General features: G+C 29.2%; 54 protein-coding genes (2 of these 54 only partly in view). 12 read left to right on the top strand and 42 right to left on the bottom strand.

Going from position 1 to position 57,671, the window contains the following annotated elements:
• The 5 genes from OLM55_RS10810 to OLM55_RS10790 all read right to left on the bottom strand — a co-directional run.
• Positions 1–93, bottom strand: the 5' portion of a protein-coding gene (locus tag OLM55_RS10810) for a hypothetical protein (RefSeq protein WP_264558919.1). Its footprint begins 300 nt before the window's first position; the window shows 93 of its 393 coding nt (coding positions 1–93); it begins with the start codon at positions 91–93; its stop codon lies beyond the left edge, outside the window.
• Between the two features lie 163 nt (positions 94–256).
• Positions 257–1,069, bottom strand: coding sequence for a hypothetical protein (locus tag OLM55_RS10805; RefSeq protein ID WP_264558918.1), 813 nt, complete (start codon positions 1,067–1,069; stop codon positions 257–259).
• Positions 1,070–1,245: 176 nt separating this feature from the next.
• The gene (locus OLM55_RS10800) at positions 1,246–2,373 is read right to left on the bottom strand and encodes a hypothetical protein (RefSeq protein WP_264558917.1); all 1,128 of its coding nucleotides are present in this window, start codon (positions 2,371–2,373) and stop codon (positions 1,246–1,248) included.
• A 233-nt stretch (positions 2,374–2,606) separates the two neighbouring features.
• A complete protein-coding gene (locus tag OLM55_RS10795) occupies positions 2,607–3,008 on the bottom strand; it encodes a hypothetical protein (protein WP_264558916.1) in 402 nt (133 codons plus the stop codon).
• A 235-nt stretch (positions 3,009–3,243) separates the two neighbouring features.
• Positions 3,244–3,699 (bottom strand): hypothetical protein, encoded by a 456-nt coding sequence (locus tag OLM55_RS10790; protein WP_264558915.1) that lies wholly within the window; start codon positions 3,697–3,699, stop codon positions 3,244–3,246.
• 183 nt (positions 3,700–3,882) lie between these two features.
• Between OLM55_RS10790 and OLM55_RS10785 the strand changes: the two genes are divergently transcribed.
• Together OLM55_RS10785 and OLM55_RS10780 are read left to right on the top strand one after the other, a co-directional pair.
• Positions 3,883–4,152 (top strand): hypothetical protein, encoded by a 270-nt coding sequence (locus OLM55_RS10785; protein ID WP_264558914.1) that lies wholly within the window; start codon positions 3,883–3,885, stop codon positions 4,150–4,152.
• Positions 4,142–4,312, top strand: coding sequence for a hypothetical protein (locus tag OLM55_RS10780; protein WP_264558913.1), 171 nt, complete (start codon positions 4,142–4,144; stop codon positions 4,310–4,312). The genes OLM55_RS10785 and OLM55_RS10780 overlap by 11 nt, the downstream gene beginning before the upstream one ends.
• A gap of 147 nt (positions 4,313–4,459) precedes the next feature.
• On the opposite strand, the gene OLM55_RS10775 is transcribed toward OLM55_RS10780, so the two are convergent.
• The 19 genes from OLM55_RS10775 to OLM55_RS10685 form a co-directional block, all read right to left on the bottom strand.
• Positions 4,460–5,338: a hypothetical protein gene (locus OLM55_RS10775; protein ID WP_264558912.1), complete on the bottom strand. Its 879-nt coding sequence runs from the start codon at positions 5,336–5,338 to the stop codon at positions 4,460–4,462.
• Between the two features lie 176 nt (positions 5,339–5,514).
• Positions 5,515–6,489, bottom strand: coding sequence for a tetratricopeptide repeat protein (locus OLM55_RS10770; RefSeq protein ID WP_264558911.1), 975 nt, complete (start codon positions 6,487–6,489; stop codon positions 5,515–5,517).
• A gap of 159 nt (positions 6,490–6,648) precedes the next feature.
• On the bottom strand, positions 6,649–7,332 hold the full coding sequence (locus OLM55_RS10765) for a T9SS type A sorting domain-containing protein (protein WP_264558910.1): 684 nt from the start codon (positions 7,330–7,332) through the stop codon (positions 6,649–6,651).
• A gap of 4 nt (positions 7,333–7,336) precedes the next feature.
• Positions 7,337–10,447, bottom strand: a complete 3,111-nt coding sequence (locus tag OLM55_RS10760) for a S8 family peptidase (RefSeq protein WP_264558909.1) — start codon at positions 10,445–10,447, stop codon at positions 7,337–7,339.
• A gap of 176 nt (positions 10,448–10,623) precedes the next feature.
• Positions 10,624–11,016, bottom strand: a complete 393-nt coding sequence (locus OLM55_RS10755) for a hypothetical protein (protein WP_264558908.1) — start codon at positions 11,014–11,016, stop codon at positions 10,624–10,626.
• Between the two features lie 166 nt (positions 11,017–11,182).
• Positions 11,183–11,995 (bottom strand): hypothetical protein, encoded by an 813-nt coding sequence (locus tag OLM55_RS10750; RefSeq protein WP_264558907.1) that lies wholly within the window; start codon positions 11,993–11,995, stop codon positions 11,183–11,185.
• A gap of 206 nt (positions 11,996–12,201) precedes the next feature.
• Positions 12,202–12,969, bottom strand: coding sequence for a DUF1444 family protein (locus tag OLM55_RS10745; protein ID WP_264558906.1), 768 nt, complete (start codon positions 12,967–12,969; stop codon positions 12,202–12,204).
• Between the two features lie 192 nt (positions 12,970–13,161).
• Positions 13,162–13,641: a hypothetical protein gene (locus OLM55_RS10740; RefSeq protein ID WP_264558905.1), complete on the bottom strand. Its 480-nt coding sequence runs from the start codon at positions 13,639–13,641 to the stop codon at positions 13,162–13,164.
• Between the two features lie 163 nt (positions 13,642–13,804).
• On the bottom strand, positions 13,805–14,368 hold the full coding sequence (locus OLM55_RS10735) for a hypothetical protein (RefSeq protein WP_264558904.1): 564 nt from the start codon (positions 14,366–14,368) through the stop codon (positions 13,805–13,807).
• A 653-nt stretch (positions 14,369–15,021) separates the two neighbouring features.
• The gene (locus OLM55_RS10730) at positions 15,022–15,507 is read right to left on the bottom strand and encodes a hypothetical protein (RefSeq protein ID WP_264558903.1); all 486 of its coding nucleotides are present in this window, start codon (positions 15,505–15,507) and stop codon (positions 15,022–15,024) included.
• A gap of 670 nt (positions 15,508–16,177) precedes the next feature.
• Positions 16,178–16,744, bottom strand: a complete 567-nt coding sequence (locus OLM55_RS10725; RefSeq protein WP_264558902.1) for a hypothetical protein — start codon at positions 16,742–16,744, stop codon at positions 16,178–16,180.
• A 762-nt stretch (positions 16,745–17,506) separates the two neighbouring features.
• Positions 17,507–18,748, bottom strand: a complete 1,242-nt coding sequence (locus OLM55_RS10720) for a DNA cytosine methyltransferase (RefSeq protein ID WP_264558901.1) — start codon at positions 18,746–18,748, stop codon at positions 17,507–17,509.
• A gap of 46 nt (positions 18,749–18,794) precedes the next feature.
• Positions 18,795–20,198 (bottom strand): hypothetical protein, encoded by a 1,404-nt coding sequence (locus tag OLM55_RS10715; protein WP_264558900.1) that lies wholly within the window; start codon positions 20,196–20,198, stop codon positions 18,795–18,797.
• 337 nt (positions 20,199–20,535) lie between these two features.
• On the bottom strand, positions 20,536–22,074 hold the full coding sequence (locus tag OLM55_RS10710; protein ID WP_264558899.1) for a SulP family inorganic anion transporter: 1,539 nt from the start codon (positions 22,072–22,074) through the stop codon (positions 20,536–20,538).
• Between the two features lie 181 nt (positions 22,075–22,255).
• Positions 22,256–22,711, bottom strand: a complete 456-nt coding sequence (gene coaD / locus OLM55_RS10705; RefSeq protein WP_264558898.1) for a pantetheine-phosphate adenylyltransferase — start codon at positions 22,709–22,711, stop codon at positions 22,256–22,258.
• Positions 22,712–22,716: 5 nt separating this feature from the next.
• Positions 22,717–23,181, bottom strand: a complete 465-nt coding sequence (locus OLM55_RS10700) for a hypothetical protein (protein ID WP_264558897.1) — start codon at positions 23,179–23,181, stop codon at positions 22,717–22,719.
• 5 nt (positions 23,182–23,186) lie between these two features.
• Complete coding sequence (locus OLM55_RS10695) at positions 23,187–23,654, bottom strand: hypothetical protein (protein ID WP_264558896.1); 468 nt, start codon at positions 23,652–23,654, stop codon at positions 23,187–23,189.
• A gap of 15 nt (positions 23,655–23,669) precedes the next feature.
• Positions 23,670–24,275 carry a hypothetical protein gene (locus OLM55_RS10690; RefSeq protein WP_264558895.1) on the bottom strand — a complete coding sequence of 202 codons (606 nt, stop codon included), beginning with the start codon at positions 24,273–24,275 and terminating at the stop codon, positions 23,670–23,672.
• A gap of 5 nt (positions 24,276–24,280) precedes the next feature.
• Entirely contained in the window at positions 24,281–25,249 is a 969-nt protein-coding gene (locus tag OLM55_RS10685; RefSeq protein WP_264558894.1) for a D-alanine--D-alanine ligase, read from the bottom strand.
• Positions 25,250–25,343: 94 nt separating this feature from the next.
• Here OLM55_RS10685 and OLM55_RS10680 point away from each other — a divergent pair, with 94 nt between their 5' ends.
• From OLM55_RS10680 to OLM55_RS10670, 3 genes are all read left to right on the top strand, one after another.
• Entirely contained in the window at positions 25,344–25,985 is a 642-nt protein-coding gene (locus tag OLM55_RS10680) for a PASTA domain-containing protein (RefSeq protein WP_264558893.1), read from the top strand.
• Entirely contained in the window at positions 25,975–27,012 is a 1,038-nt protein-coding gene (locus tag OLM55_RS10675; protein ID WP_264558892.1) for an RluA family pseudouridine synthase, read from the top strand. The genes OLM55_RS10680 and OLM55_RS10675 overlap by 11 nt, the downstream gene beginning before the upstream one ends.
• A gap of 196 nt (positions 27,013–27,208) precedes the next feature.
• The gene (locus OLM55_RS10670; protein ID WP_264558891.1) at positions 27,209–28,498 is read left to right on the top strand and encodes a DEAD/DEAH box helicase; all 1,290 of its coding nucleotides are present in this window, start codon (positions 27,209–27,211) and stop codon (positions 28,496–28,498) included.
• 54 nt (positions 28,499–28,552) lie between these two features.
• Here OLM55_RS10670 and OLM55_RS10665 read toward each other — a convergent pair whose 3' ends face one another.
• The 6 genes from OLM55_RS10665 to panB are packed head-to-tail and all read right to left on the bottom strand — an operon-like array spanning position 28,553 to position 33,518.
• Positions 28,553–29,410, bottom strand: coding sequence for a neutral zinc metallopeptidase (locus tag OLM55_RS10665; RefSeq protein ID WP_264558890.1), 858 nt, complete (start codon positions 29,408–29,410; stop codon positions 28,553–28,555).
• A 25-nt stretch (positions 29,411–29,435) separates the two neighbouring features.
• The gene (locus OLM55_RS10660; protein ID WP_264558889.1) at positions 29,436–30,794 is read right to left on the bottom strand and encodes a DUF5723 family protein; all 1,359 of its coding nucleotides are present in this window, start codon (positions 30,792–30,794) and stop codon (positions 29,436–29,438) included.
• Between the two features lie 3 nt (positions 30,795–30,797).
• Positions 30,798–31,583: a hypothetical protein gene (locus tag OLM55_RS10655; RefSeq protein WP_264558888.1), complete on the bottom strand. Its 786-nt coding sequence runs from the start codon at positions 31,581–31,583 to the stop codon at positions 30,798–30,800.
• Between the two features lie 5 nt (positions 31,584–31,588).
• Positions 31,589–32,278: an RluA family pseudouridine synthase gene (locus tag OLM55_RS10650; RefSeq protein ID WP_264558887.1), complete on the bottom strand. Its 690-nt coding sequence runs from the start codon at positions 32,276–32,278 to the stop codon at positions 31,589–31,591.
• 26 nt (positions 32,279–32,304) lie between these two features.
• Positions 32,305–32,658: a four helix bundle protein gene (locus OLM55_RS10645; RefSeq protein ID WP_264558886.1), complete on the bottom strand. Its 354-nt coding sequence runs from the start codon at positions 32,656–32,658 to the stop codon at positions 32,305–32,307.
• A 41-nt stretch (positions 32,659–32,699) separates the two neighbouring features.
• A complete protein-coding gene (gene panB / locus OLM55_RS10640) occupies positions 32,700–33,518 on the bottom strand; it encodes a 3-methyl-2-oxobutanoate hydroxymethyltransferase (protein WP_264558885.1) in 819 nt (272 codons plus the stop codon).
• 103 nt (positions 33,519–33,621) lie between these two features.
• On the opposite strand from panB, the gene nhaD reads away from it, so the two are divergent.
• The 3 genes from nhaD (at position 33,622) to OLM55_RS10625 (ending at position 35,931) form a co-directional block, all read left to right on the top strand.
• Positions 33,622–34,908, top strand: coding sequence for a sodium:proton antiporter NhaD (gene nhaD / locus OLM55_RS10635; protein WP_264558884.1), 1,287 nt, complete (start codon positions 33,622–33,624; stop codon positions 34,906–34,908).
• A gap of 94 nt (positions 34,909–35,002) precedes the next feature.
• Positions 35,003–35,437: a nuclear transport factor 2 family protein gene (locus OLM55_RS10630; protein WP_264558883.1), complete on the top strand. Its 435-nt coding sequence runs from the start codon at positions 35,003–35,005 to the stop codon at positions 35,435–35,437.
• Between the two features lie 20 nt (positions 35,438–35,457).
• Positions 35,458–35,931, top strand: coding sequence for a hypothetical protein (locus tag OLM55_RS10625; RefSeq protein WP_264558882.1), 474 nt, complete (start codon positions 35,458–35,460; stop codon positions 35,929–35,931).
• Here the strand turns inward: OLM55_RS10625 and OLM55_RS10620 are convergent.
• Positions 35,928–37,349: an L-serine ammonia-lyase gene (locus OLM55_RS10620; RefSeq protein ID WP_264558881.1), complete on the bottom strand. Its 1,422-nt coding sequence runs from the start codon at positions 37,347–37,349 to the stop codon at positions 35,928–35,930. The genes OLM55_RS10625 and OLM55_RS10620 overlap by 4 nt on opposite strands.
• Positions 37,350–37,599: 250 nt before the next feature.
• Here OLM55_RS10620 and dnaK point away from each other — a divergent pair, with 250 nt between their 5' ends.
• Positions 37,600–39,486, top strand: a complete 1,887-nt coding sequence (gene dnaK, locus OLM55_RS10615; protein ID WP_264558880.1) for a molecular chaperone DnaK — start codon at positions 37,600–37,602, stop codon at positions 39,484–39,486.
• Between the two features lie 81 nt (positions 39,487–39,567).
• Here the strand turns inward: dnaK and OLM55_RS10610 are convergent, their stop codons facing one another.
• From OLM55_RS10610 to OLM55_RS10580, 7 genes are all read right to left on the bottom strand, one after another.
• Complete coding sequence (locus OLM55_RS10610; protein WP_264558879.1) at positions 39,568–41,253, bottom strand: sodium:solute symporter; 1,686 nt, start codon at positions 41,251–41,253, stop codon at positions 39,568–39,570.
• Between the two features lie 111 nt (positions 41,254–41,364).
• Positions 41,365–43,809: a PIG-L family deacetylase gene (locus OLM55_RS10605; protein ID WP_264558878.1), complete on the bottom strand. Its 2,445-nt coding sequence runs from the start codon at positions 43,807–43,809 to the stop codon at positions 41,365–41,367.
• Between the two features lie 87 nt (positions 43,810–43,896).
• Positions 43,897–44,433 (bottom strand): mechanosensitive ion channel family protein, encoded by a 537-nt coding sequence (locus tag OLM55_RS10600; RefSeq protein ID WP_264558877.1) that lies wholly within the window; start codon positions 44,431–44,433, stop codon positions 43,897–43,899.
• On the bottom strand, positions 44,426–45,007 hold the full coding sequence (locus OLM55_RS10595) for a Maf-like protein (RefSeq protein WP_264558876.1): 582 nt from the start codon (positions 45,005–45,007) through the stop codon (positions 44,426–44,428). Before OLM55_RS10595 ends, OLM55_RS10600 begins: the two co-directional genes overlap by 8 nt.
• Positions 45,000–45,920 carry a geranylgeranylglycerol-phosphate geranylgeranyltransferase gene (locus OLM55_RS10590; RefSeq protein WP_264558875.1) on the bottom strand — a complete coding sequence of 307 codons (921 nt, stop codon included), beginning with the start codon at positions 45,918–45,920 and terminating at the stop codon, positions 45,000–45,002. Before OLM55_RS10590 ends, OLM55_RS10595 begins: the two co-directional genes overlap by 8 nt.
• A 101-nt stretch (positions 45,921–46,021) precedes the next feature.
• Positions 46,022–46,549, bottom strand: coding sequence for a KdsC family phosphatase (locus OLM55_RS10585; protein ID WP_264558874.1), 528 nt, complete (start codon positions 46,547–46,549; stop codon positions 46,022–46,024).
• The gene (locus OLM55_RS10580) at positions 46,533–47,291 is read right to left on the bottom strand and encodes a Rossmann-like and DUF2520 domain-containing protein (protein ID WP_264558873.1); all 759 of its coding nucleotides are present in this window, start codon (positions 47,289–47,291) and stop codon (positions 46,533–46,535) included. Before OLM55_RS10580 ends, OLM55_RS10585 begins: the two co-directional genes overlap by 17 nt.
• Positions 47,292–47,440: 149 nt before the next feature.
• Here OLM55_RS10580 and OLM55_RS10575 point away from each other — a divergent pair, with 149 nt between their 5' ends.
• The gene (locus OLM55_RS10575; RefSeq protein ID WP_264558872.1) at positions 47,441–50,224 is read left to right on the top strand and encodes a T9SS type A sorting domain-containing protein; all 2,784 of its coding nucleotides are present in this window, start codon (positions 47,441–47,443) and stop codon (positions 50,222–50,224) included.
• Positions 50,225–50,365: 141 nt separating this feature from the next.
• Here OLM55_RS10575 and pheT read toward each other — a convergent pair whose 3' ends face one another.
• On the bottom strand, positions 50,366–52,795 hold the full coding sequence (pheT, locus tag OLM55_RS10570; RefSeq protein ID WP_264558871.1) for a phenylalanine--tRNA ligase subunit beta: 2,430 nt from the start codon (positions 52,793–52,795) through the stop codon (positions 50,366–50,368).
• Positions 52,796–53,043: 248 nt separating this feature from the next.
• Here pheT and OLM55_RS10565 point away from each other — a divergent pair, with 248 nt between their 5' ends.
• Both OLM55_RS10565 and OLM55_RS10560 read left to right on the top strand, forming a co-directional pair.
• On the top strand, positions 53,044–54,549 hold the full coding sequence (locus OLM55_RS10565; protein WP_264558870.1) for an aldehyde dehydrogenase family protein: 1,506 nt from the start codon (positions 53,044–53,046) through the stop codon (positions 54,547–54,549).
• Positions 54,550–54,622: 73 nt separating this feature from the next.
• Positions 54,623–55,003 carry a DUF779 domain-containing protein gene (locus OLM55_RS10560; RefSeq protein WP_264558869.1) on the top strand — a complete coding sequence of 127 codons (381 nt, stop codon included), beginning with the start codon at positions 54,623–54,625 and terminating at the stop codon, positions 55,001–55,003.
• A gap of 2 nt (positions 55,004–55,005) precedes the next feature.
• On the opposite strand, the gene OLM55_RS10555 is transcribed toward OLM55_RS10560, so the two are convergent.
• From OLM55_RS10555 to recG, 3 genes are all read right to left on the bottom strand, one after another.
• Positions 55,006–55,932: an AraC family transcriptional regulator gene (locus OLM55_RS10555; protein WP_264558868.1), complete on the bottom strand. Its 927-nt coding sequence runs from the start codon at positions 55,930–55,932 to the stop codon at positions 55,006–55,008.
• Between the two features lie 62 nt (positions 55,933–55,994).
• Positions 55,995–56,858 (bottom strand): bestrophin family protein, encoded by an 864-nt coding sequence (locus OLM55_RS10550; RefSeq protein WP_264558867.1) that lies wholly within the window; start codon positions 56,856–56,858, stop codon positions 55,995–55,997.
• An 86-nt stretch (positions 56,859–56,944) separates the two neighbouring features.
• Positions 56,945–57,671 carry the 3' portion of an ATP-dependent DNA helicase RecG gene (gene recG / locus OLM55_RS10545; protein WP_264558866.1) on the bottom strand. It continues 1,379 nt past the right edge of the window, so the window shows 727 of its 2,106 coding nt (coding positions 1,380–2,106); the start codon falls outside the window, past its right edge; its stop codon occupies positions 56,945–56,947.

The following is a 57,671-nucleotide window of genomic DNA, read 5'->3' as shown; positions in this document are numbered from 1 at the left end:
TATTTTACAATCTTGAACTTTTTCAGTTTGTGAATATGAAATAATCGTAATGAATAATGTTGATAAAGTTAAAATTGATTTAAGTAATTTCATTTTTGTTAGGATTTTGATTCTAAAATATTGCATACAACGTTCCGGCGCTTGGCGAGGTTGCGAACTTCGGAACTGTTTATTTTCTATCAAAGATAAAATTTCTTGCGAGAAATAAATGTGTATTTACTACAAAATTCGCAATCTTGCCAAACGCCTGTTATGCCTAGTTTTTCTTCTTTTCGAGTTGTTTCGCAAACTTATTGTCTGTTTTCGTTGGACTATTTTCTAATGCTCTTATGATAACATCTTTTAAGTTTTCTACTTCGCTATACTTTTCTAAAATAGGTTTTAGATTTTCCATTTTCTGCATAGAAATTGACGAAATTACCCAACCTTTAGAATTATTATCCCAAGAGTTTAAAAACTCAATTAGTTTTGCTTGTAATTTTTCGTCTTTTTCAAAGTTTGCTAAACATTGGATAGCCAAAATTTGTTGGTTTTTAATTTCTGAATCTATAAATTTCCAACAAGTTTTTTTGACAGCATTTGTATCATATTTTATATACATATTTATCAAAATATCAACAGGTAATCCTTCTGGAAATGATGAGAATAAAACAAATAAATCATCAGATGCTTTTTCGCTATTATTTGCCATTAATGCAGTTGTGCTCCAAGTTTTTAAAAGTGAACTTTCATTTGAGTTAATTCTGTTGATAAGTTCGTCGTTAAAAGTACTGTCATTTGCAACTCCAATCAATCTGTATGCTAAAACACGTTTTTCGGTAGTTTCAGAATTAAATAGTTTTTCAATGTTTTTAAAATATGAAGAGCATTTATTCAAATTTTTCAAACTGTCTTTTGCTTCATATTCAAAAAGCAAATTGTTAATTCTGTAAAAATCTTTTTCTATAAACTTTTCATTGTTAGAAGCTTCAATAATTTCTTTGTCCAATAAATTTGGAATTTGGCATTCTTGTCCATTCGAGATATTAATTATAAAAATTAATAAAATTGAAAGTGAAAATTTATTCATTAATTGTCTGTTTTTTTCGTTTCGGTTAAAATTAGGCATAACGTTTGACGGCTTGTGACAGTTGCGTAAATTTAGCACTTAATTTCACAAATACAAAACTACTTTAGAATTTTCTAAGAAAATTCAAACAAAGACCAAGCCAAGCAATTGTTACAAACCGTTGTTAGCAGAAGATTTTATCTATTTGCTAATACTATATTTAAATCACTCCATTTTTGTGTTTTATTTAGTAAGTCATTCATCTCACAAATATTTGATTCTGTAACTAATTCACTATTTATTGAAATAATTTTTTCATTAAGATTGAACTCAGAAAAACCTTTTTGTTTAGCACTAATAATCAATTCATTTTCGCTATTTATTTTTGAACGATATTGAAAAGCATTTTCATTATTCTTACTTTTTAGTTCAATATTATTTTTTTTAACATAAACACTATTTTCTTCATAATCTATAACCCAATCAAAACATTTAATAAAATTGATACCAGCATTTTGATTTTTTATGGTTTTTGAAACTAATATTGTAGAATTCAAATTTATATCTCCAATGGTAATTGGTATATTTTCATAAAAATTTTCTTCTCCTTCAGTTGTTGAAGTTGCAGTATTAAATAATGAACCTTCGTAAACTAATGAATCGAATCCTTCAAAATTTAATTTCTCATCAAATGGAATGATAAAATTACCTAAAAAACCACTATCGAGTTTAAATTCATATTCAGTATTATTAATGTTTAAATATATGTAGACTTTATTTGATTTACATTTTGATTTTATCTTTTGATAACCGTCATTTGTTATTTTTGTTTTTTCATCTTCTGAAATATTACCTATTATATTATCGCTAAAATTTAAGAATAAATTTAAATCATTTTTAAAAAAAATATCTAGTCCTAAAACTCCTTTATAATACATTTCTTTTTTACATTTAACGTTTGTCTTATCTATAAAAGCAAATGCTTTATTATCACTTTTAAAAATTTCATTTTCAAAAATAGCTGTAAATGTTCTTAAGTCTGTCAACTTACCATCAGCTCCAGTAACTGTTCCAAAATTTCCAAACTTTTTTAATTCAAAATTTTCTATTGCAGTTGAATCAAAAACAACTGTCATATTTGCTCCTGTATCAAATAGAAGAAGTGAACTCTTATTGTCAATTTTAGAATTTATGTAGTATAAATTATTTTTTTCAATAAGATTTGTTGATTTATTATAGTTCTGAATATCTTGATTTTTTAATTGTTTAATCGTAGTGCAAGATGCTAAAATAACTGTAACCATTAACATTAAAGCTTTTTTCATTGATATAATTTTATTTTATGATTTTAAAAATATGTTTGTTTTTACTCAATTTTTCTTAAATTTTCTGCTAACGTTTTGCGGCTTGCTCTCAGTGGCGTTGAACCAACACCAAGCCATTACAAATATAACAAAACATTCCATTTAGCAGCGGATTTTCCGCAGGAAAATCCGGAAGTAGCCATTGAAGCAAACCGCTGTTAGCAGTAGTACTTTAAATAATTGGAGTTGTTATTTTAAGAATAGCTCATTTTAAACTTATTTTTCGGAATAAGCCATAGGAATAATGATAAAATTAGTAAAGAAAATAAAAGATACATAGCTTTCTTGCCATCATCTTTATAAAAAATTTCATCTTTTTCCTTATCATAATAAAAATATTCAGAATTTATACTATTGATTGTTAATCCTCTAAAAGGAAAATGCACCTTATTGTAAAGTTTACCATTAAATAATAATGTACACAAAGTTTTGGATTTAGCATTATGATTGATTTCTATAATTTTTACAGTTATTGGATTACTTTCTTTAACTATTTTTTCATTCTTACTAATTTCATTATAGGCAATTATAGAGAAATATAGTAATGCAACATTTACAATTAAGCAAACAATTATTTTTAAGGAAATTTTTGCCATATCTGGGTTTTCATAGTTTGTCAAATAGTATTACTGCTAACGTGTTGCAGCTAAAAGAAGTGGCGACGAGCCAAGACCAAGCCAAAACAAATATAACGCAAACTTTTGAATTTTCGGAGAAAATTCGGAAGTATGCCCTTGCCTAAGCCATTACTTTTAACTGCTGTTATAAAACGGTTTAATTATCACACATAATTCGGTTAAGTTTTCAACCTATAAAAAGAGAAAACACAAATTAAATATTATCTATTATGTTATTTATAAATCTCATAACTCTATCTGCATTTAATATAGCAGCTAATAAAGCAAATGAAAATCCGATAACCCATGGATTTAATAATAATCTACTTAATCTTGATTTTATTACTGGGTTTTTACTAGGTTTAGCATTTGTGTTTTTTTTAATAGGGTTTTCTAAAAATTCTAAACTATGAACAGTATTAACCCATCCACCATTTTCTAATATAGTTTCTCCAAATTCTGTTAGTTTAGCGTTTGAGTGTGAATTTCCGCCAAATATGATTAAGTCTTTTCTAAAAGCTTTTTCTAAAGAATTATTCACAAAAACAGTATGTTCTTTTCCTAAGTCAAAATTTAATTTTATTGCTTTTGTATCAATTTTTCTAAACTCGTTAATTGATAATGTTTTTAAAGTAAAATCAATTATTTCATCTTCTGTTGGTAAGTTCATTTTTAACGATTTTAAAAACTGTTTTATAACGGTTCTCAGGCTTGCATAAGTGGCAAAAAAGCAAGCCTTAATTTTCGATTTTGCCAAAACATTACAGACACAAAAACAACTTTAAATTAAACCTGAACTTGCCATTTTTGCAAACATGTGTTAGCATTAGTGCGGTTCTTAAAATAAATTTTTATGTTAAAATTAAACGATAATAACGGAATATTTTTACAGGAACAAGAATATTATACAAAAGAAGATTTAATTAATTTGTATAGGCTTCAAAAAACATTATTAATAGAAGAAAATACAGTTGCTTCTATTTTAGATTGTGCTAATATTTGGCAAAGATATTCAAGTGATTTATGTGCCAGTTGGTTATTTTTTCCTGATAATGATGACGATATTTTAAGACAAATAAGAAGTAGCGGTTTTTTTACTAATTTTGAAGATTATGCGAAGTAAAATAATAAAAAAGATTATTTCTGAAACATCAGAAGAAACGAAAGAAAAAGCAAACCAATATGCTGAAAAAAGAATTAACTGCAAACATCCAAGAGAAAAAAGAAGTTACATTGGTAATAATCTTTTAAGATGCAATGTTTGTGGTTTAGAATTTTCGTAGCATTGATGCTAACGTTCCGCGGCTTGGCGCAGTAGCGACTGCGTGAAACGATTATTTCTTGCTAATATAAGATTTTCCAGCGGAAAATCGAACGTGATTTTAATTGTAAATTTAGCTATTGAGCCAAACCGTTGTTGTATGCTGGTTTTATATTTCTTCTATAAGATCCGAATTGATTTTCTGTAAATAAACGGGTTTTAAATACTTTTGTTTTTTATCAACTTTGAATTTCGTCAAACGATCTATTTCGTACTTACCATCAATAATATTTAGCCTGTATTCTTTAATTTTTTCTAAAAAGCCATTTTTTGAATAGAAATATTCTTTTTTGGTTTTACCAATACCAATTATTTCGTGTGATATTAATCTTTTTTCAATATCATATGTCTTTATTTCAAATTCAGACTTTTCTGCTCCATCATTATATTTGGTTTTGAAAGTAATAACTGTCGAGTTGTCAAAATAATTGTATAAACGTTGCCATCTTATCTTTTTTGTATCTTCAAAACGTTGATTAAGCTCTAATAAATTATTGTTAGAATCATATATTCTTTCATAATAAGTAGATTCATTAAAATGAGTTTCTTTAACGTTTGGTTTGTAAATGTAGTTCGTTGACATAAAAAGAGAATCATTTTTTTCATAATAAGAGTTATCACTTATCAAATTATTATTTTCATCATATTTATATTTACTATACAAAACATGATATTCACAGCCGTTGCAACTTGTGGAATAACTTTTAGATAAATCTAACTTATTATTAATGTAAAAAAACTGTTCAATTCTACCTACATTTTTTAAATCATTAAAATGAGCAGTTCCGTAGGAAATGGTTTCTAGAACTTGACCTTCATTATTAAAAAAATATTCAGATTTATTTATTTTTCTTTTGTCAGATTTTTTGTGATTATCAAAATAGTATTCTTCCTTAGTTACATGAATATCACCAATTCGTTTTTCTATTTTTTGACTATAGATTTTTAATAAACAAAATAATAAAATTATTAAGATTTTTTGTTTCATGGTTTTTATTCGCAAAGTTGGTTAACTAGCATACAACGTTTTGCGGCTTGCTCTCAGTGGCGTTGCACCAACACCAAGCCATTACAAATATAACAAAACATTCCATTCAGCTGCGGATTTTCCGTAGGAAAATCCGGAAGTAGCCATTGAAGCAAACCGCTGTTGTGTGTAGTTTTTTATCTACAAAAGTTTATTAAATAATTTCTGACTTTGAAATTTCTTATGTCTCCAACTTTTGAAAATGAATTGCAAGCTTCTTCATTTTTATTTACAGCTAAATAAGAAATCCCTAAATTTATAAATGCTTCACTGTATAAAAATCCTAATCTTTCTTTTATAGAATTTAAATCCATAATATTAAGTTTTTCATATTCTATAATTGCTTTATCAAATTCGTTATTTTGAAAGTGTAAATTTCCTTTTTTCTGAATAGCATAAAACTCTTTCTCTGTTTTTTCAGTTAATCCTTTAAACATTTGAAAAAAATTAAAATTATGTTTTATTAAAAAATCTTTTCCAGTTTGATTTTTAAAATATCTTTCGGCTTTATTTAAAGCTACAATAAACTCGTTATCAAATGATTTTGAAATACCGCTTAAAATTTTAATGTCTTTAATTTTCCCTTCTTTAGTTAAAACAAATTCAGATTTAAATAAATTGTTTTTTGTAGATTCTGATGTGTATTTCGAGATGTTTTTTCTTAAAAAATCTTCAAATGTTAACTCGTTATTAAATTGTGGTTTATAAACTTCATTCGAAATGTAAAGAGTATCTTGATTTCTTATTTCAATTTCTGATTTGAATTCAATGTTTTTACTTAAAAAATCTTCTTTTTTAGATAAAATTTGAATTTTGTCATCACCTTTTTCTTGAATTAGTAAATATTTATTCTCGAATGAAAAAAGCAATTCTCTAAAATCAAGTTTTATTGAATTATTTGTATAATTTGCATTGAATTTTTGGTCATTTATTTTAATAGAGTTTGTTAAAAATTCATATTCGGTAAAAGTGGAATATAAAGTATGATTTATTTCTAAAGGATTTCCATTTTCATAAACCGTTTTTTCTAAAATCCAAGTTCCATTTAACTTTTGGGAATGAACATTTATAAAATTTATAAAAGTCAATAATAATAAAATTTTCTGTCTCATTTCTTTTTAAAATTACACACAACGTTTTGCAGCTAAATTCCGTGGCGGAACTTTGCTACGACTAACACAAATATATACAAAACATTTAATTTACCGCATTATTTTCCGCTGAAAAGCCCAAACCAAAGCCATGGAATTTAACTGCTGTTACCCAACGTTTTAATTTTGAATTAATATTTTTTTAGTAATCATTCCATGGTCTGTTTGGAAAGTTATAAAATAAACACCATTACTAATATCATTAACTAAAATATAATCAAAATCATGATTAACTGTTCTAATTTTTTCTCCTAATATGTTATAGATTTCAATTTTATCGATAACTAAATTATTATTAGTGAAATATAGTTTTTCTGATACTGGGTTTGGAAAAATTGTAATAGTCTTTTTATTTAATTCAAAATTATCAGATGTTAATGTAACTGTTCCTGTTAATGGTGTAGCAAATTGTATGGTGGCAGAATCTGTTTGATTTGAGTAATCACAAGTAACAGTTAAATTAGTTCTATAAGTTTCAACTATTAGGGAATAGTTACTATTATTCAAAATAGGTATGTTAAATGTGTTGTTCAATAAACTAAATTGAAATAATGGGGCATATTCATAACAAACTTTTAATTTTATTTCATTGCCTGTAATTACATAGTAACTATCAACAAAAAGAATGTATTCAGTCTCATAAACTTCTAAATTCACATCAATAGAATTAGAGCCGTTTGGTGACACACTCATTGTGTAAATATTTTGGCTTTTCATAGAAAAGCTTGTAAACATGAAAATTATAAATAGTAAAATAGTTATAATTTTATAATTATCTACTTTTTTTAGATTGTCTCTTTTCATAATTTTATTGTTTAATTAAAGTTTTTGCATCTACTATTTGACCATCGCATATTAGTGCTAAGGTATAAAAACCGTTTTGATAATTTGTAATGTCAATTGATATTTCTGAATTATTCGTATCTAAAATGTAATTATTTGATGTATTATTGCCTCCATAATATCCCATTATAGTTATGTATGCTGATTGCACACCATTTAACTTATAAGATATTATTGTGTTATTACTTGTAGGATTGGGTGTAATTGTTTCTAATATACTTGGTTTTAAAATAACTTCTACTTCATCATAATCTTTGAAACCATCTGTTATAGCAATTATTTCTAACTTATATTTTTTGGTTATGTCAGATGAAACAGTCAGGTCTTTTCCTGTGTATATTAAGTTACCATTTGTATCATACCAATTATAAATTGCTGCTTCATTTATTTGTTCTGCACTAATTGTTATGGATTGGTTTTCGTCTATTTCTAAATTATCTCCTGCATTTGCAACAAAAAGAGGTCTAGGTTCTTTTTGTATATTGATATGTGTAACATCAATTAATGTGTTGTTTTCAGTGCTGTGCTGTGTTAGTATATAATTGAAATTGTTTTTATTTGTTAATTCTTTTGTTAGAAAGTTAAATGTTGTGTTAAAGAAGTATTGTTTATTTGGTTGTAAAGTCACATTATTTAAAATACAATTATTGTTTGTAACAACAATGGTCTTTTCATTATTTGTTGTTTTATAATTATTTCCTTGTTTACCTCCATTATCCCATGCGTCGAATAAATCTTGACTTAATTCAATGCTAATTTCTGCTTCATCATAAATAGCTTTTCCATATTCATTAGTTTCTGTTTTAAACTCTATGTTATATGTTTCTACAGAACTTTCTGGATTGTATATTGAGTTTATTGTTCTTGAAAAAGGCTCATTGCCATTAGATACATATACATTTTTAGAAGCTATATTGTTATTGTTGAGTATGTTATTGTGTATGTTTGAGGTTTCATTTAAAATAGGATCATCTATGGAAATAATTCTTGTTAATAAATTATAGTAACTTCCATATAAACCAGGAAAAGGAGGGTAGAACCCCATGTTGAATTCCAATATTGTTTCTTCTCCTGGAGCAATAGATGGAATTGTAATGTTACCAGCTTCGTCTCCAAAGAGCGTGGCTAACTGATTTGAATACGCATCACCATAATTATCAATCCAATGATATGGCCAAATAAGGCCATAAGTAGACCAATAAAGATATAATTGTTCATTGCCATTAGAAGCAACAGAGCCTTTATTTCTAATTTTTACATATACATAATTATTTGTATTTGTTATTGGTGTTTGATGTGTGGAATTTATTAACCCATCTGGTAGGTGTCTTACCCAAATATCTTCACTTAAAAAAGTGTAACTGCTACTATTATTTGGTTCAATCCCAAAATCTTGAGGAGTATCTTTAGTATACAAATCAATATCATTAGTGTTCATGCTTTGAGCTAAAACAACTGACGCATTAGCATCAACTAATCCATAGCCCATTTCTATATTCCATGTTCCATTTGGTCTATTAAAATTTGTTTGATAAGAATAGGGAGTATTAGCATTAACTTTTTGAGCAGTACTTTCTATAATATTGTTAACTTCAATATTAGTTAAATTAGGATTAACAGAAAGTATTAATGCAGCAATACCAGCAACATGAGGAGCTGCAGAGGATGTACCTTCAAAGTTTAAATTAAAATAGGAATTGTCAATTTCTAAAGCTTTTGTTGTAGGAATATATGTACCAGGTGCCATTACATCAATTTTTGAACCATAAGCACTACCCCATAAAGTTTGTCCATCACAGGAACTTGGATTTTTTCGTTCGCCGCAAGGCGAAATAGCTCCAACAACTAAAAAATCATCATTGCTATTTGCAGGATAAGTAACATTAGAACCTTCAGAATTTCCAGAAGCAAAAACAACAACACAACCTTTTCCATTTCTGCCTAATGTTAGAGCATTTATTAAAGCATCATCTAATAATTGATTTTGAGTAGGTTGGTACCAAGAATTGTTAACAACATCAGCACCATTTTGCCAAGCCCAATTTATACCATTAGCCAAATTTTCTGAATTTGAAAAGATAGTACTTATTGACATTAATTGACAATTTGGGCTTACGCCACTAATGCCAGTATTGTTGTTTTGTGTAGCGCCAATTACACCTGCGCAAGCAGTGCCATGTTGGCCGTAATAATTACTTGGCGAAGTACCTGTTTCACAATCATAACTTAATGGGTGAATATTTGTTAATTCAGGATGGTTTAAATCGATGCCTTGGTCTATAACAGCAACTTTAATATTGTTGTTTCCAGTTGTTATATTCCATGCTTGGCAGGCATTAATATCAATACCATTAGTTGCAAAAATATTTGGAAAAGAAGAAATTTGTTGTCCTGTATTTTCAAGACCCCATTGTTTATTAAAATAGGTGTCATTTATACAATTTGTTAAATTTTCTGTTGTGTCAAATGTGGCGTTATTTTGAAAAACTTCAGTTTCTAAAGAAATAAAATTAGGAAAAGCTGTTTTAAACAAACCAGATTCATACAAAAGATTAGATAAAGTGAGAGCATTTTCAACTGTATATTTTGTACATTCTAATGAGTACCAAAGAGGCATAAACTCATTTTGTTTGATAATAGCAAAATTGTATTCTTGAGCTTTTTGTTCAAGTAAACTAAAATCACTTTCATTTTTAAGCTTTACATAAAAATGTTTAGACAACGCAACTTTATCTCCTATTGAAGTTATAAAGCAAGGAGAAACATTTTCTATAGAATTAATGTTTTTTATAGAATTTATTTTTTGAATATACTCCAAGCTGTTAGGTTCATTCTGAAATGTAACAACAGTCCATTTTTGATTAATTGAATTTTCGTTTTTCAAACTAAAATCTAAAATATTTTCGTTGTTTAGTACTGATTTTTGGAAATTATTGTTTACTCCTAAATAAATTGAGTTTTTATCATGATTTAAAAATATTTTTTCTCCTTTATAATAATAAAAATTACTGTTTTGAGAATAAATAGTTATAGATATTAAAAAAAATAAAGCCGATAAATGTAATTTTGTTTTCATGTTATTTTCCGTTTACGTTTCTCAAAAATGTTGGGTAACGTGTTGCAGCTAAAAGAAGTGGCGACGAGCCAAGACCAAGCCAAAACAAATATAACGCAAACTTTTGAATTTTCGGAGAAAATTCGGAAGTATGCCCTTGCCTAAGCCATTGCTTTTAACTGCTGTTGTATGCAGTATTAATTAATTAACTCGAATTTCACAGGAAAACTATTTCCACGTACCGTTCCAATACCAGTAACAATTCCATTCTCAATTTTTTCAAATTTTACATTCATAACTTCTCCAGCTTTAAATGGAAAGTTTGGCAATGTTATTTCTGTCATTGTTGCATTATATTCACATTCATTAATCCAAACTAAATCTGATTTTATGTAATATTTTTCATTTCTCAAATATTCAATATGTTTATTGTTCTTGATTACCACGAAAGCCGTTTTGTCATCATTTTCTACATATTTTAGTTTTGAATGTTTCAATATTTTACAATCTTGAACTTTTTCAGTTTGTGAATATGAAATAATCGTAATGAATAATGTTGATAAAGTTAAAATTGATTTAAGTAATTTCATTTTTGTTAGGATTTTGATTCTAAAATATTGCATACAACGTTTCGCAGCTACAAGAAGTTGCGTACTTCATTCACTGTCAATTACAAATATAAACAAAACTCTGATTCAATAATTACCAATTCTGATAAATTCCAAGCCTAGCAATTTCTTGTAACTGCTGTTATGCCTAGTTTTTCTTCTTTTCGAGTTGTTTCGCAAACTTATTGTCTGTTTTCGTTGGACTATTTTCTAATGCTCTTATGATAACGTCTTTTAGATCTTCTACTTCACTATACTTTTCTAAAATAGGTCTTAGATTTTCCATTTTTTGCATAGAAATTGACGAAATTACCCAACCTTTAGAATTATTATCCCAAGAGTTTAAAAACTCAATTAGTTTAGTTTGCAATTTTTCGTCTTTTTCAAAGTTTGCTAAACATTGTATAGCCAAAATTTGTTGGTTTTTATTTTCTGAATCTATAAATTTCCAACAAGTTTTTTTGACAGCATTTGTATCATATTTAATATACATATTTATCAAAATATCAACAGGCAATCCTTTTGGGAATGATGAGAATAAAACAAATAAATCATCAGATGCTTTTCCGCAATTATTTGCCATTAATGCAGTTGTGCTCCAAGTTTTTAAAAGTGAACTTTCATTTGAGTTAATTCTGTTGATTAGTTCGTTGTTAAAAGTACTGTCATTTGCAACTCCAATCAATCTATAAGCTAAAACACGCTTATCAGTAGTTTCAGAATTAAATAGTTTTTCAATGTTTTTAAAATATGAAGAGCATTTATTCAAATTTTTCAAACTGTCCTTTGCTTCATATTCAAAAAGCAAACTGTTAATTCTATAAAAATCTTCTTCTGCAAATTTTTCATTGTTAGAAGCTTCAAAAATTTCTTTGTCCAATAAAATTGGAATTTGGCATTCTTGTCCATTCGAGATATTAATAATAAAAATTAATAAAAATGAAAGTGAAAATTTATTCATTAATTGTCTGTTTTTATCGCTTCGGTTAAAATTAGGTATAACGTTCCCGCGCTTTGCGATGTTGCGTAATTTTAGCAAAGACGTTAACAAATATACCGAATATTTTGAAAACCAATGTTGATTGAAAGCAAAAAAAATTTTTACTAAAGTATTCTGATAAATCCCATGCCTAGCAATATCGCAAAACGTGTGTTGGCGGTAGTATTTTATATAGATTCAAATTTTCCGTTTCTGTATTCAAATAACTTTTCAGAAACTAAATGATCTCCATTTTCATTTATTTCGCTTATTGTCTGTTTAAGTTTCTTAATATTTTCTTTGTCATTTTTACCTGTAATAATCAACAAATCGCGCGATGGAATTCCTATTACAATTTCACCTTTAACTTTAAAGTTTTCTTCATTCCAAATGTCAAGCAAAATCATACTTGATTCATAATTTCCGTCTGCCAATAACATAAAGTAACCATTTTCTCCGTGTCTTTCGATTTCTATAGAGTTTGACAGATTTTCTATTGCAATTCTTCTGAGTTCACTTTTTTCAACGTTTAGTTTTTCAAAATCTTCTTGAGTTAAATAATTTATGTTTGTTTCTGTATCTTCGACGTAGAAAATATAAAGTTCGCTATTATATTTTTCGAAAGTGTGATTTTTTTCAAAATTTGGATTTATTTCAAATATGCTTTGAATAAAGCGTTCATCTTTTATTACGGGTAAAATATCAGATATATTAATAGTTTCGTTTGGTTTATACAAACTGTCAGATGAATTTAAATATTTTTCAAAAACTTCTTCAATACTTTCAGGTTCTCTTAAATATTCAGAATAACAATTATTCAGAAAATGTTTGTATTCGTTTGAGTTATCAAATTCTGTTTGGATTTCAAGACCTTTAATAGAAAATATTTTCAAGCCTTCAACTTTTTCAGTAAGTCGTTTCGCAAACTCTGTAGAAAATTCAATTTCGGTAAGCATATTTTTTAAATTATATTTTCTCGTTTCCGCTCGGCTAATATTACCGCCAACGTTTTGCAGCTAAATTTCTGTGGCGATAATTAAGCTACGGCTGACACAAATATAGAAAAAACCTTTCAATAAGCGCATTATTTTCGGCTGATAAAACCCAAGCCAAAGCCATGAAATTTAACTGCTGTTGTACGCAGGCTTTTATTTCATGTTCTTCAATTCTTTTTTTAAATTATATATAAAAATCATTTTTAGGATTGTGCTTATTCCAAAAAAGAACGCTGGTCTTCCACTTCTAATTAGGTTTCTATAATTAAAATTATAAAATATTTTTTTACTTCGAGTAATTATTGTTACATCGAGAGAGTTTAGATAGAATTTATTATTTCTAAGTTTAATTTCGTCATATTTTTTAAAATACTCCCAATTTAAGTTGTTTAAAGTTTTTGCTACAATTTCAAAATTATTTTTTTCTGTTAGTTTGGTATTTATTTCACTAAAATATTCATCTTTCCATTGAATATATATAGTAAATAAAACAGGTAAAATAAAGTGTAAAAAATTAATTTCAAAATTAAATTCTGTTGATATCAGTATACATACTGGGATAAATAATAAAGTGCTTGTAAAGCCACCCAATATTATGTCAAACCAATTATCAGAATTCCTTTTTAATTTCATATTTTTTTCGAAGCTTGCGTACAACGTTTTGCGGCTTGCTCTCAGTGGCGTTGAACCAGCACCAAGCCATTACAAATATAACAAAACATTCCATTCAGCAGCGGATTTTCCGTAGGAAAATCCCGAAGTAGCCATTGAAGCAAACCGCTGTTAGCTACAGTTTTTATTCTTGCTTGTTCAAATAATCAATTAGTGAATTATATAAAGGATACATAGTTCCCTGGTCTGTCCAACCGTCCCACATTAAATTTACATAAATTTCATTTTGATAAATAAAATCAGCTTTGCTTGGGTCATAAATAGATATTCCAGTGTATAAAGAAGTATTGTTGTTAGTTTCTTTTCTTTCTTTTGTAAAGTGAAGTATTACAAAAGAACCATAATGATTATAAGCGTTTTTTAAACCAATTCTATCAGAAACACTTGGAATTTTATCTTCTAAATTTTTAGAAATAATATCTTTTTGAAATTCTTCAAACGTCATTATTTTGTCAAAAAAATTCAAATTTTTAACCATCTCAAGTGTGTACTCATCGTTTGGAACAATTATTAATTTTTTTAAAATGTCTTTACTAATTTTTTCTTCTTTAATGACAGTTACAGCTTTGTTTTTTTTAGCTGGAAAGTATCCAGTTTTACTATCTGTTTTAGATGTTTTGTTAAAAGTTCCACACGAAATAGAAGTAGAGATGCATATCAAAATGGTAAGTAATTTAATAGATTTCATTTAGTATTTCTTAAAATTGTTGCTAACGTTCCGCAGCTAAATTCCGTGGCGGAACTTTGCTACGACTAACACAAATATAGACAAAACATTTAATTAACCGCATTATTTTCCGCTGAAAAGCCCAAACCAAAGCCATGGAATTTAACTGCTGTTATAACGCGTAAACTAACACAAAGTTAAAACCCAGTTTACACACAAAGAATTGCTACGTTCAGTTCGGACGAAAGCTTTAAGGTTTTTCAATTTATTGAAAAAAAAATAGAGTAGAAGTAGTTCAATTTTTTCAAATCCAAAACTTTGCAAACTCTGGATAAGTAGAAAGCTGAAAAGTTCGCAAACGTAAGCTGAAAATTCGGCGAGTGAAACTCCACAAAGAAATTCAAATTCTGAAGTTTTTCTGAAGCCAGATTAATTTCAAATCAACAAAATTCAGTTCGGACATTTTCGGTTAAAATTTCTCTTTTCGGGTTTTATTAAACAGCTTTTTTACACGCACAGAGTTTATGCGTTATAACGTTTTGCGGCTTTGTTTCAGTGGCTTTGATTAGTCACTGACCAAAGCAAATATAAAACAAAATTACGAATCATAGAGGTTTTTCCGAAGGAAAAACCAAGCCCAAGCCATTGAACAAAACCGTTGTTAGCAGACGTATTTAATTTATCTGTTTCATTATTTTACAACCTAACTCAAACCAACTTTTAGTTTCTTTTTGTGGAAAAACAACATTTCCATTAAAACCTTCTCCTGTTATTCCAATTTTGCAATTTTCAGGTATATTTTCACCAAACTCTTTTTTGGCAACGTGAAATAAATCAACTCGATAATCATTTAATAAGTGAAAAGCAGCAGATAATACAACTCCTCGTGGGTCTTCATTTTCGTCCGTAAGATATTTAATTAAAGCGTGCTCTTCAAAAAGAGATCTTTTATCCGAAACACCATCAGATTCGTCGTCATCTTCAAATTCGTCCTCTGCGACGTCTTCTGGCATTCTTGGAATATTATATAATTTTGATAATCTTTCGAAGGCAACTTCGGCTTGTTCTGCGTAGGAATTAAACTCTGTTTCTATTTCAGTAATTAAATTGCTGAGATTTTTATCTGTTTCAATCCAATTTTGCACTAAATTTTCTTCCATAAAAATTTTGATTTATTTCGATTTTTGAGAATATGTCTGCTAACGTTTTGCAGCTAAATTTCAGTGGCGATAATTAAGCTACGACTAACACAAATATATACAAAACATTTAATTTACCGCATTATTTTCCGCTGAAAAGCCCAAACCAAAGCCATGGAATTTAACTGCGGTTATAACGCGTAAACTAACACAAAGTTAAAACTCAGTTTACACACAAAGAATTGCTACGTTCAGTTCGGACGAAAGCTTTAAGGTTTTTCAATTTATTGAAAAAAAATAGAGTAGAAGTAGTTCAAATTTTCAAATCCAAAACTTTCCAAACTCTGGATAAGTAGAAAACTGAAAAATTCGCGAACGTAAGCTGAAAATTCGGCGAGTGAAACTCCACAAAGAAATTCAAATTCTGAATATTTTCTGAAGTCAGTTTAAGTTCAAATCAACAAAAATCAGTTCGGATATTTTCTGTGAAAATTTCTGTTTTCGGAATTTATTAAACAGCTTTTTTACACGCACAGAGTTTATGCGTTATAACGTTTGGCAGCTACAAGAAGTTGCGTACTTCATTCACCGACAATTACAAATATAACCAAAACTTTTATTCAACAATTACCAATTCTGATAAATCCCATGCCTAGTAATTTCTTGTAACTGCTGTTATGGCTAGTACTTTTTAATCTTTAAATTTTATCGTTTTAATAGCTTTGAGGAATTCTATCTGATTTTTTTTCTTCAAATTGTAACCGTTAATTTGAAAACTCACTCCTTTTCCATCAATTCTTGTATTTTCAAAATACACACCAGTGGTTCCCATTTCGGGTTTTTTAGGGACAACAATTTTTGCTTTCAAACCATTAATTTTCTCATAATAAAAAGTGTCTTTTTTAAACTCTAAAAGCTTGTTTTTTCCACCTCGTGCAAAGAATTTATAAATAGGTTCATCAATTGTGTCTGAATTGCTAAGTTCCCAATCTGGAGTAAAAATACTGTCGTTATTTATAATGTAATAATAGCCACCATTAAAGCTTTCTTCAAGGTCACTCGAATATAATCCATAGTCAAAGTATAATGTGTCTCTTTTGTCGATTCCTATTTTACCTATAAATGAATCAATTCCACGTTCTTTTATGTAATTCCATTTTTTTGGTGTTTTCATTGAGAATGCACCAAAATCTATTTTATTTTCACTACTATAATTGAGTAGTAGAAAAGCTAAAAAAAGCAGATTTAATATTTTCATAATTTCGTCTTAGAATTTCGGTGCTTTAGTATTAGCCATAACGTTTTGTGGCTTGCAAAAGTGGCGTAAACCAACACCAAGCCTTCACAAATATAAACAAAAATTGGAAAATCCGACAGGATTTTCCAAAATAGGAGCGAGCCTAGCCATTTTTGCAAACCACTGTTGTAACTAGTAGCTGTTTTAATTCAGATTGCGTCAATTCGGAACGAATTTATGTAAGTTGAATTCAAACTCTCAATACAAAGTTTTTCAGCAATTTATTTATCCACAAAGTTCAGAAATTGAGATTTTCAACTTAAAAAAAAATATGCTTGATTAACGTTTACATAATTTTCAAGATTTCAGAACAAAGACTTTCAAGCAAACTTTTCGACAAAGTTCGGTTTCATATTTTTCTGTTTTACGAAAAGATGCTTGATTTATAATTTCGTTCTTTTCAAAATTTCAGCACAAAGTTTTTCAGATAAACTTTTCGACAAAGTTCAGTTTGAGAATTTTCTATTTTACGAAAACATGCTTGATTTACGATTTCGTTCTTTTCAAAAATTCAGCTCAATATTTTCAATTTAATTTCAATAAAAGTTCAGTTAATTTCCTTTATCTGCGATTTTTCGAGCTATTAGTTACAACGTTTTGCAGCTTGGCGAAGTGGCGGATATAGTTACACTTACTTTCATTTTAGAACTATTGCTTATTAGAAAACCGAATGTTTGATTAAAACCGAAACTCGCCATTTTGCCAAACTGCTGTTACATGAAGTTATTTTTTTAAAGTTTGTTTGATAGATAATGCAATAGCTTTTGCTAACAAAGGAGGAACTGCATTTCCAATTTGCACCATTTGTTTTGATTTTGTTCCCTTAAATATAAAATCATCAGGAAATGATTGTAATCTTGCCATTTCTCTAACTGTAATAACTCTTGGCTCAATAGGATGAATATTCACACCACCATGATTTTCTTTTATAGTACAACTAGCTTCGTTCCAGGGGCATTTTTTCCATGAATCAGAGTATTTATCATATAAACTTTTTCCTTCAGGAACTTTAGCCAATCTATCTTTCATTTCATCTGAATGTTTGGTTCTGACATGATTAAATTTTGGGTTATCTTTTAGTTTAACTAAATCTCCTATGGCCTCTTTTGTGGTTATATATGAATCAGATTCTAAAATCGGAGCAGGATGATAGTTTTTTTTACCTATTCTATTTGCAATAAAAATAACTCTCTCTCTTTTTTGAGGAACATAATAATCTGCTGAATTAAGAACAGTTACATTTACTTTATATCCAAGATTTTCAATATCTACTCTTATTTTGTCTTCGACTTTTCCTTTTAACATTGAGCGTAAACCTTTTACATTTTCGGCAACAATAAATTCAGGTTGAAGTTCTTTTATTATCTCCAACATATCTTTATACAGAGAATTTCTTGGGTCTTCGACAACTCTGTTGCCTGACATACTAAAACCTTGACAAGGAAAACCGCCAGAAAGAACCGTCAGGTTCTTTCCCTTTAGTTTTTCTTTTACAGTGTTAATGAACTTATCTTTTATCTCTCTTTTTGTTATATCTCCTTCAATTAATGGATGAGAAAAGTTTTCTCTATATGTCATACCAGCTTCTTTAAACCAATCTAAGCCACAAACTTGGTTGAAGCCTGCCATTTCAAATCCTTTAGCCATCCCGCCTGCGCCACAGAATAAGTCGGCTGAAGTTAAATCTAAATTTTGAACATTATCCCATTCGTCAGAAATGTCAATCCAATTAATTGTGTCCGTTTTTGTTGATTTAGGAGCGGTAAGTTCTACATCTTCTATTTCAGGTGCAAACAACGATTTTTGAACAAAATATTCTAAAGCACTTTCCTCAACTCTGTGTACACCTCCGATTTTATTTGATTGCAATTTTCCTGAATGAATATATCTTCTAACTGATTTTTGAGATACATTTAGTTTTATAGCAATATCTTCAATTCTTAATAATTTAGTATTTGTGTCCATATTTGTCTAAATTTGTCCAATTATGTCCAAATATAAATATAGTTTTTTAAACTGACAATAAATTATTAAAATTGAATCTGAATTTTAATGAATTTCTAGCAGAATGGACTTGAAATTCGCCTAATGAAAAGCGATCTTTACCATATTTAATTGTAACACTACTTTTTTCTGTAAAGTCGTTTGAATATTCAATTAAATCCGGATTGAAAGTGATGTTTTTCAAATCGGCTTTTTCCACAAGTTTAGAGTTTATATTATTTTCGTTTAAATATAATGACCATAAAAGATAATCACATTCATTTAAAAATTTCACATATTCACTTAAAAGCAATGATAGTTTTTCTTTGTCTTTTACTAAAATTCTAAACTTTTCTTCATTCATATTTCCGTCATACCAACCCTTTTTAGAAAAATATAGGTCAAATGTTTTTGGGGAAGGTTGTCCAACTTCAGGTGGACAAACTTTAAATGACTTTGATTTGTTAGTTTTTACAGATAATGTAGCATTTTTTTCAAGAAAAAAATCAACTCCGCTTTTGCTATGACCTCCACGTTCCCTTTTTTCTGTTCCTGAATATTTTATAGGTTTCAAAGGGAATAAATTAGTTTTGTTGACTTTATAATGATTTTCGAACGCTTTTAGAATTATTTTATCTGAGTTATTCATCAATCTTTCATTGTTTACACCTGAATCAAGATTAAAGACGTTACAAATCGCTAATTCGGCAGTATCACCAAGCAAAGAATTATTTATTTCTTTTTCAACTTTTAACAAAACTGGAAAGTTTTCTCTGTGAAGTCTAATTTTATATCCTGCTCGATTCGTGTGTAATTGTAATTCTAAAACCGTTTTTCCTTTGTATTTAATTGTATTTGATTCTACCCATTCATTTACGGTTGGTTTTGTGAAAGTGAAATTTTTTGAATCAAAAGTCAATTCAGGTAAATCATCTCTTTTTAATATTTCATAATGAAAATTATTGTCTTTAATATAAAACCAACAATTTAAGTCACTTACTAATGCATAATCAACAATAATTGGTAACATTTCGTCAATATGATTCAAACAAAATGTCTTAAAATTATTTCTTGAAATTTCTTCTGTTGATAAATGTCCAAAGAAATGATTGAAAGTTTCGTCTCCAGCCTGTCCAACCACTTTTGGTGCAAACATTTTCCCACTTCCTTGAAATGTTCTAACAGAAAATGTTTCGTTATTTGTGAGTAAAAAGTTGTGAGGACATCTTTTTATAAATGGTGAAGTATACTCTTTAGAGTTAGATAAATATTCAATTGGTTTTCTTCCTCTAAATATTTTAGGAATTATCCTAGAATTAAGGAAAGTTATCAGTAATTTTTTGTCAACCCTTTCTAAAGAAATGTCATTATCAAGTTTGTATTGTTGGCAGATTGCATACTGGAATGTAATTCCAAAAGTTTCATTATTCATTTTATTAACTTTTACAGTTTCAAAAATACAGTTTTTCTTTTGAATTATCGTTCGCCAATAATTTCATGTAACTTGTTTATATGTATGATGTAGTCATACATATATGCCCAATTTTGGCTGTATATGTATGATAAGCATCATACTTTTTTCTAACCCAAATCTAAATAAAATTTTTTATATTTAATTCATAATTGAACAAAAAAAAAACTTATTTAAAAAGTACATACTCCATACATACTCCGTACATACTCCGTACATAGTAGGAATAAATAATAAAAAAAAAAACTAAAAAATTTCGCTTATAAAAGCATTTTTTTAGGTCTATAAAATTAAAAACTTACATTTTATCAACCGCAACTTTATATGTTGGGTCTTCCATAATGTTCACATCAATTATGGCTTCTGCATTTTTAAGTAAATCAATACAGTCGCTACTTAAGTGTTTTAAATGTACTTTTTTGTTCAGTTTAGCATAACGTTCAGTTATTTTATTAACTGCATCAATAGCGCTCATATCGGTAATTTTACTTTCGGCAAAATCAATTATAATTTCGTTTGGATCATTTTCAACGTCAAATTTTTCAGCAAAAGCAGTGGTTGAACCAAAAAATAAGGGTCCAAATAATTCATAATGCTTTACACCATTTTCATCCACATATTTTCTTGCACGAATACGTTTAGCACTTTCCCAAGCAAAAACTAATGCTGAAATAATTACTCCAATTAAAACTGCTAAAGCTAAATTGTGCAGTAAAACCGTAATTAAAGTAACTACTAACATTACAAAAATATCGTGTTTTGGCATTTTGGTAAAAGCTTTAAAACTGGCCCATTCAAAAGTTCCAATAGCAACCATAATCATTACGCCGGTAAGCGCTGCCATAGGCAATAATTCAATTACTGGCGCACCTACTAAAATGATGGTTAAAATAGTTAATGCAGCTACAATTCCAGATAATCTCGCTCTTGAGCCCGATGATAAGTTTACCAAGGTTTGTGCAATCATAGGACAACCGCCCATTCCAAAAAAGAATCCGTTGGCAATATTTGCTGTTCCTTGGGCTAAACATTCTCGGTTACTGTTTCCTTTAGTACCTGTAATTTCATCTACTAAATTAAGTGTCAATAAACCTTCAGTTAAACCAACGGCAGCCATTATTAAACCATAAGGAAGAATAATTTGCAACGTTTCTAAAGTAAAAGGAATATTTGGAATATGAAATGGAGGTAAACTTCCACTAACTGAAGCAATATCTACCACTTGTTTTGTTTCTATATCAAAAAGTAAAACTATTGCAAAAACCACTAAAATAGCCACTAAAGAAGCCGGAACTGCTTTGGTAATTTTTGGCAAAAGAATAATTATTGCAATGGTTAAAGCTACTAATCCTGCCATTATAAGCATAGGTGCTCCAGTTAACCATTCTTTTTGTCCGTTTACAACTGTTTTAAATTGTTCTAATTGCGACATGAAAATAATAATGGCTAAACCATTTACAAATCCAAACATTACCGGTTGTGGAACTAAACGAATAAATTTACCCAGTTTTAATAAACCAACTATTATTTGAATAACTCCTGCCATAGCAACAGCTGCAAAAACATAATCTAAACCGTGCGATTTCATTAAAGCAATTAAAACAATAACTGTTGCACCAGCACCTCCAGAAACCAATCCTGGTCTACCGCCTAAAATAGCAGTAATTAATCCCATTATAAAAGCGCCATATAACCCCACAAGAGGAGGGAAGCCTGCTAAAATTGCAAATGATAAGGATTCAGGAATCATAGTCATTGCAACAGTAAGCCCGGCTAGGATTTCTATTTTATAATCTACTTTTTGAGAAAAATCGAATAAGTTGAGTGCTTTACGCATTTATTTTGCTTTAAATTTTAAAAATGCAAAAGTAAGTTTTTAAAACTGCAATGGCAATCTCAAAAGGCAAGAACATTTTTTAATGAATCAAAAACGAAAATGAATTTTACTTATTAACTCTAATTTTATATTTAAAATCTAGTTTTAAAGTCTAAAATTTTTAAAATTGGTATTTAATAATTTATTTTTTTAAAACAGAATCTGGCACTAATCTAGAAATATCTCCACCATTTCTAAGTACATCTCTTACTATACTTGAAGAAATATAAGAAGTTCTAGCAGCAGTTAGCAAGAAAACAGTTTCTATTTGCGATAAAACCCTATTGGTATGTGCAATTGCTTTTTCAAATTCAAAATCGGCTGGGTTTCTAAGCCCACGAAGAATAAAATCGGCTTTTTCTTTTTTACACAAATCTATTGTTAATCCTGTATAAGTAATAACTCTAACTTTTGGTTCATCTTTAAAAGATTCTTCAATAAATTTTTTACGTTCATCAAGCGAAAACATATATTTTTTCTCAGCGTTTACACCAATAGCAACTATAACTTCATCAAATAAAGAAACGCCTCTTTTAATAATATCAAAATGTCCGTTGGTAATTGGATCAAATGATCCTGGAAAAATGGCTCTTTTCATAGTTTTTATTTTAGTGAATCTAACATAGCTTTTACATCTTCTTTTAAATACTCACCTACTAAGTTGCTGAATTTACCATCTTGACGAATTATTAATAAACCGTAACAGTTTTCTTTGAGGTTAAAAAAATTATTTAAAAAATAGTTGTGATAATCTTCGAAATAAGTGTTGTTGTCAATAATTTTTTTTGCAGCTTCTTTATCTGAAAAAACATAAATACTTCTACAATCATTCATGTCAATATCATTATAAACATTATCATCAAGCCATTTTTTTTTGTTATTTAGTTTTTGATAATTATCATAATGGCAATTAAATTTTGGTTGTGTAAAATTTATAACTAAAAATTTTTCATTTCCCCATTTATACACTTCTTTTAAAGCTTGAAGTTGATAATTTGGTATGTCAATTTGACTAAAAGTTAAATTAGTTACAAAAAAGCAAACTAATAATAGGTAAACGTTTTTCATAGTTTTTATTTTAGTGAATCCATTAAATTTTGAATATCAATATGTGAATATTCTCCAATTATATAATTGTATTTCCCTGCTTTATTAATTACTAAAACACCATAACAACTTCCTTTTTTATCAAAAAAAGTTTTTAAGAAATAGTGTCCAATGTCGTCGTAATGGGTTTTAAAATCTAATATTTTTTTTGCTGCTAATTTATCTGCATAAATAAAAATAGTTCTGGAGTTTCTTTCGCCAACTCTATCTAAAATACTTTTTTTAACCCAAAGATAAGACTTCTCTAAACCTGAATAATTCTCGTACGGACAATAATCATTTGGCATTCTATAATTAACCACAAGAAAATCTTCGTTTTTCCAATCGTATTCATACTTTATTGAAACCATTTGATTTTTAGGCAATACCTTTTCTTGAGAAAAAATATTTTGAGATAAAAAAACTAGTATAAAAAGTATAATTATTTTTTTCATAGGATTATTTTAAAATTACTCTCTAATTATTTCGTAAATAGTGTTTTCATTATACAATGTTAGTATATCTTTTCGTGAAAAACTTTTTATAGTTGTATAATTTTCATCAATATTAATTTCATCAAGACCTTTGTAACTATTTAACGTAAATTGATTTAATAAAACGAAAATACTATCTTTTGTAATATTACTTACTTTTAAAGTAGAATATTGTCCGTTTATATTAACTTTATAAATATCATTTTTTTTCGGTTCTAGAATGTAAACTTTTTCTAAATTATTCATTTGAATACCTGTGTAAATTCCAAAAGATAAAATAGAAATTAAGATAATAATACCAGAAAATTGCCAAATTGGAAATTTAATAGGTTTTTTACTCTTTTCATATTTAATTGTTTGTTTAATACTGTCATTAAACTCTTTTAATTGAAATTCTTTTTCACACGCAGTACAAAACACTTTTGTAATTCGCTTGTTAGGTAAAGTAGGAATAAATAATATTCTAATAACACCACCATAAACCCTATATTCTAAAGAATCTTTTTGTTTACAATTAGGGCAAATTGCATTTCTAACTTTTCCGGTTTGAATAATATTTTGTTCGGATAGAATTGGTATCATTCTTATTACTTTAAAGCTTCTTCAATTGCATTTTCAAAAAGTTCAGACAATGAAATGCCTGCTTCATTTGCTTGTTGTGGTAAAATACTTTCGTTTGTTAAACCAGGAACTGTGTTCATTTCAAGCATGTAAGGTTCGTTATTTACAATTATAAATTCACTACGAGAAAACCCTTTCATTTTTAAAATTTCATAGGCTTTTTTAGAAACTATTTCAATTTTTAGTCTTAATTCTTCAGAAATACGTGCAGGTGTAATCTCATTAGATTTTCCTAAATATTTAGCTTCATAATCAAAGAATTCGTTTTCTGAAACAATTTCTGTCATTGGTAAAACTCTAGTTTTTCCTTTATAACTAATTACTCCAACAGAAACTTCAACACCATCTAGAAAACTCTCAATGATAATTTCATTATCTTCTTTATAAGCCGTTTCAATTGCAGGTAAAAATTCTGCTGCCGTTTTTACTTTAGAAATTCCAAAACTAGACCCCGATTTATTAGGTTTTACAAAACAAGGTAAACCTACTTTATTAAGAATTTTATCAACATTAATTTCATCGCCTAAATTCAAATAAAATGATTCAGCGGTTTTAATTCCGTAAGGTTTTAATACTGAAAGTAAATCTCGTTTGTTAAAAGTCAATGCAGCTTGGTAATAGTCGCATGAAGTGTGAGGAATCTCAAGTAATTCAAAATAAGCTTGCATTAGTCCGTCTTCGCCTGGTGTTCCATGAATGGCATTAAAAACAACATCAAAAGTTATTTTAGTTTCATTTATGGTAACAGAAAAATCATTTTTATCAATAGTATATTCTTTCCCATCTAAAACACAAGCCCATTTTTCTTTCAAAATATGAACAGGAAATATATTATATTTATTAGTATTTAAATTTGCACAAACAACACCACCACTGGTTAATGAGATTTTATATTCGCTAGAATATCCACCCATTATTACTGCAACGTTTCTCATATAATTATTTTTAATCGTATGTGTACAAAATTACATTATTTATTCAAACTAAAAATCTTTTCGATTTCTTATATTTGCTGAAATATCTACAATTATGAGTATTAAAAACTTTTTAACGAGTAAAACATTTTTTATTCAAATTGCAATTGCATTTGCAATTGTGGTTGTTTCGGCATTTTTATTAATGCAATTTTTAAGTTTTAGAACTAATCATGGTGAAGAAATGGAAGTTCCTGATTTATCTAAAATGCAGTTTTCTATTGCTGAAGAAAAATTAGCTGAAATGGGACTTGAAATTATTTTGTTAGATACTGTTGATTTTAAAGATGATTTACCTCCTTATTCTATTGTAGAACAAGACCCTAAAAGTGGTAGTACAGTAAAAGACGGAAGAAAGATTTATGTAAAATTAAATGCAGGTGAATACAATGAAGTTACTCTTCCTGAGTTTAAAGATAAAACTTACCGACAAATTATTGCAAATTTAAACTCATTAGGCTTAAAAGAGGGTAAGAAAACATATAAACCACATATTGCTAAAGACATCGTTATACAAATAATGAGTAAAGGTAAAAATCTTAAAAAAGGAGATAAAGTTAAAAAGAATACTGTAATTGATTTCGTACTAGGTGATGGAAAAGAATTATATGATGGAACTAATTTTGAAGGTTCAACAACAACTGAAGATGATTCAGAAAATATTAAAATAGAAGAATTTGTAGAAGATGGAGAATAATACTGTAGATAATGATTTTGATGATGATTTGTATGAACATCATCGTTTTGTAGCTGGAAAAGGACAATCTCCTTTGCGTGTAGATAAATATTTAATGAACCTGATTGAAAATGCAACTAGAAATAAAATTCAACAAGCGGCAACATCAGGAAATATATTTGTAAATGATATTGCAGTTAAGTCAAATTATAAAGTAAAAGCAAATGATGTTGTAAGGGTTCTTTTATCACATCCGCCTTACGAAAACCTTCTAACTCCTGAAGATATTCCGTTAGATATTGTGTATGAAGATGATCAATTGCTGGTTGTAAATAAACCTGCTGGAATGGTTGTACATCCTGGTCATGGAAATTATTCGGGAACACTTGTAAATGCGTTGGCATTTCATTTCGATAATTTACCAATGAACAGCTCAGAACGTCCTGGATTGGTTCATAGAATAGATAAAGATACTTCGGGTTTATTAGTAGTGGCTAAAACAGAAAGTGCAATGACGTATTTAGCGAAACAATTTGCCGATAAAACTTCTGAAAGAGAATATATTGGTATTGTTTGGGGAAATATTGAAGAAGATGAAGGTACAATTGAAGGAAATATTGACCGTCACATTAGCAACAGAATGCAAATGGCCGTTTATCCTGAAGGAGACAAAGGAAAACCAGCTGTAACGCATTTTAAAGTATTAGAGCGTTTAGGTTATGTTACATTAGTTTCTTGTAAATTAGAAACAGGTCGTACACACCAAATACGTGTGCACATGAAATATATTGGACATACTCTATTTAATGATGAGCGCTACGGCGGAAACTTAATTCTTAAAGGAACTACATTTACAAAATATAAACAATTTGTAGATAATTGTTTTAAAGTATTACCAAGACAAGCACTGCATGCTAAAACATTAGGATTTGAACATCCAGTTACAAAAGAATTTATGCGTTTTGATACCGAAATTCCTGCCGATATTCAAGAATGTATTGATAAATGGCGTGTGTATTCAAAAGCACAAACTATTGAAGAAGAATAAATAACAATCAAGCAAATGAATTATAAGGAACTATAATTCATTTGTTTTTTACAATAAAAACACACTAAATAAAAATAGTGTACATTTGCATAATAATTAGAGATGGAATTAAATATGAACCCCATCTCATTAATAATGAAAAAGAATTACTACTTCATTATTAATTGCCCACAATGGGAATTCATAATTAATTTATATGTCATTTAAATCATTAGGCTTATCTGAAGCCTTGCTAAAAGCTATTAGCAAAAAAGGATACGAAACTCCTTCACCTATTCAAGAAAAAGCAATTCCACCAGTATTAGAAGGTCATGATGTTTTGGCTTCAGCACAAACAGGAACAGGAAAAACGGCTGGATTTACACTTCCTATATTACAATTATTATCGCAAGAAGCACCTTTAAGAAATAGACCAGTTCGTTCATTGATATTAACACCAACAAGAGAATTAGCCGCTCAAATTTATGATAACGTTCGTGAATATGGAGAATTCTTAAATTTACGAAGTGCTGTTATTTTTGGAGGAGTAAATCAAAATCCACAAATTGCAACATTAAAAAATGGAGTAGATGTTTTAATAGCCACTCCAGGTCGTTTATTAGACTTACAAGCACAAGGTCATTTATCATTAAACAAAGTTGAAATTTTCGTTTTAGACGAAGCTGATAGAATGTTAGATATGGGTTTCCTTCGTGATATCCAAAAAGTAATGAAATTGATACCAGCTAAACGTCAAAATTTGATGTTTTCAGCAACTTTTTCAAAAGATATTAAGAAATTAGCTCACGGAATTTTAAATAATCCGGTTCAAGTTGATGCAACTCCAGAAAATTCTACAGTTGATGCCATTAGTCAAAAAGTATATCGTGTTGCTAGAGAAAAGAAAACAGGATTAGCTATAAAATTAATTTCAGAAGGAAACTGGAAACAAGTTTTAGTTTTCACAGGAACAAAACATGGTGCAAACAGACTTTGTGAAAGTTTTGAAAAAGCGGGGATTACTGCTGCTGCAATTCACGGAAACAAAAGTCAAGGTGCACGTACAAAAGCATTAGAAGGTTTTAAAAAAGGAACGGTAAGTGTTATGGTAGCAACTGATATTGCAGCACGTGGATTAGATATTCCATTATTACCACATGTTATTAATTTTGATTTACCAAATATTTCTGAAGACTATGTTCACAGGATTGGTAGAACAGGTAGAGCAGGAGCTAGTGGTGAAGCAATTTCATTAGTAAGTGCTGATGAAACTTCGTTTTTACTTGCAATTGAAAAATTAGTTGGTTTAAAATTACCAGTTGAAATTGTTGAAGGTTTTGAACCCGATCCAAACGCATCTACTAAACCAATTAACAGACAACAAGAAGCGCGTGAGTTTAGAAAACAAAAACAAAGAGAAGCTTCTAAAGCAAAAACGAACTCAAATTCATCTTCAAAAGAAAATTCAACGGAAAAGAAAAGAGTTTTTACAAATAAAAGAAGATAATTACATTAAAAAAGGTCTGAATAAGTTTCAGACCTTTTTTGTGTTTTTACTTTTTTAAAGTTCTTCAGAAAAAGTATCATGTTGTCTAATATCTCCGCTATTATATCCTTTCATAAACCATTTCATTCTTTGTTCAGAAGTTCCATGTGTAAATGAATCGGGTACAACATGACCTTGCATTTTACTTTGGATAGCGTCATCCCCAACTGCGTGAGCAGCGCTTAATGCTTCTTCAATATCTCCACTTTCTAAATACTTTTTATTATAATGTGCCCAAAGACCTGCATAGAAATCAGCTTGAAGTTCTAAACAAACAGAAAGCCTATTCCCTTCAACCTTACTTTTTTGTTGTTGCAATTGTCTTACTTTTCCCGATGTTCCCATTAAAGTTTGAACGTGATGTCCAACTTCATGAGCAATTACATAAGCAATTGCAAAATCACCGCCTTTAGCTCCAAAACGAGTTCGTAATTCTTCAAAAAAAGTTAAGTCCATGTACACTTTTTTATCGGCAGGGCAATAAAATGGTCCTGAAGCTGACGATGCTCCACCACATGCAGTTTGAACAGATCCTGAAAATAGAACCATTCCTGGTTCTTCATAGTCTCCTAAATTATTTTCAGCATAAATTTTGTTCCAAATGTCTTCAGTATCTGCAAAAACCGTTTTTGCAAAATCACCAAGTTCCATTTCTTCGGCAGTTAATTGTCTTTCTTGAACTTGTTCTGTTTGTTGACCTTGATTTAATTGTTCTAATACTGGAGTTAGCATTTTAGCGTTTTCGCCACCAAAAGCATTTAGTAAAAGAATTACAATTCCAAGTAATCCACCACCAGCAATTGCTTTGCCTTTGGTAGACATTCCTCTTCTGTCTTCTACATTATCACTTTGTCTTCTACCTTTCCATTTCATAGTAAATAATTTTTGTTAGTATTTTTTAAAGAGCAAATCTAAATCCTAAATATAAATCTGCTTGTGTTGAATCGTTTATTAATGCTGTTACAATAGAACCTGAACCCATGAAAAAACCACCTAATCTAAAACCTAAGCCCGTCGTGAAATCTGAAACTTCATTTTGTGAAAATGGTAAATAGATTTCATAGTTTTTACCTGAAAACCTTGGAGTTAAAGTGTAAATGTTTTGAATTGTAGTAAAATCATTTTCAGAATCATCTGATACTTTTTGTTGTATATAACCAGAAACATACCATTTATTATAAATATGGTAATCTGCATAAGCATTAATTACTGTTGGTAAATTAATTTTAAAATCTTTAGTTGAACTAGTTTTAGTTAAATAACCACTGCTAATTAATACATCTTCAATTTCAGTAATACTTTCTGAACCATCAAATTGATTTAGGTTTAAACTCTCAAAACCTTGAATTTCTAAATTATAATTATTAGAAACATTATTATCAGATTTAAACTTCATTGATCCAATATTACGAACTGAAAGCCCAGCATTTAATCGATAACCCGATTTGTTTTTTGAAGAATCATCTGTGTTGTCAGCGATTTTTTCTTTCAATTGGTAATTGAATCCAAAATCTACACCAAAACCATTTAAACCGCCTGCAAATAATTGACTATAATTTGAACTATCTGTATAATTATCAGCTAAACTCCCTGAATAAGAAATGTTTACATTTGCATTTGCGTTACTCAATTCTACGTTTCCTGCAATATTAGTTACATCACCTGTTAAATGATCTACACCTAAATTCATATAAGATCCTGGGAATAATAGTTTAAAAGTAGCTCCAGCATTAAATTTATGCAAATCATTTTCAAACAATGTTCTAGAGGCTCCAAAACCTATTTCTCCCCAAGTAACAGCATTTAATCTTTGATTGTAATTTGAATTTATTTGTGCGGTTCCTAAGAATGAATTTGTAACTGCATCTCCAAAATTAACATCGACATCTATTGCATTTGCTTTAATATTTGCAGCTGAGTTTATTAAAAAGCCCCATTTTTTGTATTTCATTGCAAATGAAGGACCTTGTATTACAGCATCTAATCTAAAGTTTGCTGGTTCTGAACCTGTGAAAAATTTATTCTCAATATCTTCACCTTTTAATAATTCTTGAAAACTAATTTTATTATTAGAAACATTTGTACTAAAATTAAATACATTAACCTCGTATGAAGTAGACAAATTGTTTAATTCAGCAGGGTTAATAGTTGCATTTAAAATTCCAATTCTTTTGGAAATATTAATTCCAGAAAAATGTTCTTGTGCATTAGCATAAAAGCTTATTAGAGCAATACTTAAACAGAATATTTTTTTCATATTTTAATTTGTTAGTTCATCTTCAAAACCTATAATCTTTTCATAGAGATTAAACTGAATGCAATACATAAAAGATATTGTAAATAAAATTCCAATACATAATGCTATTAAACCAGCTAAAGCAAAAAGAATTCCAATTATCATAGCACCCAATATAGTAAATGGAGATTTTACAACTAACTTAATACTTTTTGATAATGCTTGAGAAAAATTTTGGTTGGCAAATATGATTAACGGAATAAATAAAAATGTAAATAGTGATATTGAAATTGAGACCACAAAGCTGACTAATTTAAGGTTTGCCAGTTCTAAGCCCATACTTATTATAAAAGATATTAATGAAACAATTAATGTTCCAATAATTAGATCAATAGCTTTTTTACTAGAATAGTAAATAAATAAATCTGAAATTGAAATTGTTTTATTGTAATGAGCCAAACGGCATAGATGTAAGAAACCGGCATTTAAAGGAGCAAAAATGATTCCTATTCCTACTATTGCAATAAAATTATATAAATAAATATTTGGATGATTTTCAAGATATGTTGGGTCTTGTATTAATTCAGTAAACTCTCTAAGTTGCTCTGGATCTACAAATTGGTTTACAGCGATTAGTGCTATAATAGTTAATAGCGAAAAAACTAAAAAATAGCCAAGTCCAGCAATCCAAACAATTTTTTTGAAAGTTTCTAAACTACTATCAATAATAGTACCTAAATCAATTGTATATCCACTATTGATTTTCTCTTCAATAATTACATTAATCTTATTTTCTTTTGTTGAATTCATGTTTGTTATAAATTATTCCAAATTGGATCTATTGGAGTTGAAGCTGTTAATTTAATAATTTCTTTTGTAACTGGGTGAATAAATTCTAAAGTTCTTGCGTGTAAATGAATACCACCATCTTTATTACTTCTGTCAAAACCATATTTTAAATCGCCTTTTATTGGGCACCCCATAGCATTAAGTTGCGCTCTAATTTGATGATGTCTTCCTGTATGTAGGTTTATTTCTAAAGCATAATAATTATCTAGTTTTTTAAACACAGTATAATCTAAACTTGCTTTTTTACTTTCAGGAACTTCTTTAGTATGTGCTTTTGAAGTATTGTTTTTAGGATTACGTTTTAAAAAATGTACCAAAATATCTTTGTCTTTTGGAGGCATTTTTTTTACAATTGCCCAATACATTTTCTTAGTTTCTCTATTTTTAAAAGATTCATTTAAACGAGTTAATGCTTTACTCGTTTTGGCAAAAACAACAATACCAGTTGTTGGTCTGTCTAAACGATGTATAACGCCTAAAAAAACTTCACCAGGTTTATTATATTTATCTTTAAGATATTCTTTAACAACATCAGATAATGGTTTGTCACCTGTTTTATCACCTTGCACAATATCGCCTACACGTTTATTGACCACAATAATGTGATTATCTTCATGTAAAACTTGTAAGTTATCTTTTGTTGAGAGGATTTTCATTTAGTTAGTTTAGACTAATTAGAAAATTAGAGTTTTAGACTAGATTTAAATTTAGATGTCATTTTGATTATTTCTTCTAATTGAATTACCAAATTTTCTAACTCATGAGTTTTTAAGAAGCCTAAATCTTTTGAAATTAATAGTTGAGTTTCTATTTCATAAGCTGAACCAATTGCAATTTCAAGAAATCTTGAAAAGTCTTTATTAGATTTTCTCGAGGAACCTTCAGCGATATTTGATGGAATTGAAACTGATGCTCTTCTTAATTGATTTGTGATGCCAAATTTTTCACTTTCTGGGAAAGAAGATGTTATAGAATATATTTCAGAACAAAATAGTCTGCTTTTCTGCCAAATAATTAATTCTTTGAATTGATGCATAATATTTTTTTCTAAAAATCTACAAGTCTAAAATTTCCAAATTAATATTGCTCATTCTCATTTGGAAAATCAACTGACTTAACATCAGCCACATATTGACCAATTGCAGCTGTCATTTCTTCATATAAATTCATGTATCTTCTTAAAAATCTTGGACTAAATTCATGTGTCATTCCTATCATATCATGTAAAACTAATACTTGACCGTCAACACCATTTCCTGCACCAATTCCAATAACTGGAATAGAAATACTTTCAGCAACTTTTTTAGCTAAATGAGCTGGAATTTTTTCTAATACCAAAGCAAAACAACCCACTCTTTCAAGCATTTTTGCGTCTTCAATTAATTTATTTGCTTCTTCGTCTTCCTTAGCTCTTACAGTATATGTTCCAAATTTATAAATAGATTGAGGAGTAAGCCCTAAGTGACCCATTACAGGTATTCCAGCATTTAAAATTCTTTTGATTGAATCTTTAATTTCGCTTCCACCTTCCATTTTAACTGCATGTCCACCACTTTCTTTCATAATGCGAATAGAAGAGCGTAACGCTTCTTTTGGATCTGATTGATAACTACCAAAAGGTAAATCAACAACAACTAAAGCCCTTTCACAAGCTCTAACTACTGATGAAGCGTGATATATCATTTGATCTAAAGTAATGGGCAAAGTAGTTTCATGACCCGCCATTACATTACTTGCCGAATCACCAACTAAAATTACATCAATACCTGCCGAATCTACAATTTTAGCCATTGTATAATCGTAAGCTGTTAACATCGAGATTTTCTCTCCGTTTTCTTTCATTTCTACTAATGTTTTAGTAGTAATTCTTTTGTAATCTTTTTTTGCTACAGACATGTTTTTCTAGTATTTGAAACGCAAAGGTATAAAATGATATTTTCTTTCCTATTTTTTTATTTTGAAATGATTTATTCTATACATTTGATTAAACTTTAACCTAATGATTACTATACTACTTACCATTGCCATTTTAGGGTATTTTATTGTTGTTTTAGAATCGCCAATGCGAATAAACAAAACAATTTCTGCAATATTAACTGGGTCATTATGCTGGATCGTAATTGCTATATTTAATAATGAAGGTTCACATGAAATTTCTGAGAAACTTACAAACTATTTTGGAGAAATAGCTGGACTTTTAATTTTTTTATTAGGTGCAATGACTATTGTGGAACTAATTGATTTACATAAAGGTTTTTCGGTAATTACGCATAGAATTAGAACTAAGTCTGTTTTAAAATTATTATGGATAATAGGAGGGATTACTTTTATTTTATCGGCATTCTTAGATAATTTAGCTACAGCCATAATAATGGTTACTTTATTACGAAAGATATTGCCGAAAGGAAAAATTAGAATGATTTTAGCTGGAGTAGTGGTTATTGCTTCAAACGCTGGTGGTGCTTTTAGCCCGATAGGTGACGTTACTACTACATTACTTTGGATAGGAGGACAAGTAAGTGCAGTAGGAATTGCTACCAAATTATTTTTACCTTCTGTTATGTGTATTTTAGTACCTTTAGTTTTAGCAAGTTTTAAAATGAGAGGTTTTGCTGTTTTACGCGCACAAATTTCTATGGCCGAAGCTAAAAAAGAAGAAAAAATGCGTGGAAGTTTAAGTGTGTTTATTGCTGGAGTTATAGGTTTAATATTGGTTCCAATAATTAAATCAATTACTGGATTACCGCCATTTATTGGAATTTTAGTTTCGTTAAGTATGGTTTCCTTAGTATCTATAATTTATCATAGAAATAAGACTCAAGAAGAAAAAGATAGTTTTTCAATTGCTACAGCCTTATCTAAAGTAGATGTTAGTTCAATTTTATATTTCATGGGAATTTTATTAATGGTTTTTGCTTTGCAAGAGGTTCATATTTTAACTCAATTGGCTTCCTTCTTAGAAGAAACATTACCCAATAGAAATACTATGATTGTTGCCATAGGTTTTCTATCTTCATTAGTAGATAACGGAAGTTTAGTAGCTGCTACTCAAGGAATGTTTAGTTTACAAGATTTTCCAATGGATAATCAACTTTGGGAAATGATTGCGCTTTGTGCAGGAACAGGAGGAAGTATGTTAATTATTGGTTCTGCATCTGGTATTGCAGTTATGGAGAAAGAAAAAATGACATTCATGTGGTATTTAAAAACAATAACACCTTTAGCTGTTGCTGGATATATTGCCGGAATTGTAACATATTTAGCTTTAGAATTACTTATATTTTAATTTAGTCACTTAATTGTCATTCCGAAGAAGGAGGAATCTCATTAAGATATATGAGTTTTACCTTTAATGAATGATATTTTTAAAAGTTCGCATTATGAAGAAGTTTATAGTTTTTCTTTTACTTATAAGTTTTACCTCTGTTTTTTCACAAGAAGTAGAAGTGAAGCAAGCTGTTGATGATTTTTTTGTGGGTTTACATAAACGCGACACATTACAATTTAAAAAAGTGTGTCATGCAACTATAAATATGCAAACTATAGGAAAAGATAAAGAGCAAAATAATAAACTTATTCTTGAAAACTTTCAAGACTTTATGAAGTCTATTGTCTCTATTCCAGAAAATGTGGTGTTGTTTGAAAAATTACTGGATTATAAAATTCAAATAGACGGTCCACTTGCTCATGTTTGGACTCCTTATGAGTTTTATGTAAACGGAAAGCTAAGCCATAGTGGTGTAAATTCTTTTACGTTATTTAAAGAAAAAGATACTTGGCAAATTATTCATATTATTGATACTAGGAGGAAGTAAGTCGAAGAAATATTTTAAATATGAAAAAATATATTCTATTTTTATTTCTTTTATCTTATTCTTTTTATGGGCAACAAGGTTTTGGCTCTAAAAAGAATAGTATAGATTCTATTGTTAATTTTATTGAAAATAAACAACATATTTTAAAAGAAAGTATTACTGAAGGTGAAATAATTTCTAAAAAAATGTTTAAGAAAAATGGAGGTTGGGAAGTTTATGTACTTTACAATGATTTAAATATTCCAATAAGAATTACCTTTTCAGAAAATTTTAATCATGTATATAGAAAATATGTTTATTATTATGATAACAAACAGCTAATTTTTGTAGATTTTAAAATTATTTTTCAAAAACGAAAATTGAAAGAAAAATCTAAAAATTTAAAATATTATTTTGAAAATAAACAATTATTATTTGCCTCTGAATATGATGAAAATTTTAATTCAAGTTCGATTCTTTTAGAAGAAATAAATATTAAAAATTTAATAAATTAACAATCCGCCAAGTTAACTCCAATAGCTAAACCTCCTTCAGAAGTTTCTTTATACTTTGTGTTCATGTCTTTTGCGGTTTCCCACATCGTATTCACTACTTTGTCTAAGGGAACTTTTACATTTTTAGAATCGGTTTCTAAAGCAAGTTCGGCCGCATTAATAGCTTTAATTGCACCCATAGTATTACGTTCAATACAAGGGACTTGTACTAATCCACCAATAGGGTCACACGTTAATCCTAAATGATGTTCCATAGCAATTTCTGCTGCAACAGTTACTTGTTCTGGAGTTCCGCCCATAGCTTCACATAAAGCTGCGGCTGCCATTGCACTAGAAACACCAATTTCAGCTTGGCATCCGCCCATAGCTGCACTAATGGTAGCTCCTTTTTTAAAGATACTTCCTATTTCACCTGCGGTCATTAAAAATTGTTTTATTTCTTGTTCACCAGCTTTGTGGTTTTCAATAACTAAATAATACATTAAAACGGCTGGAATAACACCTGCACTTCCATTTGTAGGTGCAGTTACAACTCTACCCAAAGAAGCATTTACTTCGTTTACAGATAAAGCAAAGCAACTCACCCATTTTAATATTTGTCTGAATTTGACTTCAGTCTGACGAATAATTTGCATCCAAGAATACGGACTATCATAAGGTAAAACACCAATTAAGTTTTTATGCATGTCATAAGCTCTACGACGAACATTTAGTCCACCAGGTAAAGTTCCTTCGGTATGACAACCTATATACATACATTCTAGCATGGTATCCCAAATGCGCATCAATTCGTTATGAATTTCTTCTTCACTGCGCATTGACTTTTCATTCTCATAAACAATTTCCCAAACTTTTTTGTTTTCAGCATTACAATACCTTAGTAAGTCGGCACCATTTTCAGTAGGAAAAGGAAATGAACATTTTATTTCTTCATTCTTCGCAGAATTTACTCTTTCTTCTTTTACAACAAAACCTCCACCAATTGAATAATATACAACTTCAATTTCTCTAGTATCTGTGTAAGCTGTAAATTTTATTCCATTAGAATGAAAAGGTAAAAACTCTCTGTTAAATACGATATCAGTTTCAAAATCAAATGGAATAATAATTTCATTCCCTAAAAAAAGTTCTTTTTTATTTTTTATGGCAGTAATGATAATATCAATGCTTTCAACCGGAATATATTCAGGGTCAGCACCACTTAGTCCTAACATAACAGCTAAATCAGTAGCATGTCCTTTTCCTGTCAATGACAACGAACCATATAAATCTACTTTAACTCTATTAATTGAGTCAATTAAATTTTCATTACGTAATTCGCCTAAAAAACGTTCAGCACCACGCCAAGGTCCTAATGTGTGAGAACTTGAAGGTCCAACCCCAATTTTAAGCATATCAAAAACCGAAATACATTCCATAACTATTGTTTATTCTTACAAAGATAGCTTTTAGTATGATAGATGCAAAGTATAAAAGTTTAATAGTTATTTCTGTGACCAAATACCCAAAAGTAATTATGCTTATAACCTTAAAAATGTCATCTTGTCATATATTTCTATTTAAAACTGACAATTTTTAGGTACAATTACGCTTGGCATAATACTTGACTTATGACTATCAAGTTTTTAAAACGAAATTAAAAAACACAAATAAATTAAGAGTAAAGTTATGAGTAAAATTATTGGAATCGATTTAGGTACAACCAATTCTTGTGTTTCAGTTATGGAAGGTGGAGAACCTGTTGTAATTGCAAATGCGGAAGGTAAAAGAACTACACCGTCAGTAATTGCATTTGTTGAAGGAGGAGAAATCAAAGTTGGAGATCCTGCAAAAAGACAAGCGGTTACCAATCCTACAAAAACGATTGCTTCAGTGAAGCGTTTTATGGGGAACAAATTTTCAGAAAGTGCTAAAGAAGCATCTACTGTTGCTTACAAAGTAGTAAAAGGAGATAACGACACACCACGTGTTGATATTGACGGAAGATTATACACTCCACAAGAATTGTCAGCTATGACGCTTCAAAAAATGAAGAAAACTGCTGAAGATTATTTAGGAACTACAGTAACTCAAGCGGTTATTACTGTTCCAGCTTATTTTAACGATGCACAACGTCAAGCTACTAAAGAAGCAGGTCAAATTGCTGGTTTAGAAGTTATGCGTATTATCAATGAGCCTACTGCTGCGGCATTAGCTTATGGATTAGACAAACAAGGAACTGATCAAAAAATTGCAGTTTACGATTTAGGTGGTGGTACATTTGATATTTCTATCCTTGAATTAGGAGATGGAGTTTTCGAAGTATTATCTACTAATGGAGATACTCACTTAGGTGGAGATGATTTTGACCAAGTTATTATTGACTGGTTAGCAACTGAATTTAATTCTGCTGAAGGAATTGATTTACGTCAAGATCCAATGGCATTACAACGTTTAAAAGAAGCTGCTGAGAAAGCGAAGATTGAATTATCTTCTTCTGCTCAAACAGAAATTAACTTGCCATATGTTACTGCTACTGCTACAGGACCAAAACACTTAGTACAAACATTAACTAGAGCTAAATTTGAACAATTAGCTGCTGCTTTAGTAAAACGTTCTATGGAGCCAGTTGCTAAAGCATTAAAAGATGCAGGTTTATCTACATCTGATATTGATGAAGTTATTTTAGTTGGTGGTTCTACTCGTATCCCAGTTATCCAAGAACAAGTTGAAAAATTCTTTGGTAAAAAAGCATCAAAAGGAGTAAATCCTGATGAAGTTGTTGCAATTGGTGCAGCTATTCAAGGTGGAGTTTTATCTGGAGATGTAAAAGATGTATTGTTATTAGACGTTACACCTTTATCTTTAGGAATTGAAACAATGGGTGGAGTTATGACTACATTAATTGAGTCTAACACAACTATTCCAACAAAAAAATCGCAAATATTCTCTACTGCTGCGGATAATCAACCAACAGTTGAATTACACGTTTTACAAGGAGCAAGAGCAATGGCTGCAGATAATAAAACAATAGGTCGTTTTAACTTAGATGGTATTCCACCAGCACCAAGAGGTGTTCCTCAAATTGAAGTAACTTTCGATATTGATGCAAACGGAATCATTAAAGTTTCTGCTACTGATAAAGGAACTGGAAAATCTCACGATATTCGTATCGAAGCTTCTTCTGGTTTAACAGCTGAAGAAATTGAAAGAATGAAAAAAGATGCTGAAGCTAATGCTGATGCTGATAAAGCGGCAAAAGAAAGAGTTGAGAAATTAAACGAAGCGGATGCAATGGTTTTTCAAACTGAAAGCCAATTGAAAGAATTAGGTGAGAAATTATCTGATGAACACAAAACAGCTATCGAATATGCTTTAACAGAATTAAAAATGGCTCACGAATCTCAAGATTTACCAGCTATTGATACTGCTCTAGCAAACATAAACGCTGCTTGGAAAACTGCAACTGAAGCTATGTATGCTCAAGGTGAGCAAGGACAAGCTCAAGATGCACAACCACAAGGTGATGCAACTGGAGATCAAACACAAGATGTTGATTTTGAAGAAGTAAAATAATTTACAACTTACAAATAGTAAAAAACCGAATCATTTCTGATTCGGTTTTTTTTATTTCTTAAAGTTTTTTAGCTTCTATGTTTATGTATTTTGTTTATTCAATATTTTTTGAATACTTAATGATAAAATAATTGTCAATAAAGCCCCAATAAAGTTCAACCATAAGAAACTTACAATATCTAGGTAGAAAATAAAAAATATAGTAAGTTGACTAACACAAGCGGCTATAAATATTGCTTTTCCTTTTACATATTTGATGTAAAATCCAACTAAGAATATTCCTAAAACAGTCCCGTAAAAGATAGAACCAATAATATTAACTAGTTGAATTAGGTTTTCAAATAGCGAACTTATACACGCAAAACCAATAGCAACTAATCCCCAAAATAAAGTAAAAAATTGAGTAGCATATACATAATGCTTATCAGACTTTGTATCATTATTTCGTTTGTAAATATCAATTGTGGTTGTGGCTGCTAATGAGTTTAAACCCGAAGCACTTGACGACATTGCTGCACTAAAAATTACAGCTAATAAAAGTCCGAGTAATCCTTTTGGTAAATAGTTAATAATAAAGTACAGAAAAACATAATCTTTATCGTTAGTTTCTGAACTACTATCAACTTTACTAATTAACTCTTTAGCATCTTCTCTTAATTCTTTTTCTTTCTGATTTAAAACAACTATTTGTTTTTTTAAAGTTGGATTATCAAACTCATTGTATTTGAATTGTTCAATATAAATTTGATTGACTACTTTTTTTTCTTCATTTATTACTTCTAATTTTTTCTCTAGTGCTTGATACGATTCTTTATATTCTGAGTTATTTATTTTGGTAACATTTGTTGGATTAAAATGAAGTGGCGTGCTATTGAATTGAAAAAAAACAAAAACTAAAACTCCAGTTAATAAAATGAAAAATTGCATTGGAACTTTTAGAAAACCATTCATGATTAATCCCATTTGGCTTTCTTTGATTGATTTTCCAGATAAATAGCGACCAACTTGAGATTGATCAGTTCCAAAATAAGAAAGCATTAAGAAAAATCCTCCTGTAATTCCGCTCCAAAATGTATAACGTGTTTCTGGATTATAAGAAAAATCTAAGATGTTCATTTTACCATTCGCTCCAGCAATATGCAACGCAGTTGTAAAATCTAATTCAGGTGGAAGGTAATTTAGAATTAGAAAAAAGGTAATGAACATTCCACTAATAATGACAAACATTTGCTGTTTTTGCGTCATGTTTACTGCTTTTGTTCCACCGGTAACCGTGTAAACAATAACCAATAATCCTATAACAACGTTTAATAAGGTTAAATTCCATCCTAATAATGCCGATAGTATAATTGATGGCGCATAAATAGTTAAACCAGTTCCTAAACCTCGTTGAATAAGAAATAAAATAGCTGCTAATGAACGTGTTTTAACATCAAATCGTTGTTCTAAGTATTCATAAGCAGTATATACTTTTAACTTGTGGTAAATGGGAATAAATGTATAAGCGATTACAACCATTGCTAGTGGCAATCCAAAATAAAACTGAACAAATCCCATTCCGTCATGATATGCCTGACCAGGAGTAGATAAAAATGTAATGGCACTGGCTTGAGTTGCCATTACAGAAATTCCTACTGTATGCCAAGGTGTTTCGTTATTGTCTAAGATATAATCTTTTACATTAGCACTTCCTTTAGTTTTATAAGCTCCATAGATTACAATAAAAAGTAGGGTAGATGATAAAACGATCCAATCTAAATATTCCATTTATGAGAAAATTTCCATTAATAAATAAAAAAATAAAATGTATAATGCATTTAAGAGTAAAACTAAACTATAGCTTTTCTTCCATTGATGTTTTTGTTTTTCCATATTTTTTTATTCTAATGCGATTATGTTTGCCAAAAGACGATAAGCTCCACTAACTCCTTCTGGAAGTTCTCTAAAAAAGCTTAAACCTGTATAAATATAATTTCCTTTACCATATTTTGCAATAAGTAAGGCTCCTTTTTTATTAGATTCTCCATCATCATGAGAAGCTAAAATAGGAATAAATTCGTTACTCCAATCGGATGGATAATATAAACCTTGTTCTTGTACCCAATTTTTAAAATCTTCAATAGTGATTTTATTAGGTTTATTTAATACTTGATGATTTTTGCTTAAAAAAGTAACAGGCGCATTTTCATTGGTAACTCTATCTCTTGAAAGTTTTAATTCAAAAGGGGCTAATTCATTGGTAACTAAATTATTAGTAGTATTGTATTGAACAATTAAATTTCCACCATTTTCAACATAATCAAATAAAACTTTGTTCTTGTATTTCAATTCTTCAACAACATTAAAAGCTCTAATTCCAAGAATAACAGCATCAAATTTTTGTAAATTTTCTAGGGTTAATTCATTTGGATCTAAATAGGTAATATTAAAATCTAAATTTTCTAAATTTTTACCAACTTCATCACCAGCACCCATTAAATAACCAATGTTTTTTCCTTTGGTTTGAATGTTTAAACGAACGATTTTTGCTTCTGATTTTTCAAGAATTGTTTGCTTTGGAATATGAGCATAATCAATTTGAACTAATTCTTTTGTAAACTCTTTACTGTTACTATTTGCAATAATATTCAACGTTGAAGTGATTTCTTTTTCAGAAGGTGTAATCGTAAAAACAACCGTTTGCTCTTCGTTTTTAGTAGTTATTGTAAACGGAATTTGTTTTGGTAAAATAGTCCAATTGTCATCCGCTTGAAGTGTTACAAAACCAGATACATTATCTTTGTGAGCTTTAATTTTTACTTTAAATGCTTTAGGTTGATTCGAATTAAAAATAGCAACTTTATTCAGCGCTTCAGTAGTTACTTCTGGTAAAATTGTAAAAGGCATGAATGTTTCACCGTTTTCAGGCATGTTCTTTTTGTAGTCTAATTTTTTTACAAATTCTATAATTTCTCCTTCAATTTCTAGTTTAAAAATAACGGGATATTGTAATTCTTCTTGAGGCAAAATACGAATGGATTTATTGCTCACAGAGTACATTCCTACAGTTGCTTTTTCCTTTAGCCAAAATAAATTGGAGTAATCATAATTGCTTGGAACATTTACTTTATCAATAGAAAAACTAAAGTTGGTATTGTTTTTTATACTTTCATTTTTTACAATTTCATTCGTATTAAATACATTTACTGAAATTAATTTTACTTGAGTATTACTTCTATTTGTAGCTTCAATATTTATGGAAAAATTTTCTGATTTGGTAACCGATTCTTGATTACTAACCGCTTCCAAGTATAACCCGCTACAAGCTTCTATAATTGCTAATATTTGATTTTGTTTGATTGTTTTCCAATGATTGTCTTTTAAATTTGAAATTAATCGATATGCTTTTATAAGCTCAGGAATATGAACAGATGGATTATTAAAATTGAAATTTTCTTGCACTTTATTCAAAATGGCTCCAATTTCTTTTCCACCTTCAACACGATTCCAAGAAGTATCAATTCCTTCAAAAATATTTCCAGAAGTTGGCATTTCGCCTTTTAAAAGTTCTAAATATTCGGTTTCACTACCGCGAGAACCTGTTGTTCCAAAACCTTGACATTTATGCTGACTTCTGCTTAAAGCTGCAATTTCATAATTACTTAATCCTTTTGAAGCAAAATAAACATTGGCATCTATAGCAAGTAATTTAGATTTGTCGGCTTTGTCAAATTTTTCTTGACTTCCGTAAAACCACCATGAGGTGTTGAAGAAAACTCTTTTAGGTTTTGTTTTTAATACTTCATAAGCTTCTAGACTTAAAATTGCAGATGCAGTATGATGTCCGTGAGTTGTTCCCGGAGTTCTGTGATTAAATCGATTGATGATAATATCGGGTTGAAAAGTTTCAATAGTTTGAATTACGTCTTCTAAAACTTCTTGTTTGTTCCAAATGGTAAACGTTTCATTTGGTTCTTTAGAATAACCAAAATCATTGGCTCTCGTAAAAAATTGTTTTCCACCGTCAATTCTTCTGGCAGCTAATAATTCTTGAGTTCGAATTGCCCCTAATTTCTCTCTTAATTCATTACCAATTAAATTTTGTCCGCCATCTCCTCTTGTTAAAGATAAATAAGCCGTTTCCGCATGATAATAATTAGAAAAATAAGAAATTAACTTAGTGTTTTCATCATCAGGATGTGCAGCAACGTATAGTACTTTACCAAGAAAATTAAGTTTTTCAATTTGGTGGTATATTTCGTTTGAATTTAACTTTTTTGGAGTTTGAGAAAAGCCATTAAATGCAATAAATAAGAGTAGAGTTAGAGTAATATTTTTAATCATATTTTTTTTATTATTTTCAAAAATAAGGAAATAAAAAAAAGGAAGCTTTTTCCCCTTCCTTTTTAACATTTTTTTAGTGAATGATTGTTAATCTGTAAATTCATGAAAACTTCTTTCTGTTTTAACAACAGAAATTCCTTTTTGCATTAACAAATTATTTGGATAAGTAATTAATTCACCTTCTGTTGTTTTTAATAATATATAAAAAGCTTTGATGTCTTCAATTTCTCCTTTTACAGGAAAATCTTTATCGTGAATTTCTATAACATCACCAATTTTAAATGGATATGAAAAAAACAATATTACACCTGCAGTAATATTACTTAGAATTGACCATTGTGCAAATGCTGCAACTCCTACAACAGTAAAAATAGAGGAAACAAATAAAAATATTTGATCTTTTTTAACTCCCCAAATTATAATAATGGATAAGAATGTTAAAATTCCCAGAAGTATGTTTATGTATTTTATTACCAAATTGGTTCTATGTTCAATGGTTTCATGTAAAGAAGCATATTTTCTAATTGATTTAGCGATTATTGTTTTTAAAATAAATGCCAATAATATTATACTAAAAGTTAATATCTCTTCGTGTAAATACTGATTTTCAATTAATTTAAACATATTCAATTAATTTATCATATACTTTGTCAACTGGCATTCCTACAACATTTGCATAAGAACCTTCAATTTTTGAAATGGCAACTAAACCAATCCATTCTTGAATTCCGTAAGAACCAGCCTTATCAAAAGGCTTGTAATTGTCTAAATAATAAGTAATTGCTTCATCTGAAATTGCTTTGAAAGTGACTTTAGTAACTTCAAATATTGTTTCTGTTTTTGCATTTGTTTTAAAGCAAACAGAAGTAATTACTTCATGTGTTTTATTTGACATTGACTGTAGCATTTCAAACGCATCTTGATAATCTTTTGGTTTACCTAATGCTTTTCCTTCATGCCAAACAATGGTGTCGCTCGTAATTAGAATGTCATTTTCATTTAAATGTTCAAAAGCTGCAGCTTTTAATTCGGATAGAAAGTTGGTAATTTCTTCAGCATTTAAATGATTAGGATAGACTTCCTCAACTTCTTTTAATTGAATAGTAAAATCAAGATCCAATTCTTTGAAATACTGTTGTCTTCTGGGTGAACCCGAAGCTAATATGATGTTTTTATGTTTTAATTTTGTTCTAAGCATTTGTCAAACAATAATTTACGACTAAAATAGAAATAATTCCGAAAAATAAAATCACTTTTAAAACGGTACTTAAATGATGAAATTCTTTTTTCGTTTTAGCTGAAATAATTTTAATTACAAAATAGAGTAGTGGTCCAATAATTAAAAGCAATGCATAATATAAAACATAATCAAATTGCAATAAATTTTGGTTTAAATAATAAAGAAATAAACCAATCGAAGCTATAGTAAGTACAAAAAGTATTTTTGTTGTTTTATTAATTCCTAAAAGAATAGCTAATGAATTAACTCCTGAAGCTTTATCGCCATCCATATCTTCTAAATCTTTAACCATTTCTCTAATCAAGTTAATGATAAAGGCAAATATGGCATAGTCAAGCAAAATACGAAATACTCCACTCATTTGTTCCTGATTTCCATCGTGAATTGCCGGAAACAAGTCGAACATTCCAAGTATTAATAAACTTAATGATAAAATGACTGAAACTACAACATTTCCAACTAGAACAATATGTTTTAAACTTGTTGAATAAATGTATAATAAAGCAGCAATTAAGATGAAAATGGTAGCAAAACTTGGTTTTCCAATGATATTTGAAAGATAAAACCCAATTCCAACACCAATTAAATTGAATACTACATATAAATTATACGCCATTGCTTCTGAAATAGAAACACCTACAATTCTCGACTTTGGTTTTGCAATTGCATCATTCTCTTGATCTAAAATATTATTGATAATATAACCCGCTGCTGCAATACAAACAGTCGATAATACTAAAAGTGCAAATTGAAAATCACTTAATGATAAATAGTTTTCTGTAATTTTTTTTAAAAAACCATACCTGAAAATGATTTGCATAAAAGCAATCATCAATAGGTTTTGTATGCGTATAAGTTTAATTATTTTCATTAGTTGAGATTGTTAATCTGTTTAATTGTGGATTTGTTTATTTGTTTAATTTGGAAATACGTTAGTCACATAATTCCTAATTTAGAATTCCTAATTATTCTTTAATCATACTTTGCATCAAAATGCGACATCCATTTTCCTTGTACTTTCATTACTTGTTCTATAACATCTCTTACACAACCTTTTCCGCCATCGATATGCGAAATATAAGTACTAATTTCTTTAATTTCTGGAGCTGCGTTTTGCGGGCAAGTGGGTAAACCTACTAATTTCATTACATGAAAATCGGGAATATCATCACCCATGTATAACACTTGTTCTGGTTTAATATTGTAAACATCTATAAATTCTTGAAATGTTTCTACTTTATTTGGAACACCAAGATGAATATCGGTAATTCCTAAATTTCTAAGACGAACACGAACACCTTCGTTGCTTCCGCCAGAAATAATACAAACGGTATAACCATTTTCTACAGCGGCTTTCATTGCATAACCATCACGAATATTCATATGCCGAAGCATTTCTCCCGTTCCAGTTACGTGTATGGTTCCATCGGTTAAAACTCCGTCTACATCTAAAATAAATGTAGTAATGTTGTTCATTAATTCTTTATAGCTTTTTGACATTTTGTATCGATTGTGTTAATAGTTTATAAAGCTCTTGGTAATCTAAATTTTGTAAAAATTCAAGATGCTTGTTAATTGTTTTGGTATCGTTTCGTAAAGCAGGACCCGTTTGTGCGTCTTCTGGTTTTAAAGTACTTATTTTTTGTGCTGTTTCCATAATTAAAGGTTGTAACACTTCAAATGGAACATTATGTTCTTCACAAATTTGGTTTCCAATAGTGTACATGTGATTCACAAAATTACAGACAAAAACGGCTGCAACATGAAGGCTTTTACGCTGTTCTGAAGAAATAGCAAATACTTTCTCTGAAATATTTTGAGATAAACTTTGTAATGTTTTAAAATCTTCCCCATTTTCCGCTTCTAAACAAATGGGAATAGAAGTGAAGTCAATTTCTTTAGATTTACTAAACGTTTGAAGCGGATAAAAAACACCTTTTCTATTTTTAGCATCTAAAACAGAAAGCTCAGAAGTTCCAGATGTATGTACCACTAAACGATTTTGAAAAGGTAAATTTTCGGCTACTTCTGCAATGGCATTATCAGAAACCGAAATAATGTAAACATCTGCTTCTTTAATTGCATTGTAATCAGACGTTATTTTGTCTTCAGTAATTAAATGAAGCACACTTTCTTTATTACGAGCAAAAACCTGAACCAAATTCACATTTGCAGCAATTTGCATCACTTTAATTAAGTGTTGTGCTACATTTCCGCTACCAATAATGACTACTTTAATCATGTGGCTAAAATAGTGAATTTTAATTTTAATTTAATAAAAACCTGACTGGTTTCTGAAACCAGTCAGGTTTAATTAATTAAGAAAATATTTGTAAATAATTTCTTTGTAATCATTTTTTTTTTTTTTTCTTTACAAAAATCTTCTTACAAATGAAAAAATTATATTTTATTCTAATTATTATTGCCTCATTTAATGTGAATTATGGGCAAACATATACAATTGATAATACGTTTAATCCAACTGATAATGGAATATATAATCAATTTATTGGATTGTATGGAACTATATTAAATAATGGAAAAATACTTACATCAGAAGGGATTGGTACTCGTAGTCCCTTTTTTTTAGATGGCCCATCTGCTTTAGAGCGTTGTATATATCGTTTAAATAATGATGGAAGTGTAGATAATTCGTTTACAAAAGTAAATCTTGATTATTTGGTAAAGAGTTTTTTTGCAAATCCTAATCAAGGAAATTTTATTACTGTAAATAATAATGTCAGTGGTAATAGCACAGAATTAAAAAGTTATAATAATAATGGTATAATGGACGCTACATTTAATGTTCCAATTTTATCAAGGAATGGGGGGGCAGGAAGTATATCTAAAATACAGTTCCTTAATGATGGTAAAATTTTAATTTTAGGGGGTTTCAATCAAGTTAATGGATTACCATACAATAATATTGTTAGATTAAACAGCAATGGATCAGTTGATACTACATTTGTTATTGGATCTGGTTTTGCAGGAGGTACAACTGCTTTTGCTTTACAACCAGATGGAAAATATATTATAGGTGGAAGCTTTTCTTATTATAATGGTGTTTCAAAAGGAATGATTGCTAGATTGTTTCCTGATGGAACTTTAGATACATCTTTTAATGTTAATACAGTTTATAATTCATTTGGTTTATCAACAGGGTTAGATATTAATGGTCCATTAAATGACATAATTGTTTTGCCTGACGGAAAAATAGTAACATCTGGAACTAGCTTGTATTCTTCTGGAAGTGTTTACAGAAGGTATATTGTTAGATTTAATTCAAACGGAACTGTTGATCCGTCATTTAATTTGTTTTTTTCTAATCCTAGCGGAATTTATCCAGAAAGATTACTTTTGAGCCCTGATGGTAGCATATATTTTAAAGTATCTGGTTCTATAAAAAAAATTAATACTTCAGGGATTATTGACTCAACATTTAATGATGGAAATATTTTCTTAACGGAAGAAGGAAAGATGTTCTTACAAAATAATAAACTGTTGGTTGTAGGTAATTACAAGAATGTATCTGGAGTTACAAGAATTGGATATCATAGATTAAATGCTATTGATGGTAGTTTGGACGTTACATTTAACCCAAGCTATGGGCCAAATAATATTTTTTATAGTAATATCACTGGTTCTTTAGAAACAGGTGGGGTAGCCTCAAAAATATACGGGTTAATGTTGCCAGATAATAAAATATTATTGAATGGTGGTTTTACAACGTATAATGATATTCCAGTAAAAAAAATGATCAGACTATTTGAAAATGGAGAGCTTGATACTACTTTTAATTTTGATTTTTCTCCAATTGATTATAATTCTATCAATTTAAATGATCAATTTAATATTCAAACTAGAAAGAATTATGATGGAAATATTTATATCTCAGGAAATTTTCAAATTCCTAATCAGGCTGTTAGAAGGATTATTAAATTTAATTCCGATGGAGGGCTTGATTTAGGCTTTAATTTTTATGATAACGTTTTAAGGTTTAAAGTAAATGATGAAAATAAAATTATTGCAAGCGTAATTTTTAATAGTGGTAGCGGGAATCAATATAAAGTTAATAGATATAACTCTGATGGATCTTTAGATGTTTCTTTTACATCTCCAATTTTTAATTATCAACCTATGAATATTGAATTGTTGGATGATAATAAAACCTTACTTAGCTTTAATAATAGTATTAATGGCAAGTACTTGGTAACATTAGATGCAACAGGAACAACCCTTCCTATGAATAATTTAACATTAAATATTCCAATTTTCAAAACTAAAAATATTAATGGTAAAATTTATTCTAGTTCAAATTCGTTACCTTATTTACTTTTTAGATATAATAACGATTGGACTTTTGATTCAAGTTTTAATCAAATAGAAACAAGTAATAGTTCTAAATATATTATTTTATCTAATGAAAGAACAGTTACGAGTACAACTGATGTTGGTCAATATACAAATACATTATTATATAAAATAAATGATTCAAATGGAATTCAAACATCTTCAGTTTCGATACCAAATAATATTTATGAAACAACCTCAATAATGTCACAGAATTGTGAAAATATTATTCTTGTTGGTAGTTTTTTTAAAATTTATGAAACAAATAGAAATAATATTATTAGATTAAGTGTGCCTGGACTAACTTTAACACCTACACCAACTGGCGAATTAAATCAGTTATTTACGCAGGGTCAAACATTAGCAGATTTAATTATAAATGGTCAAAATTTACAATGGTACAGTACTCAAAGCGAATGTGCATTCAATTCTATGGAAAGAAACTCAAATGAAATGAATAGTATTTTGCCTAACAATACTTTACTTGTTAACGGTATGACTTATTATGTTACACAAACTATTAATGGAGTTGAAAGCAATCATAGACTGCCTGTTAATACAATAGCAGCTTTAAGTACTCAAAATTTCGAATTTGGTTCAGAGTTTATTCTATACCCAAACCCTGCAAAAGATGTTTTGAATATTCAATCTAAAAATAGTTTAGAAATTCAATCAATTGAGATTTATAACCTTTTAGGTCAAGTTGTTTTAGCAGTTCCAAATAGTTCTAATGCAATTGATGTTTCAAACCTAAAAACAGGAACTTATTTTGTTAAAGTAAATACAAGTAATGGAACTTCAAATAATAAGTTTGTGAAAGAGTAGTTAAAGTGAATTTGTCATTTCGACGAAGGAGAAATCACATTAGCTACATCCATGATGTGATTTCTCCTTGCGTCGAAATGAAATCTAAATAAAAAAACTCCAAAATTTCATTTTGGAGTTTTTTTATACTGCGACTGAACACTAACGAAGTGCTGCTCCTAATTCTTTCTCTAAATTAGTTTGTAATTTTAGCATTGTTTTTTCTATTTCTTTATCTGTTAAGGTTTTACTTTCGTCTTGAATAGTAAAGCTTACAGCATAAGATTTTTTACCTTCAGGTAAGTTTTTACCTTCATAAACATCAAATAAATTTACGTCTTTTAAATATTTCTTTTCAGTTTGTTTAGCTACTTTATATATAGCTTCAAAAGTAATATCATTACCAACCAATAATGCCAAATCTCGTCGTACTTCTGGATATTTTGGAATATCTGTAAATTTAATTTTATTTGAAACATATTTTTGAATTCTATTCCAGTCAAAATCAGCATAAAAAACTTCTTGTTTAATATCAAAATGTTTTAAGATGTTTTTCTTAACTGTTCCAAATTCTACAATTGTTTCTTTTCCAATTACTAATGATACTCCTTCTGAAAGTAAGTCCATTTCTAATGGTAAAGTAGTTATTTTAGCATCTAAACCAAGCCTAGAAAGAACTGTATTTACATAACCTTTGAATAAGAAGAAGTCAGATTTTGCTGTAGCTTGATTCCAAGTTTCTTTAGTAGTATTTCCAGTAACAAACATTGTTAAGTGCTTGTTTTCTTCATAACCAGATGGAAGTTTATGATATGTTTTTCCAAATTCAAAGAATTTCAAATCACTGTTTCTTCTGTTAATATTATAAGAAATAGCTTCTAGTCCTGAAAATAACATTGATTGTCTCATTGCAGATAAATCGCTACTTAAAGGATTAAGCATCATCACGTTAAATTCACATTTTATCAACTCAGAAAGTTTTGTATATTCTGGAGAAGTCAATGAATTAGCCATCATTTCATTGAAACCTAAAGAGCAAAGTTGGTTTGCAATTACATTTTGAACTTTAAACTCTTCAGTTCTTGATGAATTAGAAATAGTAGCATTTAATTTTTGAGAAAACTTAATGTTGTTGTAACCATAAACACGAAGTATTTCTTCAATAACATCAATTTCTCTTTGAACATCTACTCTATATGGAGGAATTGATAATCCAATTCCTGCATCAGAAATAGTATTAATTTTAATATCTAATGAAACTAATATTTTTTTGATGGTATCTTTTGGAATTTCTTCACCAATAATTTTAGCAGTTTTATCGAAGTTTAAGAAAACTTGAAAATCTTCAATTTTCTTAGGATAAAAGTCAACAATGTCTGAAGTGATTTCTCCTCCAGCCACTTCTTGAATTAATAAGGCTGCTCTTTTTAAAGCATATTCAGTAATACTTGGGTCAACTCCTCTTTCAAAACGGAAAGAAGCATCTGTGCTTAATGTATGTCTTTTTGCTGTTTTTCGAATAGAAACCGGATTGAAATAAGCACTTTCTAAAAAGATAGATTGTGTATTTTCAGTTACACCTGAATCTTTTCCCCCAAATACACCTGCAATACAAATTGGTCCATCTGCATGACAAATCATTAAGTCTTCCTCATGTAGTGTTCTTTCCACATCATCAAGAGTAGTAAATTTTGTTCCAGCAGGAAGTGTTTTTACAATTACTTTGTTACCTTTAATTTTACTTGCATCAAAAGCATGTAACGGCTGACCTAATTCGTGTAAAACATAATTGGTAACATCAACAATATTATTTTTTGGAGTTAATCCAATTGCTTTTAATCTATTTTGTAACCAACTTGGAGATGGTTTTACTTTAACATCGGAAATGGTAACACCACAATATCTAGGTGTAATTTTATCATTTTCAACTTTAATATCAATCTTAACAGTTCTTTTGTCAACTTTAAAACTACTTACAGAAGGAGTGATTAATTCGATGTTTTTTCCTTTTAAAACCATTCCTGCTTTTAAATCACGAGCAACACCGTAATGACTCATTGCATCGGCTCTATTTGGAGTTAATCCAATTTCAAAAACTTCATCGGTTTCAATTTTAAAAACATCTTTAGCTAAAGTTCCTGGTTTTAAGGCTTCATCAAGAATCATAATTCCATCGTGACCTTGTCCAATACCAAGTTCATCTTCGGCACAAATCATTCCGAGAGATTCTTCACCTCTAATCTTTCCTTTTTTAATTTCAAAAGAATTTCCTTCTTTGTCATATAATTTTGTTCCTATAGTTGCAACAGGTACTTTTTGGCCAGCAGCTACATTTGGAGCACCACAAACAATTTGAACAGGCTCATTACCATCGCCTAAATCAACAGTTGTAATTTTAAGTTTATCAGCATTTGGGTGCTGTATACAGGTTAAAACATGACCTACAACAACTCCTTCAAGACCGCCTTTTAAACTTTCATATTTATCAATTCCTTCTACTTCTAATCCTAAGTCGGTTAATAATATTTCCGTTTCTTCTGATTTCCAATCTGTTTTGATAAACTGTTTAAGCCAATTATATGAAATACGCATTTTTATTCGAATTTTAAGGATGCAAAGATAGGTATTGTAAATTTTAGATTAAAATATATTTTATCGAAAACTTCATTTCTTTTAATTTGATTATTTAGTAATTATTAAGCTATATTTTTATTATAAATTCATTTTTAAAAGGCTTTTACTTATTAATTATCAATTTTGTGCTATTAAATGAACTAAAAGTGCTATTTATACTTGTATTTTGATTTTAAATTTGAAGAAATCAAATAAATATCAAAATTATGAGTAATGTAATTCAAAGACCACAGTTAAAAGATAAGTATGATAATTATATCAATGGAAAATGGGAAGCACCTTCAACAGGGCAATATTTTGAAGTTCTTTCTCCAGTTGATGGAAAACTAATGTCTAAAGCCGCTCATTCTGCAAAAATGGATGTTGAAATGGCAGTAGATGCGGCATATGAGGCTTTTAAAACTTGGAGTGAAACTTCGGCAACTGAAAGAAGTATCATTTTAAATAAAATTGCAGATAGAATTGAAGCAAATTTAGAATATATTGCGGCAGTGGAAACCCTTGATAATGGTAAAGCTGTTAGAGAAACTTTAGCTGCAGATATTCCTTTAGCAATAGATCATTTTAGATATTTTGCAGGTGTTATTCGTGCAGAAGAAGGTTCAATTACGGAGTTAGATAAAGATACTGTTTCAATTGTAGTTCAAGAGCCAATAGGAGTTGTAGCTCAAATTATTCCGTGGAACTTTCCAATTTTAATGGCTGTTTGGAAATTAGCTCCAGCTTTAGCTGCAGGTAACTGTGTGGTTTTAAAACCTGCAGAAAGTACCCCAATTTCTATTTTAGTATTAATGGAATTAATTGGCGATTTAATTCCTGCCGGTGTAATAAATATTGTAAATGGTTTTGGAGCTGAACTTGGAAGAACTTTGGTTACAAACCCTAAAGTTTCTAAGGCTGCTTTTACTGGTTCAACTGCTACTGGAAGAATGGTAATGCAATATGCAACTGAAAATATTATTCCAGTTACATTAGAATTAGGAGGAAAATCTCCAAATGTATTTTTTCCTTCTGTAATGGATGCTGATGATGAATTTTTAGATAAAGCTCTTGAAGGTGCTGCACTTTTTGCTCTTAATCAGGGAGAAATTTGTACATGTCCCTCTCGACTTTTAATTCATGAGTCAATTTATGATAAATTCATGGAAAAATTATTAGTTAGAATTAAAGCTATTAAAGTAGGTAATCCACTTGATCCAACTGTAATGATGGGTGCTCAAGCATCACAAATTCAAAAAGATAAAATTCTTTCTTATATAAAATTAGGAAAAGAAGAAGGTGCAGAATTATTATGTGGTGGTGATGTAAATCATTTAGGTGATGATTTAGAAGGCGGTTACTATATTCAACCTACTTTATTTAAAGGGCATAATAAAATGAGAATTTTTCAAGAAGAAATTTTTGGTCCTGTTTTAGCGGTTACAACTTTTAAAACGACTGAAGAAGCTTTAGAAATTGCAAATGATACAATGTATGGTTTAGGTGCTGGAGTTTGGACAAGAGATGCACATGAATTATATCAAGTTCCAAGAGCAATTCAGGCGGGTCGTGTATGGGTAAATCAATATCATTCTTATCCTGCAGGAGCTCCATTTGGTGGATATAAACAATCAGGAATTGGTAGAGAAAACCATAAAATGATGTTGGATCATTATCGTCAAACTAAGAATATGTTAATTTCTTACAATAAAAATAAATTAGGGTTCTTTTAGTAGATAAACTTTATTAATTAGCCGCAAATTCACAATATTTTTTGATGAATTTGCGGTTTTATTTAAAAATATTATGGAAAAAATTAAAAGATTAGATGCTACTGAAAAAGCAATTTCATTAATTAATACAATTTCAGAAAAGTTTGGTGATTTAATGTTTTATCAAGCAGGTGGTTGTTGTGAAGGGACGCAACCACAGTGTTTTGAAAAAGGTGGGTTTTATTTGCGTATGGGTGATGTTTGTATTGGAACAATTAATGGTTTTGAATTTTGGGTAGATAAAGATTTGTATGAGTATTGGAAATTTTCTCATTTTACTTTAGATGTTACTGATGGAATAGGTGCAGGAGGATTTTCTTTAGAAACTCCATATGGAAAAACATTTGTTATAAGTTATAAATTATTTACTGAAGATGAGTTATTAAATTTAGAACCTGTACAAGTAAATAATTAAATTTATTGCGATGTAAAATTCATTAATTGGTATTGTTTTGGAGTAACCCCTTCATATTTTTTGAATAATCGAATAAAATAATTACTATCTTCAAATCCGGTTGCATAAGAAACTTCAGAAACATTAATGTTTGGGTTACTTAATAGTTTTTTAGCATGTTTTATTTTTTCATTTAAGATAAATTCAATTGGACTCATTCCTAATTCTCTTTTAAAATATCTGTAAAATGAAGTCGTACTCATACATGCTTTATCACTTAATTCTTTTAAATTAATGCTTTCGTGAATGTTATTTCTAATAAATTCAATAGATGGTGTTATTGGACTATTACTATCAATATACTGTTCGTTTTCAAATCTTTTTGTCGTTTGTGTTTGAATGATTCTAATGATCAATTCTTGTAATGTTAAGTCTGCTAAGGCATCTTTAGTAATAGAACTTCCCATACATTCTTTAATGAGCTTATTTATAGTAGTTGCTAATTCAACATTGTTATAAAAAAAGTAATTTTCATTATCTAATTTCCAAAGGTTATTCTTTCCTTCTTTCGGATATTTTTCATTTAGAAAATCAAGTGTATTTGTTATTATTTTATTGTCTATTGCTAATGCAATGCACTGTGTAGGGTTTTCTTTTGAAGCTTCTGGAAAGTCTATTTTCATTTCAACATTAGAAGGAACTATTACAGTTTCGCCTGGTAAATATTCAAATTGAGGTTCGTCAAATAAATGCATTATTTTTTTTCCACGCAACATACTAGTCACCACTAAATCATTAAATTTTAATGGAACCAAGTCTGATTGTTGATACGTTTCAAAAATGTTTAGTTCACAATGGTTTAGTGAAAAAATAGTTCTATTTTCGACCAAAGTCTTTAAAGACTTTTCGTTTGTTAATGCTGGTTTATTTAATAAAGATTTTATTGGCATATTATAAAAATAGTATTTTTTTTAATAAAATAAATTTTTAAGCTTTACTATTTTTAGAAAAATTAAATAATCTCTTCAACATGTTTTTTAATGTTGCTTGCTAATTTTTCTGTAGGTAAATCATTTGCATCGTTTCCAAAAGGATCTTCTATTTCTTCGGCAATTAATTCTAAACTAGCTAAAACATAAAAAATAAAAACTACTACTGGTATTACATAATAACCTAAACTAAATACATATCCAAAAGGTAATGTCATAACATAAAAGAATATGAATTTTTTAATGAATGAGCTGTAAGAATAGGGAATAGGTGTATTTTTAATTCGTTCGCAAGCGCCACAAATATCTGTAAATGATTGAATTTCACTATTTAAAATAATCAACTGGTCACCTGATATTTTTCCGCTAATATGTAAATCATGTATTTTTTGAAATAACATTTTTGCAATTTGATTGGGTCTGTGTTTTTGATGGTCAATGTCTAAATTTAAATCTTCAAAAAGCATTTTTGCCGTTTCTTCGTTTGATAAATGTTTCTGTAAAATGGATGCATAACCCGGAATTACTTTTCTAAAATAATTTTTATCGTGTTCGTCTTTTAATATTACCGATAGTTTAATGGCTAAATTTCGACTGTTATTGACTAATGCTCCCCAATGTTTTCTACCTTCCCACCAACGATCGTAAGCAGTATTGGTTCTAAAAACTAACAATAATGAAATTACAAAACCAAGCATTCCGTGCATAATGGTGATGTTTTTAACATGACTATCTTCTGAAAGTTTCCAATATTCCATTTCTAAATAGGCAACTCCATATGAATACAATCCTATAGTAATCATCATAGGAATAAGTTGCCTAAATGTGTCGGCTTTATGAAATCTAAAAATAAAAGTAATCCAGTCTTTTGGGTTGTATTGTACCATTTTTGTTTTTAAGAGTTAAAAGTTTATGTGTTTATAAGTTTAAAAGGATTTGTATTTTAATTGTAACTGAAAACTGCGACTGCAAACTAACTTATATAATTCCAGATATTTTTTTTCTTACTTAATTCAATAAAAGCTTTTCTTAAAGTTACATGTTCTGGTTTTTCCATTGGAGCGTCAGCTTTTAGTAGTTTTACAGCTTCATGTCTTGCAAGTTGAAGAATGTCTCTATCTTTAACTAAGTCAGCAATTTGAAGATTTAAAACACCACTTTGTTGTTTTCCCATTAAATCTCCAGGACCACGAAGTTTTAAATCGACTTCAGCAATTTCAAAACCATCATTGGTACGAACCATGGTTTCCATTCTTACTTTACTGTCTTCGCTTAATTTATGACTTGTCATTAAAATACAGTAACTCTGTTCGGCGCCACGCCCAACTCTTCCTCTTAATTGATGTAATTGTGATAATCCAAAACGTTCAGCACTTTCAATAATCATTACCGATGCATTTGGAACATTAACACCAACTTCAATTACAGTTGTAGCGACCATTATATTGGTTTTTCCTGCTGCAAAACGACGCATTTCTTCGTCTTTATCTGCTGGTTTCATTTGTCCGTGTAAAATAGAAATAGAATATTCGGGTAACGGAAAATCACGTGAAATACTTTCGTAACCGTCCATTAAATCTTTATAATCCATTTTTTCAGATTCCTGAATCAACGGATAAACGATGTAAATTTGTCGCCCTTTTTTAATTTCATCTTTAATGAATTTCCAAACTTTTAATCGGTTGTTGTCATAACGATGT

This window comes from Flavobacterium sp. N2270 (assembly GCF_025947225.1).
GTDB lineage: Bacteria > Bacteroidota > Bacteroidia > Flavobacteriales > Flavobacteriaceae > Flavobacterium.
This window is presented reverse-complemented; position numbering and strand designations above follow the sequence as displayed.

Bases quoted from the DNA above. Each gene is read 5' to 3' on its own strand.
- OLM55_RS10600 (WP_264558877.1), bottom strand. From the start codon at position 44,433: ATGTTTAAATTAATTGAAAATCAGTATTTACACGAAGAGATATTAACT.
- OLM55_RS10655 (WP_264558888.1), bottom strand. From the start codon at position 31,583: ATGAATTCAACAAAAGAAAATAAGATTAATGTAATTATTGAAGAGAAA.
- OLM55_RS10685 (WP_264558894.1), bottom strand. From the start codon at position 25,249: ATGAGAAACGTTGCAGTAATAATGGGTGGATATTCTAGCGAATATAAA.
- OLM55_RS10670 (WP_264558891.1), top strand. From the start codon at position 27,209: ATGTCATTTAAATCATTAGGCTTATCTGAAGCCTTGCTAAAAGCTATT.
- OLM55_RS10560 (WP_264558869.1), top strand. From the start codon at position 54,623: ATGGAAAAAATTAAAAGATTAGATGCTACTGAAAAAGCAATTTCATTA.
- OLM55_RS10735 (WP_264558904.1), bottom strand. From the start codon at position 14,368: ATGAAATCTATTAAATTACTTACCATTTTGATATGCATCTCTACTTCT.
- OLM55_RS10695 (WP_264558896.1), bottom strand. From the start codon at position 23,654: ATGAAAAAAATAATTATACTTTTTATACTAGTTTTTTTATCTCAAAAT.
- OLM55_RS10555 (WP_264558868.1), bottom strand. From the start codon at position 55,932: ATGCCAATAAAATCTTTATTAAATAAACCAGCATTAACAAACGAAAAG.
- OLM55_RS10630 (WP_264558883.1), top strand. From the start codon at position 35,003: ATGAAGAAGTTTATAGTTTTTCTTTTACTTATAAGTTTTACCTCTGTT.
- OLM55_RS10715 (WP_264558900.1), bottom strand. From the start codon at position 20,198: ATGAATAATGAAACTTTTGGAATTACATTCCAGTATGCAATCTGCCAA.
- OLM55_RS10765 (WP_264558910.1), bottom strand. From the start codon at position 7,332: ATGAAAAGAGACAATCTAAAAAAAGTAGATAATTATAAAATTATAACT.
- OLM55_RS10565 (WP_264558870.1), top strand. From the start codon at position 53,044: ATGAGTAATGTAATTCAAAGACCACAGTTAAAAGATAAGTATGATAAT.
- OLM55_RS10745 (WP_264558906.1), bottom strand. From the start codon at position 12,969: ATGCTTACCGAAATTGAATTTTCTACAGAGTTTGCGAAACGACTTACT.
- OLM55_RS10650 (WP_264558887.1), bottom strand. From the start codon at position 32,278: ATGAAAATCCTCTCAACAAAAGATAACTTACAAGTTTTACATGAAGAT.
- OLM55_RS10775 (WP_264558912.1), bottom strand. From the start codon at position 5,338: ATGAAACAAAAAATCTTAATAATTTTATTATTTTGTTTATTAAAAATC.
- OLM55_RS10680 (WP_264558893.1), top strand. From the start codon at position 25,344: ATGAGTATTAAAAACTTTTTAACGAGTAAAACATTTTTTATTCAAATT.
- OLM55_RS10785 (WP_264558914.1), top strand. From the start codon at position 3,883: ATGTTAAAATTAAACGATAATAACGGAATATTTTTACAGGAACAAGAA.
- OLM55_RS10700 (WP_264558897.1), bottom strand. From the start codon at position 23,181: ATGAAAAACGTTTACCTATTATTAGTTTGCTTTTTTGTAACTAATTTA.
- OLM55_RS10645 (WP_264558886.1), bottom strand. From the start codon at position 32,658: ATGCATCAATTCAAAGAATTAATTATTTGGCAGAAAAGCAGACTATTT.
- OLM55_RS10550 (WP_264558867.1), bottom strand. From the start codon at position 56,858: ATGGTACAATACAACCCAAAAGACTGGATTACTTTTATTTTTAGATTT.
- OLM55_RS10575 (WP_264558872.1), top strand. From the start codon at position 47,441: ATGAAAAAATTATATTTTATTCTAATTATTATTGCCTCATTTAATGTG.
- OLM55_RS10590 (WP_264558875.1), bottom strand. From the start codon at position 45,920: ATGAAAATAATTAAACTTATACGCATACAAAACCTATTGATGATTGCT.
- nhaD (WP_264558884.1), top strand. From the start codon at position 33,622: ATGATTACTATACTACTTACCATTGCCATTTTAGGGTATTTTATTGTT.
- OLM55_RS10585 (WP_264558874.1), bottom strand. From the start codon at position 46,549: ATGTCAAAAAGCTATAAAGAATTAATGAACAACATTACTACATTTATT.
- OLM55_RS10740 (WP_264558905.1), bottom strand. From the start codon at position 13,641: ATGAAATTAAAAAGGAATTCTGATAATTGGTTTGACATAATATTGGGT.
- OLM55_RS10730 (WP_264558903.1), bottom strand. From the start codon at position 15,507: ATGGAAGAAAATTTAGTGCAAAATTGGATTGAAACAGATAAAAATCTC.
- OLM55_RS10665 (WP_264558890.1), bottom strand. From the start codon at position 29,410: ATGAAATGGAAAGGTAGAAGACAAAGTGATAATGTAGAAGACAGAAGA.
- OLM55_RS10595 (WP_264558876.1), bottom strand. From the start codon at position 45,007: ATGCTTAGAACAAAATTAAAACATAAAAACATCATATTAGCTTCGGGT.
- OLM55_RS10795 (WP_264558916.1), bottom strand. From the start codon at position 3,008: ATGGCAAAAATTTCCTTAAAAATAATTGTTTGCTTAATTGTAAATGTT.
- OLM55_RS10750 (WP_264558907.1), bottom strand. From the start codon at position 11,995: ATGAATAAATTTTCACTTTCATTTTTATTAATTTTTATTATTAATATC.
- OLM55_RS10620 (WP_264558881.1), bottom strand. From the start codon at position 37,349: ATGGAATGTATTTCGGTTTTTGATATGCTTAAAATTGGGGTTGGACCT.
- pheT (WP_264558871.1), bottom strand. From the start codon at position 52,795: ATGCGTATTTCATATAATTGGCTTAAACAGTTTATCAAAACAGATTGG.
- OLM55_RS10675 (WP_264558892.1), top strand. From the start codon at position 25,975: ATGGAGAATAATACTGTAGATAATGATTTTGATGATGATTTGTATGAA.
- OLM55_RS10770 (WP_264558911.1), bottom strand. From the start codon at position 6,489: ATGAGACAGAAAATTTTATTATTATTGACTTTTATAAATTTTATAAAT.
- OLM55_RS10725 (WP_264558902.1), bottom strand. From the start codon at position 16,744: ATGAAAATATTAAATCTGCTTTTTTTAGCTTTTCTACTACTCAATTAT.
- OLM55_RS10690 (WP_264558895.1), bottom strand. From the start codon at position 24,275: ATGATACCAATTCTATCCGAACAAAATATTATTCAAACCGGAAAAGTT.
- OLM55_RS10790 (WP_264558915.1), bottom strand. From the start codon at position 3,699: ATGAACTTACCAACAGAAGATGAAATAATTGATTTTACTTTAAAAACA.
- OLM55_RS10605 (WP_264558878.1), bottom strand. From the start codon at position 43,809: ATGATTAAAAATATTACTCTAACTCTACTCTTATTTATTGCATTTAAT.
- OLM55_RS10660 (WP_264558889.1), bottom strand. From the start codon at position 30,794: ATGAAAAAAATATTCTGTTTAAGTATTGCTCTAATAAGCTTTTATGCT.
- OLM55_RS10780 (WP_264558913.1), top strand. From the start codon at position 4,142: ATGCGAAGTAAAATAATAAAAAAGATTATTTCTGAAACATCAGAAGAA.
- OLM55_RS10710 (WP_264558899.1), bottom strand. From the start codon at position 22,074: ATGCGTAAAGCACTCAACTTATTCGATTTTTCTCAAAAAGTAGATTAT.
- OLM55_RS10720 (WP_264558901.1), bottom strand. From the start codon at position 18,748: ATGGACACAAATACTAAATTATTAAGAATTGAAGATATTGCTATAAAA.
- OLM55_RS10800 (WP_264558917.1), bottom strand. From the start codon at position 2,373: ATGAAAAAAGCTTTAATGTTAATGGTTACAGTTATTTTAGCATCTTGC.
- OLM55_RS10580 (WP_264558873.1), bottom strand. From the start codon at position 47,291: ATGATTAAAGTAGTCATTATTGGTAGCGGAAATGTAGCACAACACTTA.
- dnaK (WP_264558880.1), top strand. From the start codon at position 37,600: ATGAGTAAAATTATTGGAATCGATTTAGGTACAACCAATTCTTGTGTT.
- OLM55_RS10625 (WP_264558882.1), top strand. From the start codon at position 35,458: ATGAAAAAATATATTCTATTTTTATTTCTTTTATCTTATTCTTTTTAT.
- OLM55_RS10760 (WP_264558909.1), bottom strand. From the start codon at position 10,447: ATGAAAACAAAATTACATTTATCGGCTTTATTTTTTTTAATATCTATA.
- OLM55_RS10805 (WP_264558918.1), bottom strand. From the start codon at position 1,069: ATGAATAAATTTTCACTTTCAATTTTATTAATTTTTATAATTAATATC.
- OLM55_RS10755 (WP_264558908.1), bottom strand. From the start codon at position 11,016: ATGAAATTACTTAAATCAATTTTAACTTTATCAACATTATTCATTACG.
- OLM55_RS10610 (WP_264558879.1), bottom strand. From the start codon at position 41,253: ATGGAATATTTAGATTGGATCGTTTTATCATCTACCCTACTTTTTATT.
- panB (WP_264558885.1), bottom strand. From the start codon at position 33,518: ATGTCTGTAGCAAAAAAAGATTACAAAAGAATTACTACTAAAACATTA.
- coaD (WP_264558898.1), bottom strand. From the start codon at position 22,711: ATGAAAAGAGCCATTTTTCCAGGATCATTTGATCCAATTACCAACGGA.